Raw genomic sequence first — 54,285 nt, 5'->3', positions numbered from 1 at the left:
AATCGTCACCCGGATGGCGCGGGGTGGAGCAGCCCGGTAGCTCGTCAGGCTCATAACCTGAAGGCCGCAGGTTCAAATCCTGCCCCCGCAACCAAAAGATTCGAATGATATCAAATAGCTCCGGGTTCCCCCGGAGCTATTTTTTTGCCCAAAATGCCCTAGCACAAACCTAGCACAAAACCCGAGGCCGATTTGACTGGTCCAACTGGTCCCTTGAGGTCGTGATTCCCTCTCCCTACATCGAACACGGACAGCAGGACAGCAAGCAGGGGGCCGGTGTGACGAGCCACGAAATCCCGAAATCCTTGGAGGGAAGGTCAATGTCTACCGGCGCGGGGGCCTCACCTGGCATTGCTCCACCTCCCTAAAGGGCCGCCAGTACCGCACCAGCACCAAGGAAACCGGGCTGGCGCAGGCGAAGGCATTCGCGGAAGACTGGGATCTTGGGCTTCGCGGCAAGCTCGCCGCCGGGTTGATGAAAACCGAAAAGACCCTTGCCGAGGCCCCGAGGCCGCCACGAAGTTCGAGCAGGAATATGCCGTCATCACCGAAGGTGAGCGCAGCCCCAAGTGGGTTGAAGGGCACAGCATCCGCCTGCGGCTCCACCTGATCCCGTTCTTTGGCAAGATGGGCTTGTCGGAGATTAATGTCGGAACAGTTCAGGACGACCGCGTGCACCGCATAGGCTCGTCCACGACCGGCAAGCCTCCGGCGCGCAGCACCCTTCATGATGAAGTGGGCACGCTGCGCCAGGTCCTGAAAACCGTCATCCGCCATAAATGGCTCAGCCATCTTCCCGACCCGTCGCCGCCCTACAAGACGCAGGGGAAGGTGTGCACCGGTCGTGGTTCAGCCCTGCCGAATACAAACAGCTTTATGAGGCAGCCCGCCAGAACGCCAAGGAGCCGAAGAACAAGCACTTCCGTTGGGAAGCCGAACAGTTGCACGACTTCGTGCCGTTCATGGGCAATACCGGCCTTCGGCCCGACGAGGCCGAGCAGCTCCAGCATCGTGACGTGACCATTGTCGTGGATCCCGACAGCCGCGAGCGCATCCTTGAAATCGAAGTGCGCGGAAAGCGCGGCATCGGCTGGTGCAAATCCATGCCCGGCGCGGTGAAGCCTTATGAGCGCCTGCGCGATCGATTGAAGCCTGTGCGCGGAAATGGCAAATCGGAAAACGGAGAGCTTCCGGCACCGACTGATCTGCTCTTCCCCGGCAATTATCTCGAGATGTTCAGCAATCTTCTTGATGCGCAACATCTCAAGCTGGACCGCGATGGCAAACCTCGGACAGCCTACAGCTTACGTCACACCTATATATGCCTTCGGCTCATGGAACGTGCTGATGTTTATGCGATTGCCAGAAATTGCCGCACGAGTGTCGAAATGATCGAGAAATTCTACGCGGCGCACATCAAGACTACTTTGGACGCTTCCGTCATCAACGCGCGCAAACCCAGGAGGGCGAACCGCGATCGGAAGGGGAAGAGAGCGGCGGAACCGCCGCTCTACCACGGAAACGTGGCTCCACAGCCTCGTCGCGACACCCGAACGGGTGTCCAGACGAACCGCTTGCCGGTTCGAAGCGCCCGCTTGGCGGGGCGCTCATAGAAGGTTTAGCCTTCTCTCAATCCGGCCACGTCCTCCGGCGGGCTTTCTGTGAACAATATTGACAATATATGTTACAAATCCCACAATAAAAGGAGAACGAGAGGATATGCCTATGGCATCAGGAAACATTCATGTGCGCGTGAGCGGCCAATTGGAAGCTCACCTTCAGCAGCAGATCGGCGAGGGCGGTCTCTACGAGAATGCCAGCGAGTATATTCGTGCCCTGATCCGCCGTGACCTGCAGACGCGCGAGGAAGCGTGGGAGACCTTGCAGAAGGAATTGGCCCCTGCCATGCGGGCCGATGACAGTGAATTCGTCACCGTCACGGCCGAGGATGTCATTCGCCGCAACCAACGCCGCTAACCATGGTGGCCTATCGGTTTTATCCGCGAGCGGATGCCGCTCAAGACAAGATCTGGGAAGATACCGTCAAGGATTGGGGCGAAGAGCAGGCCGTGACCTACGTCACAGGCTTGCATGCCCATTTGCGGCGCCTATGCGACAATCGAATGATATGGCGGAAGTTGCCGCAAAAGCTTGCGGTTCCTGTTGATGTCAAACGCGAGGCGTATTTCAGCCGGTACGAGCGGCACTGCATCTTCTTTCGCGTGTTGGACAACGGCGATCTTGGTGTCATGAGCATTCTTCACGAGCGTATGGACGTGCCGGTACGTCTGAAGGAAGACTTGGCTGCCCTCATCGCGAAGCAGGACAAGGCCGACGAAACTTAAAATCGACCGGAGCGTAGGCGAGGGGAAAGTGGTGGAAGTTCGGCCGATTCACACGTTCAACGCGCGTGGCAATGTGTTCCTAGAAGTGACACGCGATTATTTCAAGGTCTCCTCTCCTGCGATGTTCCGTGAAATCCAGCGTCTCAGACGAGAGACCGAGGAAGCGCTGGCGCTGAAGGGTATTCGTTACGCGGACCTGAAAACCGCGCTCGTTACCGACAGGCAACGGAAAGAGATGGCTGTCCTCTCCGGCACTTCTTTATCTCACGAAGAAGCGCGAAAATCATAAGACAAGCATGTGCCGGAGCGTGTGGCGACCCAGGGGACCAGAAGGGCATCGTCGAAATAGAAGCCGTCCATTGGGAAGAGCGCAGCGGTATCGCGCGCATCTCCATTGAGAATTGCGACGGCGTGTTCGGCCATGGCCGGGTTCAGTTTCTGACAGGCGAATTATAGGAGCACGAGGCCCGCAAGCTTTGTGATCACGACGGGCTGATCAGGGGGCTGATCGAAGCTTCGCTCAGTGATTCTGCATCACTATGATCCTGCTCCCTCTCACGTCCGGCTGTGTTGATCTCCTTTCGCGCCCAGAGGCTGGTGCTGGCGATAACGGCGCCACCGATGATTAGCACTCCGGCCCATAAGAGGGATAGGTCGAACGCGGCCGTTGTGAATGACGCGACGAAAAGGGCTCCGACAAACGGCTCGACATAAGAGAAGGCCCCGAGCGCCTGAATGTCCCCTTTCTTAAGCCCATGGTCCCAGAAATAGATGGCGAGCCCCATAGGCAAGCAGCCAAGCGCAGCCATTGCCAGCCATTCAGCCGTCGTGGGCCTAACCCACTCTTCAAACGACAGGTGGGCGACGTATGAGACGATGGCGGACGCTGCGTAAAACATTCCGAGAGCCGAGGAAGGAACTTCCGGCAGTGTTCTCGTCAGAACAGAATAAATCCCCCAGAGCGCCGCCGCAACGCCGATCAGCGAGAGATAGAAGGTCGCTCCCGCCGAAAAGGACGCTTCGCTGCTGCCGGCATCTACCAGACTGATGACGCCCGCCAACCCCATCAGCGCGCCGACAATGTGCCACCATCGGAGCCTCTCTCCCGGGAGGAAAGCAGACCCGAGCACGATCATAAGCGGTGTCGTTCCCTGAAGAAGGGCCGCGGCCGCCGCGGGCGCCTTCTGCGTAGCGTAGTAAATGCAGGCATGGTAGCCCACCAGCGAAATCACCACCAGCAGCCAGACGCGGGGTGGTTGGCGAAATGCGGCAAGCGGGTGGCTGCCTGTGACAAGCCACACGAAAGGCGACATGGCGGCGGCGAAGAGAAATGCGGTCGCCACCGTCTGAAGAGGCGGAATGGCCGTGGTGAAGGTAACGAGTGTCGTCTCGGTGGCCCAGAGGATGACTCCCACAGCTCCGACCAGCGAGGCGACCAAACGGCTGGAGCTGAATAAAGACATCGCGCTTTGCCTTTATTCACCCAGTGCCACGACGGTGTCGGCATAGAAGCCGTTGAACTGCGTGCGCATCGACAGGCTGTACGCACCCATCATGCCGATTTCGATCCAGTCGCCCTCGCGAACGTCTTCAGGCAGATTGAACGGTGCTCCCAGCACATCGTTCGAATCGCAGGTGGGCCCATAAATCTTGAAATCGACATTGGGGGCCGCCCAGCGTGTGCCGTTCCTGATAAGCCGGGTCGGGCGGTGCTCCTTGGGGTGACCGAGCTCCTGCAACGTACCAAAAACGCCATCATTGATGAAAATGTTCGATCCTCGGCGCATCACCACCTGAACGATTGCCGTCCCCGCCGTTGCCACGAGGCTTCGGCCGGGCTCGCAAAGCACGATGCAGCCGCGCGGCAGCTCGATCATTCGCACCGCTCGGACGATGTTCCCGAAATAGTGCTCTCGCCCCTCGATCTTGTCGCCGGGATAAGGTGCTGGAAAACCGCCCCCGACGTTCAGCACACTCAAGGGAACGCCCGCCTTGGTCGCGATCTTTCCAGCGAGTTCGACGGCTGCGGCAAACGCGCCGGGTGCCAGACATTGCGAGCCGACATGGAACGAGATCCCGGCCCTGATGCCTCGCGCGTGAATGGCCTTCAACATTTCGGCTGCGTCGCTGGGCTGGGCACCGAACTTGGTGGCGAGAACATACCTTGCGTCAGCGGGACGGGTAGCCAGGCGGACGGCGATCACCAGGTCGTCCCTGGAGCCAGCTTCGTCGACGATCTTTTCAATCTCTTCCATACAGTCGGCGGTATAGAAGCGAATGCCATGATGTTCGCTTGCAGCACGTATGGCGGGCCGTGTTTTCGCCGGGTTGTTGAAAAACTGGCCGGCAGCCTTCCCAAACATGCCGTCGATCAGTCGGATCTCATCCAGCGACGCGACGTCAAAATCCGTAATGCCGGAGCGATAGAGGGTCTCGAGCACGAATGGGTGAGGATTGCACTTGACCGCATAGAGCGCTCGGCCGGGAAACGACTGAAAGCTCTGCGCAGACTCCCGCAACTTCGCGGGCGAAATGCAAAAAACCGGTTCTGTTGGCTGCAGGTGAGCAATAATAGTGTTCACGTCAGGATAGCTCGCGAGTGGAGTACCTGTGTGGCGAGCCTTCTCCAGCGATGGAATGGAACTTTGTATCCGTGCCTGAAGCTGGCGCGGGGACAAATCCGGCTCGTCTAGGACGGCAGACGCGGGTTGCGCAGTCATTTCAATTTTCCTGTTTGATTTCTGTTTGCGGCTAGGCTGCTACAATTGATAGTATGTCCGACGCTTCCCAGCGATCGATGAACGCGGTGAGTTCCGTTGCTGTGATGGGCTTACTGAAATAAAATCCCTGGAGTTGGTCGCATCCTTCCTTGGTGAGGAAGCTGGCCTGCTCGATCGTCTCCACTCCCTCGGCGGTCGTCACCATGTTCAAGCTCTGACCGAGACTGATGACCGACTTCACAATCGCGCCGGACTTATCCTTGCTGCTCATATCTCCGATGAAGGATCTGTCGATTTTGATTTTGTCGAACGGAAACGAGTTGAGATAACCCAAGGATGAATACCCGGTGCCGAAGTCGTCCATCGCAATCCTGACACCGAGGCTCTTCAGACCGTTCAATATCTCGAGCGCGGCTGTGGCATCGTTGATAAGGACACTCTCGGTAATTTCCAGTTCCAGACGTGCTGGATCAAGGCCCGTTCGAACAAGAACACCCTTTACGCTGTCGACAAGGTCACGGCCTCGAAATTGGATAGGCGAGAGGTTGACGGCGACCCGGAGCTGCGGCCACTCGAGCGCCTGCAGACAAGCTGTTTCAAGAACCCATTCGCCAATAGCGACGATCAGGCCCGTCTCCTCTGCGAGTGGAATGAATTCCGCTGGTGAGACAAGACCCCGTGTGGGGTGGCGCCACCGCACTAGCGCCTCGACCGCTGCCACTGCACGCGCCTCAAGATCGATGAGTGGCTGGTAGTGAACTTCAAGCTCGTTCTTGAGGACTGCCTGGCGCAGGTCATATTCCAACGCCTTGCGGGCTTGAAGCTCCACGTCCATTTGCGCTTCGAAAACCCTATAGGTCGCGCGGCCGGCTTGCTTTGCCCTGTAGAGCGCGATGTCGGCATTCTTCAGGAGCCGCTCGGGATCGTTGTCACGAGTATCCGCAACCGCGATGCCAACGCTGACACCGATATGAAGGTCCTGGCCGTCGAGTTGGAATGGAGCTCTCACAACCTCGATAAGCCGTCTGCTGAGTTGTTCGGATTCAAGAGGCTGGTTCACACCGACCTGGATGATCGCGAATTCGTCGCCGCCGAGCCGGGCGACGGTGTCGCTTGCACGGACACAGCCCAAAAGCCTGCTCGACAGTTGTTGGAGAAGGATGTCGCCGGCACCGTGCCCAAGTGTATCATTGATCTCTTTGAAGTGATCGAGGTCGAGACAGATGATGGAAACGCGCGATGTCTCGGCGGCATTCGCCGCCAAGGCAATGTTGAGCCGTTCGCGGAAAAGTACGCGGTTCGGCAGGCCGGTCAGAGCATCATGGTGTGCCAAGTGCGTTGCGCGCTCCTGTGCCTTGACCTCCTCGGTGATGTCGGTTGCCGTGCCACGGAAACCGAGGAATTCACCGCTCGCACCTGTAATGGGACGTCCTGCGAGCCGGCAGATGCGCGTTTGGCCGCCTGCATCGCGATAACAGCATCTCAGATCCCGGAATGACGTCCGCTCGTTGGTTTCCTCGATCAGCCGGCGCCAACCGTCGGTATCGGCGTCGCTGGAAAAAAACTGTTCAAGCGTCTTGCCCAAGACGCTCGCCGCCGCAACTCCCGTCACTTCCGTGAAGCGGGTCGAGAAGTATACCAGCCGCAGAACATTGTCGCTCTCCCAGATCCAGTCCGAGGATGCCTCCGCGACATCCTTAAAGCGAGATTCACTCTCCTTGAGCGTCTGTGCATAAGCTTCGACTGTCCTGGCCGACTCCTCCAGAGCGCGAGTGGACCGGCGGGCATTGCGGACCACCAGTATGGAAAAAGCGGCGAGGATAACAAGCGCGACTGCCAACGGCGGCAGGAGGAAGCGGAGCAACTGGTAACCAGGCTTGGCTGGAAACCAGGTAATCGAGCCCAGGTAAACCCGGTCCTGCGTCAGCAAGGGGATCGAAGCCTCTGCGTCGGTGGGATTGGTGGGCGAGATCGCCAGCCCATCTAGAAGATAGTCGCGGCCGATGCGGTCAAGGAACTTCTGATCTAGTTTCTTGGCAAACACCAGCATCGACAAATCCGCAGGCCGAACCGTCGATCTTTCGATGGAAGGGGGAAGAATTCCGGTGGCGGCGACAATGAACACGTCTTCCCCGGACTTGATGATGCTTGTGACCGGATCAGTCTGTATCGAGGCGACATGTAGGAGATCTTTCAAGCCATGCGGCATCACTTGAAGCGCATCGACGTTTTGGGGCGTTCCGTGGACCACCGCGTATACGGTCTTGCCGCTTGGATTGATAGCAAAGGCCATCTCGTAGCCTAGACCTTCGTAAATGTTCGCCCCAACGTTTCCGTCGGTTGCGGCCCATTCGGCGTTCACGGTGTCGTGGAGGTTCTTGTATACATCTTCCCAAACTGCGTAGTCACGGAGGTTGCGGGCAACTTCCCTCGCCTTAACCTGAAGGGCGGTGGTTGCGAGTTTGGTCGAGGCTTCGACCTCAAGTTTGTTCTGACCGCTTGCGGATACAAGCACGAAACCCAGCACGACCGCGATTGCGACGACCACGATGCTGGCCATGGGGAAAATAATACGTCTGGTGAAAGTCTCTGCCGACAGAGTCTGACTGTTTAAACTGACTGTATTCATGGCGCCCCGCCCCCAGTTCTGTTTCATAAACACTATGCTTCAACTGCAAACGATAGGTTAAAATCTGAAGTTGCATAACTCTACGGTTAATTCAAAGCTTACATTTGATGCGAATTACTACGGTCTATAATCCTCGCAGGTCGATCCCGGCCTACGGACTGGCTGGCAGATCGTAGACGAGTGACGTGCCCTCGTTTAATTAGGCTGACGTGCCCCGCTGCGGTTCAGCACCAACGCCGCCGTCTGGCATTTTTCGGCACGTCCTAAGATCGCATTACAATCTCATCTGCGTGGCGACGTTGCAAAAGATCTGTCGCCAAAACTCCGCTTGCAGGTGGATTGAGACGCCTGACCATCCTTTCGACGCTACCGGCTACTGCCGGCCGCTGCCGATCCGATGTTGCGGGTGAGGAGGCGAATGCGGAAGATCGTTTCGAGGCTCTGAATGGCGAGAATCAGTTCGGCAGACTGCATGGTGGCCATCCACCGAGGAGACCGGTTGCACGCAGGATCTCGTTGATCCTTGCTGTTTCCATTTGATTGAGCGCGGCGCGCGGGCGCGGCATGAGGGCGGTATCGATGATGCCAAGGCTCTTCATTGCGGTCTTGAAGCCACCGATGCCGGAGGCGCCGCCGCTGACGCGGCCCTGGGCAACCCAGACGATTTCGAAGAGACGGCAGAGCCGCTCCTGCTCCTTGCGTGCGGCGACCCAGTCGCCACGCTGGGCCGCATCCCACAGGCGTACGTAACCATGCGGATCGACGTTTGCGATGCCCGGAACAACGCCGTGGGCGCCCATCAGCAAGGCACTGTCGACGGCAATCTCCGACCCGGTCATCAGGAACACGTCCGGCTGGTCGGCAAGATCGAGCAGCACATAACGGAAATTGCCGTCGTCGCCGCTGGAATCCTTGAGGCCGATAATCGTGCCTTCTCTTGCCAATGTCACCGTCGTCTGGCGTTGCAGCTTGACGTGCACACAGACAGGAATGTCGTAGGCGACGAGCGGGATATCGACGGCGTCACGGATAAAGCGGAAGTGGTCCAGGATCTCCGATTGGCTGGTGACGGTATAGAACGGCGCGGTGGCGACCACGGCATCGGCGCCCGCCCGCTTGGCGAAGTCTGCATGATGAATGACGCGATCCGTGGTCGGATCGATGACGCCGACGATCAGCGGCACGCGCCCGTTCACCACCTTTGCTGAGTGCTCGATGATCTCGCGGCGCATCTTGTCGTCGTGAAAGATCACCTCGCTGGTCGAACCAAGCACGAAAACGCCGTGGCATCCGCCCTCGATAAGATGCTCCAGAACCCGCGTATAGGAGGGATAATCGACCGTGAAATCCGCATTGAGAGGCGTCACGACTGGGGGAATTACACCCTTGAATTCTGTCATTGTCTCTTTCTTTCGCGGGATCAGTTTAGGTCAGCGCGGGGGTCAAAAACGGCCCCAAGACCGTCGCCGATGAGGTTGATGGCAGGCACCGCGACGAGGAGTGTGGCGCATGGGAACAGCCGCTGCCAGGCCGGGCGGGTGACGCCCGACGCCACGGCTGTTGCCATCATCGGCGATCGCGATCGCCGAAAGTCGCGGCAAATGTTTCACTGCGTGCCTCCCACATTTGAACTTGTCTTGCTGGTTGCGATAACCTGGGTGATACCCTCGTAATGGTGGTCGAGGCGCCGGCGGGCCTCGTCCAGCTCCCGGGCTTCAACAGCATCGACAATGGCGACGTGATGCCGCCAGGTGGCCATCGGATCGACATTGACGAGATTGACGAAATCCGAGGCCTTATGGAAAGCGAGCCAGAACACGTCGATCAGCCGGCTCAGCGTCTCGTTCTCCTGGCAGCGGAAGAGCAGGCGATGAAAAAGCTGATCGTCCTCGGCAAACGATTCCCCGCGTTCGGCATGCGCCTTCATCCGATTGACAGTAGCGCGCAGCTCAGCAATGTCGTCCGTGCCGATTGTCTCAATCGTCTTTCCAATCAGGCCGACCTCGAGGGTTCGGCGGATCTCGATGACTTCCTCGATCTGGCGAAGAGCGCCTCCAAGACCATAGGCAAGATTGTCGAGCAACGGCTCAAACGAGAACGTTTTGACGAATATCCCGACGCCGCGCCGCGATTCCAGCACGCCGAGAGATTCAAGTGCCTTGATACCCTCACGCAGGGAGTTGCGGCTGACGCCAAGCTGGGTCGCAAGCTCGCTCTCGGCCGGCAGAAGGGTTCCCGGTTTCAGGTCATTGTCGCTGATGAAGGCGCGCAGGCTCTCCTGCACGGAAACATGCAGCAAGGGGGCTCTCGTCAAAGGCTTCATGATCTTGAGGGGCATGTCGATCTCACTGCGGAAACGTCTGATGGCGAGATACATATCTACTTGTAGGATATCCGTCAAATGAGCGTGCGCCAGGAGTGCCAAGGAAGATTCGTGCTCGGGATTTCATTGGGAAAATTAGGAGCGGGGGCGGTGCTTCGTCTTCTGACAGTCGCGGTCGCCCTACATCGACCACTCGACCGGTTTGCCGATAGCTTGCAGCCAGAACCTAAGCGGTATCGACGTTTGCATAAACGCTGTCGGGCCTTCGGCAGGTTTTTGCAGGGGACGTAGCCCAAGTGTCATAGCTTTTTGTTATCGTAATGATCAGTAAATCCAACTTAGCATTATAGCCTGGTTCCGATATGAAGGGGTAAAGGGAGGATACGCGTCGACCGGTACCCTCGGCTTGAGTGCCGAAAACCGTTTCCAGACGGCGCAGCTGAACCTGATGGTTGGCAGATATCCCTTTGGACGGCAGAAAATTCAAAGCAATCAAGGAGAACGATATGGACCAGAAACCCGACAGCGCAGGCAAATGTCCTGTCGCGCACGGCAGCACGCCCCGTGGTCGATCCAACCGCGATTGGTGGCCGGACCGGCTGGACGTTCAGATTCTTCACCAGCATTCCGGTCTTTCCGATCCGATGGGCAAGGCGTTCGACTATGCCGAGGAATTCAAGACGCTCGACCTCGATGCGCTGAAGAAGGACCTTCATGCGCTGATGACCGATTCGCAGGACTGGTGGCCGGCCGACTTCGGTCACTACGGCGGTCTCTTCATCCGCATGGCCTGGCACAGCGCCGGCACCTATCGCATTACGGACGGCCGCGGCGGTGCCGGTGCCGGTCAGCAGCGGTTTGCGCCGCTCAACAGCTGGCCCGATAATGCCAACCTCGACAAGGCCCGCCGTCTTCTGTGGCCGATCAAGCAGAAATACGGCAACAAGATTTCCTGGGCCGACCTGTTGATCCTGACGGGCAACGTCGCGCTCGAGTCCATGGGCTTTAAGACCTTTGGTTTTGCCGGCGGCCGCGCCGACGTATGGGAGCCGGAGGAACTCTTCTGGGGTCCTGAGGCCACCTGGTTGGCCGATGAACGCTATAGCGGTGAACGCGAATTGGCAGAGCCGCTAGGCGCCGTGCAGATGGGCCTGATCTACGTCAATCCCGAAGGTCCGAACGGCAATCCCGATCCGGTCGCGGCTGCCCGCGACATCCGCGAGACCTTTGCCCGCATGGCTATGAACGACGAAGAGACGGTGGCGCTGATCGCCGGCGGTCATACCTTCGGCAAGACGCATGGTGCTGGCGATCCGTCGCTGGTCGGTGCCGATCCCGAAGGCGGCGCGATCGAGGACCAGGGCCTTGGCTGGAAGAGTTCCTTCGGGACAGGCGTGGGCAAGGACGCCATCACCGCCGGCTTGGAAGTGACCTGGACGCAAACGCCGACAAAGTGGAGCAACTTCTTCTTCGAGAACCTGTTCGGTTACGAATGGGAACTGACCCAAAGCCCGGCCGGTGCGAAGCAGTGGAAGGCCAAGAATGCCGAAGCCTCCATCCCGGATGCCTTCGACACGTCGAAAAAGCATCTCCCGACGATGCTGACCACCGATCTGTCGCTCCGTTTCGATCCGGCATATGAGAAGATCTCTCGCCGCTTCCTCGAAAATCCGGATCAGTTTGCGGATGCTTTCGCTCGCGCCTGGTTCAAGTTGACCCACCGCGACATGGGCCCGAAGGTGCGCTACCTCGGCCCGGAAGTCCCGGCGGAAGACCTGATCTGGCAGGATGTGATCCCGGCCGTTGATCACAAGCTGGTTGACGACGCGGACATCGCCGAACTGAAGGAGAAGGTTCTCTCGACCGGCCTGTCCGTGCAGGAACTGGTCTCGACCGCCTGGGCATCGGCCTCGACCTTCCGCGGCTCCGACAAGCGCGGCGGCGCCAATGGCGCACGCATCCGGCTTGCGCCTCAGAAGGACTGGGAAGCGAACCAGCCGGCCCAACTTGCCAAGGTGCTTAGCGTTCTCGAAGGTATCCAGAGGGACTTCAATGCTGCTCAGACGGGTGGCAAGAAGATCTCGCTCGCCGACCTGATCATTCTCGCCGGTGCCGCCGGTGTTGAGAAGGCGGCAAAGGCAGGTGGCCATGACGTCACCGTTCCGTTTACGCCTGGCCGCACGGATGCCTCGCAGGAACAGACGGATGTGGCCTCGTTCGCTGCGCTTAAGCCGCGCGCCGACGGTTTCCGCAACTATGTCGGCGGTCGCCAGTTCATGAAGCCGGAAGAAGCTCTCGTCGATCGCGCCCAGCTGTTGACACTGACCGCACCGGAAATGACGGTTCTCGTCGGCGGACTGCGCGTGCTGAAGGCCGGCCAGCCCGAGCACGGCGTCTTCACGTCTCGTCCCGAAGCGCTGACGAACGACTTCTTCGTCAACCTGCTCGACATGGGCACCCAGTGGTCTCCGGTTGCCGGCAAGGAAGGCGTTTACGAAGGACGAGACCGCAAGACAAACGAACTCAAGTGGACCGGCACCCGCGTCGACCTGATCTTCGGTTCGCACTCGCAGCTTCGTGCCCTTGCGGAAGTCTATGGCCAGTCCGATGCCAAGAAGAAGTTCGTCAAGGACTTCGTGGCAGCCTGGACCAAGGTGATGAACGCTGATCGTTTCGATCTCCTTTGATCGTTAAATCTTGCTTGGACGCGGCCCGGGCCGCGTCCAAGCTCTTTCGCACACAGGACCACCTTGATGGGGGCTGATGGGCGAAAATGGAGGGCGATCCGATTGCCCTTCAACAGTGGCTCCGCGGGGACAGGCCGTCCCCGCGACGCCGCAAGGATCGGCATGTCCGGCGAAACGTGCGGTTCCCGATGATTGCGGGTGGCCGAAGCTGAGTATGGCGTAGAGCCGACAAGCTTCCTGCGCCGCCACATAGTTGCGTAGAGTTTCGGTCGACGCCAAATTCAATCTTAAATGGACATTTTCGAAGCATGCGGGAAATGTTATGTGTTTCCGTATAGGGCCAGCTAGACAGAAAAGTCCTCCCTGGGCGGGAATGCGGATACGACGGAGCATATTCGCCGGCTGCAACACGGCCTGTCGCCGCCCGTGGTCGCGGAGGCTTTTTCTGGTGACACGCGGCTGGTAAGCCGTTGGCACAATGTTCCTTTTGAATATGATCTGCCGCCGTTCGAACACCATGACATTTCCGCGATCTATGCCGGCTCCGGCACTGCTTCGGTAAAAATGGGTGGCCAGGTGATCTCGGGCGTTCCCGGGATGGGTACCGTCACGTTGGCTCCGCGGGGGCACGGCGGCTTGTGGCGAGCCGACTGCTCCATCGAAGCCTAGAACGGTTAAAGCAGCTCCAATCGGCTGCTCGGCCGGAGAGGCGGGTATCGTGCTTATTGCGCGGGTCCGAGTTTCCAGTCAGAGTCGCCGGACGGGCAGGCAAGGCCCTTGAAGCGGGTTTCTCCCTCGAGCGTGCGCTGGGTCGTTACAAAGGCGCGGCATGAACTTTGAGGATCAACGCCGATTTCTTCAATCACGCCGGCACTTCCGGTCGATGGGTTGGCCCAGGCAAGGGGCTTCACTCCGACGGGGCCGCGGCTGACTGTATCAGCAATAACCGCCTGATCCGTCTTCGCGGGTGTCGGGATCGCCTGTGTGACGGCGGCGGTTTCCAAGGGCTCGACCTTGGTACATCCCGCCAGCAGCACGGCCAGAAGAGCCAATTGCAATGCGCCTTTACTTTTCCGCGTCATCTGGACTTTCCGATGGTTGTTCTCCCGCATCGTAGCGTGCAATTCTGACAGCAAGCTGAGGAGCTACTATAGAAATGGGAGCAGTGCCAGTCCGTTCCGTCGATTCCGATGTTTTGCTGGTATGTTCCACCACAATCTGGTCCTTTCCCGGCTCAGGCCGGAACTCGATGATGATGCCGCTCCCTGTGCCGTCGGGGTCTTTGGGAAGGCCTTCGATGAGCTTCGATTGCGGGCCTAAACCTAACCTGGACGGTTGGCAGATGTCTGATGAGCAAGCCAGCTCCTGACCGCAGCCACGGATGCGGGATGACGAGGCCTGCGTGGCGAGACCACGTAAAAATCGGTGCCAACAGTAAGTTCCGTTCGTAGCACGCGGACAAGGCGACCGGCTGCTAAATCATCCTCCACGAAGAACGTGCTCGTCAGAGCAAGGCCCTGACCGGCAATCGCGGCCTCAATCGCCAGCGACGTTTGATTGAACCGAATGTTCTTGGCGCCCGTCAGCGGAGTGGCGGGAAATGCCAACTCGAGAAATTGTGGCCAAAAATCGTGGCCGTCGTGAAGAAGCGGGTAGCGTGCGAAATTGCCATCTTGAGAGGGGCGGCCGAGCTTCTCCACCAGCAGGGGGCTGCCGACGGCAATAATGACGTGGTCGAATAAAAGTTCTGCGTTCAGGTTCGGTCCAAAGGGAGGGCGACCATGGCGGACGGCGAGATCCACTGCGTCGGTTTGGAAATTGGCAATGCGGTCACTCGCCAGAATGCGCAGATCGATGTTCGGATGGGTTGCCGTAAAATCGGGCAGGCGCGGGATCAGCCACTTCGAGGCGAATGTCGGCGTAACGCTGATCGTCAGACGGAGCGGTTCCGGCTTCAGCGTTTCGGTTGCTTCAAAGATCAGTTCGAATGCGCGGCGGATATTCGTCACATAGCTCTGGCCCGCCTCCGTCAACGCCAGCGTTCGCGGAAGCCTGTCAAACAGCTTCAAGCCCAGCTCTGCTTCCAACCCCCGTATCTGTTGGGCTACAGCCCCCTGAGTCACCCCGATTTCCTCCGCTGCCAGGCGGAAGTTCAAGTGCCGCGTGACGACCTCGAACACGCGAAGGCCATTAAGAGAGGGAAGACGCCTGATACCTTCTGCCATTCGATAGATTTTCTACTGCTTGCTGAGAATGGAACTCGTTCGCATTGCTGATGTCGTAGTGATATCACGCTTCACATGCGACTGCAGACGGCAATAGTGCGGATCCCTTTGAAAATAGGAGAAAGTATAATGTCAGTAGAAAAGGTAGCGGTGATTACGGCCGGCGGCAGCGGAATGGGCGCCGCCGCAGCGAAGCGTCTTGCAGCGGATGGGTTCAAGGTGGCAATCCTGTCATCGTCGGGCAAGGGGGAGGAGCTTGCCAAGACACTCGGGGGTGTCGGTGTGACCGGCTCGAACCAATCGCCCGACGATCTCGGCAAGCTCGTTGAGCTTGCAGTCTCGGCATGGGGACGCATTGATGTGCTCGTAAATAGCGCCGGCCACGGCCCTCGCGCGCCCATCCTCGACATATCAGACGAGGACTGGCACCGCGGCATGGAGGTCTACCTCCTGAACGTCATCCGCCCGACGCGCCTGGTGACGCCGCACATGCAGAAGCAGAGGGCCGGATCCATCGTCAACATTTCCACGGCATGGGCTTTCGAGCCGAGTCCAATGTTCCCGACGTCGGCGGTGTTCCGCGCCGGGTTGGCGTCATTCACAAAGATATTCGCGGAGACATATGCGGCTGAAAACATCCGCATGAACAACATTCTTCCCGGCTGGATCGATAGCCTACCGGCCACCGAAGAGCGCCGCGATAGCGTTCCGATGAAGCGCTACGGCACGAGCGAAGAGATTGCCGCGACTGTTTCGTTCCTTGCGTCGGCAGGTGCAGCCTACATGACAGGACAGAACATTCGCGTTGACGGCGGACTGACCCGTTCTGTGTGATGCTGGCGGGCACTGCTGCGGAGCCAAGTTGCCTCCGGGGTGGCGTACGACAGAACGTCGATCAGAAGCGGATGACCGCTCCGAAAATCGGGCCGTGCTCGATCACGTCGTAGGTGAAGCCATCGTTGCTGTAGTCGACACCGAGGGCGCGGTAACCCGCAACTGCGGAGATCGTGTCATTGAACTGATAGCCAACGCCTGCCAGCACGTCCCAATCCAGGTCGGCGCCACCGGCACCGATCATGCCCCAGCCGGTGAGATAGACTTTGTCGGTCAGCGAGTAGTTGCCCTTGACGCCCGCAACCCCGTCCACCCAGTTCGCAGAGTCGGTCCGCGACACGTTGCCGATAAGGCCGCCGCTCAGCCCGATCGTCGTTTCGGCATGCCAGTATCTGGCGCCGGCAATCACATCCAAGCGAGCCTTCGGATCTTCGTAGACGGTGTATCCGACGCCCAGCAGTGAGCTGAACGTGACCGACTTGACATCGACCTCGTCGGCAATGACGCCGCGCGGCGTTGCAGCGTCCGTCGTTATGCGAGCATAGATTATGTCGGTGAAGATGCTGAACCGGTCATAGCGGGCTTCACCGGCTGCCATGAAGGCAAAGTCCAGATCCTTCAGGATGTCGCCGAAATCCTGACTTATGTCGACGGTCGGCAGGCCGAACACCTGGGTCTTGCCTCGAGGCCCGCAAACCAGAAGTAGGGCGCGAAAGAAAACGTCCAGCCATTCGGTTGCGCAGTCTGAGGCTGCGGTGCCGTGGCGGGCAACAGATCCGCGGCGTGCAGAGGCGCCACGAACGCCAAAGCGGAAACGGTGCATGCGATCAGCGAAATCCTGCTCCTCATGGTCAACCTGTCCCCTCTCGTGTTCAGGTTACAATCGCCCCGATTCACTGACCTGAACTGATAACGCAGGTTGCACCAAGTCCTGTGTCTCGCAAAGTGATTATATTCTGGTTCTCATATATGAAACCCGAAAATCCCCGTTTGTCATTTGGCATCGTCCGGCATTCGGCTTCAGCGATCGCGTCCGGTCAGAAGTCCTCCGCATGGCGTCGGGCTTGTCCGCTTCATCCCCGCCAGAACCTTTTTCGCTCCATCAATTCATCCAGGGATGATTGGGCGGCGCTGACCAGTTTCTCGCTGTTGCCATGGACGATCAGGGAGTCGGCGTCGGAATGTGACTCCAGCTCCAGGGAGCGAACGACTGCCGGCGCGGTTGCCATGTCGTTCAGAAGGCCGAGTTCGTCCTGCAGTTGTTCCATCGTCTTGATGAACTTGCCGTATCGTCGCTCTGCCTGCCTGCTGGTGAACAACGAGCCCAGGAATTCGCTTGCATATCTAAGCTTCTTCGCCACCTTGCGCGCTTCGTGCCGATGCGCGTCGTCGGCTTCCGCCAGAGATTTACCCCGCTTTTTCAGCCTCTTGCGTTGACGATCGAGAACCTCGATTGCGAAATCGACCACCGGTCCGTTACGGATCTCCGCCGTTTCCGGCAGCGTCAGATACTCCCCGCAGTGGAGCCATTCGTTCAGGTCAAGCATAAGGGCCTTGGCGCGGGAGCCGTAGAGCGCGTTAAGCACCTCTTTATAGGCGCTGTCGCGCGCTTCGAGCAGGCGGCCTTTGATGTCGCCGCTTCCGACCCTGGCAATCATCACATCAATATTGCGCGCCGCTCCGAGAACGCCAGTCAGCCACTTCAACTCGTCCTTGAGCCGCTGGGATTCCGCATCGACCAGGATCTGCTTGTAGAGCGAGAAGGCAGAGCGCAGTCGCCGCAGCGCCACGCGAGCCTGATGGAGTGCCAGCGGATTTGCATTATCCAGGAGGATGGATTCGTTCAGCCGGAAATGCCGAAAACATGCTTGAGCAATGACCTGGAACGAAGCCCCGACCCGCAGGTCGCGATCGAGATGCACGGGTTCAGCCTTGAAAACCGATGCCTGCTCGCCGAGCAGGCGGTATCCTCTCTCCGCCTTTGAAGCGACACCAAAGCGGACAGGGACAAGCGCTTCGATCTTGCGAGCAAGGATGAACAACGCGCTTGGCTTACCGTCCTTCAGCTCCAGCTCCAACTCCCGTACCTGCATCTGGCGATCGCCGGCGACGATCAAGCCCATGTCCAGGGCAACTTCAATCTTGCTCCCGTCCTCGTCGACGTTCCACCGGTGCCGTTCCACCGGGGTGGAAAACTGTTGGATGAGAGCGCTGTCTTCGATATCGAGCTCCGCCCGCAGCGGCGTCGTGTAATCAATCACAGGCGTGTCGCCTGTCACCGCCGCTTCCCATTCGGAGCGCGCAAAGATGGCACTGTTCGGGCCCATCGCCTTTACGGTTTGGACGTGCGCTGCGCCAACCGTACGGATTCGCAGAGAATAGCCGCCCTCCCATACCTCGTGGTCGGGCGTGTCAAAATAGATGGACGTCAGGGGATCCGCCGAGACGGGGTTGCCCAGCAAGCCGGATCCCAGGAGTGTGTCAACCGCGTCAGCGCTCAGCTCTAGCTTCAATTCTGTTTCGATTGCCAAGTGCGGTCTCCGCTCGGTCACATGATGATCGGTGGATACAATTCTCTGACGAGAGATAGAGCGGTGCCATGCGGACAAAACGTCTTGATGACAAAAACGTCTGTGGCAGTACGACCGTAGCGACATCCCACAGGAAAATCCGGCCGTCAGAGCTCAGACGATCGACCGGAGCAAGAATTTGGCTTGGGCTACGTTCGATCTAGGATCCCGATTGGCGAGCCGCGGTATCCAAAGCAGCGAAATCCTCGTCATCCAGAGCGATGCTCGCCGCAGCGACATTCTCCTCAAGATGCTTCACCTTGGAGGTTCCGGGGATCGGCAACATCACGGGGCTGCGCTTAAGCACCCAGGCCAGCGCAATCTGGCTCGGCGTCGCCTCATATTTCTTGGCCAGCCTGTCGAGGATGGAGCCTGGCCGGGCAAGCGCACCCGCTGCCAGCGGATACCACGGAATGAAGCCGATGCCCTCGCGCTCGCAGTAATCGAGCACGTTCTCGCTGCCACGGTCGACGAGGTTATAGCGGTTCTGAACTGTCGCGACAGGAAATACCATTCGAGCCGCCTTAATGTCTTCGACTGAAACTTCGCTTAGGCCCGCATGAGCAATGAGGCCCTGGTCCAGAAGCGTCTTTACCGCGCCGAACTGCTCGTCGCGAGGAACTTTCGTGTCTATGCGGTGCAACTGCCACAGATCGATCCGGTCGATGCGAAGTTTCTTGAGGCTGCCTTTCGCTCGCTCGAGAAGATAGTCCGGCCGCCCGTTCGGCGTCCAGATGTCCGGTCCTTCGCGGGTCAGACCGGCCTTGGTCGCAATCAACAGCCCCTTGTAAGGATGCAGCGCTTCGCTGATGAGCTCCTCGGACACGTCGGGGCCGTAGGAATCGGCTGTATCTATGAAATTGACGGCGATCTCCGGTAACCGGCGCAAGGTTGCAAGTGCTTCGGCCTTGTTCGCAGGCGGTCCCCATATGCCGGGCCCCGTGACACGCATGGCGCCGAAGCCGAGACGATTGATGGTGATGTTGCCGATCGAAAATTGACCCGATGCGGCGGCTGAGATCGTGAAACCGTCTGGCACTGACCTTCTCCCGATTGCCTGTCTTGGTGGGCTCAATCGGGCTTAAGGTGGAGCGAGCTGGGCACAATGCAAGTCCACCTAGGCGCAATCCGCCATTGCCTTCCGCAGGCTGGTCCCCAAGGGCGGCAAAGTGCGGTCCCGGCGCGGAATTTCAGTGGATAGCGACAGCGCCGGGTCTAGGGATCAGGGCCGCCCTCAATCTACCGGTCGTCCTGAGATCATGCGCAGCCATGGCGGCAGGTGGAAGACGCACATCAGCAGATACATCGCCGTCATGCCGTCCATTGGAAAAACGTCCGGCATTGCGGAGCAGATCATATCTGCTCCGCCGCCTGCCAAGGTGACAATCGCCATGATGGCGAAGATTGGCGCCGCTGCAAGGCACAGCCAGTTGCCGATGCTTGCTGCATTGTCTGTCGGCGTCTTGACCGAGGCGCCGTGCCGTGTTTGGCCGAAGGAAAGCATGACCGTCATCCCCGGCCGTATTCGTCGTGAAGCCGCCACCAGATGCCTTGCTCGTTGCGGCCCAGGGGTGCGCGGTCGAGCCACTGATACACGCCCCAAATACCGTCCACGCCGCGTGCATAGCTGGAGTAGGTGTGGTAGACCACGCCGCCATCGAGCACGAAAGCGCTGAGGCCCGGCCGGTCGCGCGTGTAGGTGGCGACGTCGGTTCCGGTCATTGCGGCGATCTGAGCGACTGGGCTCTCGCTGCCGCGCAGTTTCCATTCCTGCACGGTCTGGCCTTCCAGCGGTACGCGAGCTGGCGGTTCACGGCGGTAGTTGTATTCTATCCCGCCTTCGCGCTGCTGCTGCTCGCTGAACAAGACGCTGAAGTCGAGGTTGAAATCGCTACCGAAGGAGGATGCCCAGTCGAAGGTCCATCCCATCCGTTCCTTGAAAGCCTGCAGCTTTGGAAGCGGCGCGCGGGAAACGGCGGTGAAGGCGACGTCATGGTTTTCGAGGTGAACGACGACGCCGTTGAAGCCATCGGCGATCGACGAGCAGGACGGGCACCCGGCGGTATAGTCGGGGCCGAACATGAAGTGGTAGATCAGCAGTTGCGAACGGCCCTTGAAGAGATCGATGAGCGAAGCGCTGCCGTTGGCGGTCTCGAACCGGTAGTCCTTGTCGATCCTGACCCACGGCAGCTCCTGGCGGCGTAGCGCCAGCATATCGCTGCGCCGCGTCAGTTCCTTCTCTTCCGCTAGCAGCTCGAGCCGTGCCGCAAGCCATTCTTCGCGTGTGCCTGTAATATGCATCGTCATCATGCTTCTCCTCTTGGTGTCCGTTGGCGTAGCATGCCGCCACTTGCGGCTGCTTGGTGGTCGTGAGCAGACTATGGCCAGAGCGGGAGAAGGTGGGAGTTACAAGTTTGACGGGATTCCGATGGACTCGATGATCATCGCTGCGGCGAGGCTGCTTGCGACCGGCGATCTTCTCGGTGCCTTGAAGAGGGTTGCGTTGCGCAATGATGCGCCGGCGCTCGCCCTTCGTGGCATCGCGATGGCGCAGCTTGGTGATCTCGCCCGGGCAAAGGTTTTGCTGAAGACGGCTGCGCGCGCGTTCGGCTCAAAGGAGCCGGTCGCGCGCGCACGCTGCCTCGTGGCCGAGGCGGAAATCGCGCTTGTCTCGCGTGATCTGACCTGGCCCGCCAAGACACTCGCCGCCGCGCGGGAAGTGCTCGAAGCTCACGATGATCGCTTGAACGCAGCGCATGCGCGACATCTGGAGGCAAGGCGGTTGCTACTCATCGGCCATCTCGATGAGGCCGAACGCCTACTCGCCAGCGTCGATCCGGCACCGCTTCCCCCGCCATTGCGGACCGCCCACGAGCTGGTCGTTGGAGGGATTGCCATTCGGCGTCTTCGCACGAGTGCTGCAAGTACAGCTCTCCGCCGAGCGGAAAATGCTGCGCGCGAGGCGGGTATTCCTGCCCTCAATGCCGAAGTCGAGGCCGTGTCCCAGGTTCTGAAAACGCCGGCAGCGCGGCTGATCGGGCAGGGAGGGGAGCGCTTCCTGCTGCTGGAGGAGGTAGAGGCGGTTCTGACGTCGGGGGCGCTGGTCGTCGATGCATGCCGTTACGTCGTGCGCAATGGTGACGAGGTTGTCTCGTTGACGACGCGTCCGGTGTTGTTCGCGCTCGTTCGGGCACTTGCGGAGACCTGGCCGAAAGACGTGTCGCGGACCATGCTTCTTGCTCGCGCGTTTGGGGCCAAACATGTCGATGAATCGCACCGTGCTAGGCTGCGTGTCGAAGTCGGGCGGTTGCGCGGCGAGCTTCATCGCATAGCGGATATCAATGCGACCAAGGACGGTTTCGTGCTCGCGCCGCGTCGGGCAACCGACGTGGTCATGCTCGCCCCGCCCGTCGAGGAACAGCATGGCGAGATCCTCGCATTTCTGGCCGATGGGGAGGCCTGGTCGAGTTCGGCGCTTGCAATCGCGATCGGTACCAGCCCACGCACGGTGCAGCGGGCACTTGATGCACTCGCGGAAACAGGCAAGGTGCAATCGTTCGGACGCGGGCCGGCGCGCCGGTGGACGATCCCATCGCTGCCGGGGTTCCCGTCAACTTTGTTACTCCCAGGTCCACTCCCCAACGACTAGGATAGGCCCATGAAACACTCCAAAGCTGAAATCCTTCGTGAATATGGCCCCTTTCCGGATGTGAAGCAGGTGGGCGGCGTCACCTATGATGGTCGACATGTCTGGTTTGCCTCTGGCGACAAGCTCAATGCCTTCGATCCCGATGCCGGCGAGGTTGTCCGTTCGATCGACGTTGCGGCACATGCCGGAACCGCTTTCGATGGACGGTATCTTTTTCAGATTGCGGAGGATCGAATCCAGAAGATCGATCCGAAGACCGGTACTGTGCTCTCGACGATCCCGGCACCCGCGAACGGTGGTGATTCCGGGCTCGCCTGGGCTGAAGGAACGCTCTGGGTAGGAGACTACCGTGGCCGAAAGATCCATCAGATCGATCCGGAGACCGGCGCACTTCTTCGCAGCATCGAGTCCAACCGTTTTGTTACCGGCGTGACCTGGGTCGATGGCGAGCTTTGGCATGCCACCTGGGAAAGCGATGAGAGCGATATCCGACGCATTGAACCCGAAACCGGACGGGTGCTGGAACGCATCGACATGCCGGCGGGCATAGGCGTATCGGGACTTGAGTCCGATGGCACGGATCGGCTGTTTTGTGGCGGTGGCAACAGTGGCAAGGTCCGGGCCATCCGCCGGCCCGGAGTTAGCCAATCCTGATGTCTCCTGCCGTCTAGTCCAATGTCCTGCGGAAGCGGCGGACAGCAATCAGCATGGCGACTGTCATCAGGCAGGCGAGGGCGATCGTGTCATAAGCAAGGATCTGGATACTCGCGCCCTTCAGCATGATCGCCCTGACAATGCGGATATAGTGGGTCAGCGGCAGCGCCTCACCGATCCATTGCGCCCACTTCGGCATGCCGGCGAACGGAAACATGAAGCCCGACAGCAGGATATTCGGCAGGAAGAACATCATCGCCATCTGCATGGCCTGCAGCTGATTGGCAGCGATCGTCGAGAAGGTGTAGCCGATCGACAGGTTGGTGATGACGAAGAGCGTGGTCGCAGCCGCCAGCGAAGCCGGGCTGCCAAGGATTGGAACGCCGAAGACAAGCAGGCCGGCCGCGATGATAAGAAGCGACTGAACGAGACCGATCAGCACATAGGGCGCAATCTTGCCCAGCATGATTTCCAGCGGCTTGATCGGCATGGAGAGCAGGTTCTCCATCGTGCCGCGTTCCACCTCGCGAGTGACCGAGAGAGCCGTGAAGATCAGCAGCGTCATCGTCAGGATTGTGCCGAGCAGGCCGGGCACGATATTCAGCGTCGATGAGCCGGCCGGATTATAACGACGGTGCTGGACGATGGAGAAGGCGGGCTTGGTCGGCTCGGCGAATTCGACCTGCCGGTCGTTGGCAAGTGCCGACGTCACGATGCCGGAGAGCGCACCGAGCGCCGAGCTCGATGCGACCGGATCGGTGGCATCGGCTGCGACCAGCAGGGAGGGTGTATCGCCGCGCCGAAGCGAGCGTTCGAACCCTTCAGGAATTTCTACGACAAACAGAGCCTTGCCGGATTCCAGAAGCGAATCCATGTCTTCGGCACGGGTAACGACAGAACGAATCTCGAAGAAGTCGGTATTCTCCAGCGCTGCCAAAATCGACCGGCCGATATCGGTGTTCTCGCGCATCAGCACCGCGGTTGGCAGGTTGTGCGGCGTCGTGTTGATCGCAAAGCCGAACAGGAACAGCTGCATGATCGGCAAGGCGACCATCGTCGCCAGCGTTATGCGGTCGCGGGTCATCTGGATGAATTCCTTGATCGTCATCGCCCAGAAACGCCCGAAGGAGATACCGTTGCCGTTCGCCGTTGTCGTCGTCATTGGAAATTGTCCTCCGAGCGGCGCATCAGATCGATGAACGCATCTTCCAGCGTCGCTTCGCCCTCTTGCCACTTGAGATCGGACCGTTCTCGGTATGGCGCGATTGCTTTTTCAAGCGCCTCGGGATCGCGACCGGCAACATGCAGGCTGGTCCCGAAGGGCGCGATCATGTCGACCCCTGGCTCGTTCTCCAGTTCGGCTTGGAGGCGATGCACGCCCGTTCCGGAGACGGTCCAAGTGACCAGACCGGTGCTGGCGATCACCTCGTCCACTGTTCCCTGCGCCAGCAGTTTGCCGTAGGCAATATAGGCGATCTCATGGCAGCGCTCTGCCTCGTCCATATAATGGGTGGACACCAGCACCGAGAGGCCGTCGGCGGCAAGCGCGTGAATCTCGTTCCAGAAGTCACGGCGGGCTTTGGGGTCGACGCCTGCCGTCGGTTCGTCGAGGAGGAGCAGGGCCGGTTCCGGTAGGATGCAGGCGCCAAGTGCGAGGCGCTGCTTCCAGCCTCCCGAAAGTTCCCCAGCCAGCTGCTGTTCCCGACCTTTCAAGCCGAGACGTTCTATTGCGGCGCTTGCTCTGCCGCGGGCATCTGCCAGGCCGTAGACGCGGGCGACGAACTCCAGGTTCTCCCGGATCGACAAATCCTGATAGAGCGAGAACTTCTGCGTCATGTAGCCGACGCGACGGCGGATGCGATCGCTTTCGGTCAGGATGTCGAAGCCAAGGCATGTGCCATCGCCGCTGTCTGGCGTCAGCAGGCCGCAGAGCATGCGGATCGTCGTGGTCTTGCCGGAGCCGTTCGGACCGAGAAAGCCGTGAATGCGGCCCTTCTTCACTGACATCGACACATCGTCGACCACCTTCCGGCTGCCGAAACTCTTGGTGAGGTGATGGACGTCGATCACTGTCTCGGGAGCGTATATGGGCATTGCCGTGTCGCTCATGGGCGGGCTCCCGCGGTGACATCCACCGGCTGGCCAGGGCGCAGCGCCTTTGGATCGGCGGGGACTGCCTCGACACGGTAGACGAGTTTGGCACGCTCTTCGAGGCTGTAGATTACCGGCGGTGTATACTCGGCATTCTTTGCGATGAAGCTGATCTTCGCATCGGTGGGTCGGCAGGCGTTACAGGCGACGCGGATCGATTGATCAAGCGAAAACAGTGCAATCTCGCCTTCGGGCACGAAGAAGCGGATGCGAATGTTCTCTGGCGGTAAGAGGGCCACGATCGGCCGGCCGGCGGGCACGACCTCACCGGCGCGGTAATAGACGGTCTCGATGCTGCCTGTTGCCGGAGCAGACACGAAGCGGCGGGCAAGCGCGGCTTTCGCAGAGGCTAGATCGGACTTTGCCGCAGCGACCGCCTCCCTTGATTGGCGCAGCATTTCAATACGGGCCGGCAGGTTCGCAAGCGTAATCTGGCTGCGGACATTATCGAGGACGGCACGGTTGGCGGCTTCGGTGGCCGTCGCCGTGTCGAGGTTTGCCTTTGTCGCCGTGCCACGCTCGACCAGCACGCGGGTGCGATCGAGATCCTGTGCGGCAAGCTCAAGTCGGGCGACCGCCTCGCGTTCGCTGGCGCGCAGCATGTCGATTTCTTCCGGCCGCTTTTGCTTCGCCTCGGCGAGTTCTAGTTCGGCCTGCAGACGAGCCAGCGAAGCGCGCGCGGCGCCGACAGCGGCCTCTTCGGTTTGAGAATCCAGACTGAAAAGCGGCGAGCCGGGCGCAATTGCCTGCCCTTCGGCGACATCGAGTTTAACCACACGGCCGCTGGTGTCGGCACCGATGAACAGCGTGTCGGCCTCGACCCAGCCCTGGTAGGCGCGCTGGGATTTGTCGGAGAACAGGAAAGGCAGGGCGGCAAGGGCCGCGCCGGCCACGATGACGACGATAAGGATTCGTTTCATGTCGTGCCTCCTTCCGGCACGAAGAGCGTGTCGAGGAACGTGTCGAAGAGTTTCTGCGCGTCGAGGTGCTCGTAGCCTTCGAAAAGCGTCGTCCAGACGATCGACATCAAGGCCGGTGCCATGACCAATTGCGGGACGTCAGCGACGGCGGGATTGCGAAGCTCGCCGCGCGCGGCGGCACGGGCAAGTAGGACACGCACGATCGCGAGGCCTTTGGTGATAATCTCGCGGTAATAGAATTCGGTCACAACGGGGAACATCGGACCCTCGGCGAGGATTAGCCGCAACAGGTGCCGGCGCTCCGTCTCCAGGATCTCGCGCTTGAAGAGCGCATAGAACATCGAAACGGCAGCGCGCGGCGGGATCGCCTCCTTCTGGACCATGCCGCCGACTTCACCGAGGAGCGGCGAGGCGATGCCGGACACGAGCTCGATGAAAAGTCGCTCCTTGTCGGGGAAATGCAGATAGACCGTACCTTTGGCGATGCCGGCGCGAGCCGCGACATCCTCCATGCGGGTCGCGGCAAAGCCCCGTTCCGCAAAGCAGGCGAAGGCCGCCGCCAGGATCTCGGCCCGGCGCTGCTCCGGATCTCGTCTTTCTCGCTTTTTCTCAGGCATTGGCTTCATTTTCTATTATGACTGACTGGACAGTCATTAACATCATGTGTGGTTTTTTGCAAGAAAATATTGAGCACGCAAGTGTTCCTGGGCCCACGAAATCGGCGCTTCAAAGAGGTGGAGAGCCGCCGATGCGACTGCAGCGCGCCAATTTGCGCCGACCTATCCCGATGCAGGTTTCGACGCCATGATCTGGCCGTCTGTCCGGTTGGCGAAGGAATGACGCTTATTCCACGCGTGGCGGCGGCCTCGAGGATGGAAAAGTTTTCGCCAAGCGGGGCCGTGGCAGCGAATAAGGCAGAACTTGTCGCTGCTGCGGTTGCGATCTTTCGCGGTTAGAACTTCACCTGAGTTGCAAAATGCCGGCAAATATTAGAAGTTTGTTTTCAACTGAGCTTTTGCTGGAGGTCGCGGACCATGCCAACCTCCCATCCGATGGATCCGGTCAGTCACAGGGATGCCAAAATCTGCCGGGGTTGTTGGGATCAAATGCATGTCCCCATTCCGATTCGTGGCGCGCTTGCGCTGCCGTTCCGCATGTTTGGTGTCACCCGCAGCAAGATGAACCCCAACATCTGCACGATTTGCGAGCGGTCGTTTCGTTACGTCAAGAAGCAGCGCCATGTTTCCGCGACCGCAACCATCTTGTTTGCTGATATCAGAGGGTTCACTGCCCTCTCGGAGCAGATCGAGCCGATCAGGTTGAGTGAGATTGTCAGCCTGTTTCATGACCGATGCGCGCAGGCGATCTGGGCTCACGACGGTATCGTCAACAAGCAGATGGGCGATGGCTTGATGGCGATCTTCAATTTTCCGATCCTGAGAAAGGATCATGCCGCCGCCGCGGTTATGGCGGCGCTCGACATACAGCAACACTGCACCGCGGTATTCGAAAGCCTTGATCGTGGTCACAGCTTCGGTGTCGGTGTCGGTATTCACACCGGCGAGGTCGAGATCGGTGAGTTTTCGAGCTTCCGTAGCGATTTTACGGCAATTGGTGGTGCTGTTAATCTTGCGTCGAGGCTGGAATCGCAGGCAGGCGCAGGCGAGATCGTCATGTCGCCAGAGTCTGCATCTCAGGCTGCGCATCTCACAGCCGCAGCGCATGCCCGTACGCTGTCGCTGAAGGGCATAGAACTGCCGGTACAGGCGAGCGTCCTGGTTCGGAGATGATTTTCCGACTAAACAGCGGCAGAATAGATCGAGGCCGTCGCCGACTCTATAGCGATAACATCTCGCTTTCGATCAATAGGGACCGCTAATCCACGCACATTGGCCTCGAAAGGGTAAGCTTTTTCCAAACGGAGCGAACGCGGCGAACAAGAGAGCTCGTTACCGCCGCGATAGCGATCTTTCGCACTTGAGGTTGAGCGCGACGCCTCCGGAGATCGGTCTCGCGCTGCCGCGCCCTGAAAGGCTCTGGCGCGCAATCAGCGTGGGCAGCTGGCGACGTATCGCCGGCCGTATCGATCGCGGTAGTAGCACTGGCCGGGCTGCCCGGCGACATTGCCGATGACGGCGCCAGCGGCGCCACCTATGGCCGCACCCACAGCGGCGCCGCGCACATTGCCGGTCGCTATACCGCCAATGACCGCGCCCGAGGCCGCACCAATTCCCGCTCCTTGCTGGGTCGGCGTGCATCCGGCCATCGTGGCTCCTGCTAGAAGCAGCAAAATCGACATGCGTTTCATCTTGTTTCCTTCCTGCTGAATTCGTTCGCGCGACGGTAGATAGAGGCATTTCGGAAAAGACAATCGCTGCTTTGCGTTCGCTTCTGTTGCCGGCTTCTTTCGATCAATCGATGCCGGTGTCTCCATTGCCTATTGGACCGCTTGCGCCAATTAAGATTGGTTTCAACAAGCAGCAGGGTCCCGTCATGAACGAGCATGAAGAGAACATTCGCCGCCGTGCCTATGAGATCTGGGAGCAGGAGGGCCGCCCACACGGGCAGGATATGAAACATTGGCTACAGGCATTCAAGGAATTTGGCGAGCGCGTCGATGCTGCGACAAAGCCGACGGTGAAGGTGAAATCCGCCAAGCCGCGAGCCGCAGCGAAATCCGCGGCTGAAAAGCCGGCGACGAAGAAGACAAAAGCGGCTGGGGTCGCAATAGCCGCGTCTTCCCAAGACAAGCCCCGTCGCTCACGCTCTCCGAAGTCCGTCACGACGCATTAGATTTTCATTACGGCTTTGGGCCGAGTGATACGACGCGGCGCGTCCGTATGTTTGGGCGTAACGATTTGAGTCGCGCGCAATTGGGCGGGCGACGAAGACGGCCATGACCGCAAGCAGCCTTCGGAGTTGATTAGGCCAACACCTTGGCCTCCACAGCGGCTGCGACGAAGGCATCTCTGGCGGCTTCCAGGTGCGCGAGGTGGTTCATGGCCTCCACGCACCGGCGCTTGGCCGCCTCAACGTGCATGCTGCTTTCGAGCGGCCATCTGTGCTCCAGATACTCAACCGCTTCGGCCGGACCATGGATATATTCAGAGGGTCGTGTCCCAATCTGAATTGCCACGGGCGCCGCCCATGTTGGTTCAGTTGCGTGGCCGATCGTGTTCATGACGAACCTCCTCTTTGCCAACGAGCGATAAGCGGGATGTAGGTGTTTGTGTGAACCGATCAACCCGTCGTGAGACCGTGACTTGATTGGCATTTTCATCCGTCGATCAGCCACGCGGGCCAATCAGTGAACGCTCGGGAACTTGGCCAACACGGCGTAGTCCTCTGCGACGAGTTCACTGATTGCAATCAGAACCTCTTCGGCTGAGAAGCCGGAGGCGATTGTCGTTCGAATGAGCTCCTGGAGATCCGGTTCGATCACCTCCCGGCAGTCCTCGAGCCGTTCATCGGAAACAGTCAGGCTGTGCAGTTCTTCCATAGTTGGTCCTTTCTCGGGATGGGGCTGCCGTTGAGAACATCGGACGGCAATATTTTTGACAGCCTATCGGCTGGAGGAGCGTCGCCTCGGCGAGGCCAGGAGACCTTCGCGCTGCAACTTCTTCCGGGCAGCCTTGCGCTGCCTGGCGATTGCCTGCGCCCGTTCACGGACTCTCCGCTCGGATGGCTTCTCGTAGGATCGGCGTTCCTTCATTTCGCGGAACAGTCCCTCGCGCTGCATCTTCTTCTTCAGCGCGCGCATGGCCTGCTCGACGTTGTTGTCTCTGACGATGACCTGCATCTTTTTCTCCTGGCTTTGAGGATGGGGTGCGTCTCAGCCAAGCTGCTGAGCGATCAGTTCCTGCAGTTCTCGCAGCGTGAGAAGGCAGGGGTAAGGTTTCCAGTTCTTGTCCGGGCTGCGAGCGGCGTCATCGCGCTCGCGCGGACCGCCGCTGATGCGACGGCGATATTGGGTTTGTTCAGTTGAAATCCTTCGCCGCACTTGCGGCATGCTCAACACGGTGCCGGTTTTTCGATCACGCAGACCGAAGGAAAGCGAAGATACGACGCGCGAGGCATCGGCCGTGCCAGGTTCGTATTTTTTGGGTGTCCGCCATAAGATGGGAATGCGAGCGACCCGTTGCAAGGCTTCGATCGCCGCACACGCCGTTCCGGAGCGTCGCGCTTCGTCAACCGTCACATGCTTGATGTCGTGGGGGTCGAGAGACAGGATCCGCCGCTCGCGGATTTTTGGCGAGGTCACCGCAAAACAAACGATGTGAGTTTTGCAGTGACCTCTTGATGACTAGGAAATGTAATCATCCAAGCACATGCTACCTGAAGTGCAGCGATATGGAATTTATCACATGCGGTAATCCACATGTACTTTGGGAGCGGGTGCCTATTGCGTGGATGACGGCTATGAGCCTTTCGGGGGAATATCGGGTCTGAACGGTGATACTGCGGTTTGTAGCCGCCCCTATTTCGTATGATGCGTCAACCGGGCGAAAGGTGATTCGGCCGTTTCTGTACCACGATCTTTGATAAATAAATCGCATCCGATTAAATCGGATGTTGACGTTTGCGCGCGGCCCGCGTATTTAAAGCGTATCCGAGTTATTCGCGCGCGAAATAAATCGAGCGGCGGAAAGGACTTCGCTATGTGGCACGGGAACAGATTCATGCAGTCGGTACAATCGGTCGTCAGTGTGACGAAGGCCAAGGAACGCTGGATCGTCAGCGATCATCCAAACACGCCCCAGGCCTATGGCGAATTTTCGCGGGTGCTCGACCCATCCGTCTATGAGGCGCTCCCCGATGATTGGTTGATCGGGATAACCGACGTCGTCGACTCGACGTCGGCGATCAAGTCAGGGCGTTACCAAGACGTCAACTACGCCGGCGCATCGGTGATCGCCGCCGTGGGAAACGCCTGGGGCAACTTCGATTTTCCCTTCGTGTTTCGCGGAGACGGGGCTGCGTTCGCACTGCCGCCCCATGGGATCATGACCGCGACTTCCGCGTTGCGGCAGGTGGTCGCCTTTGCCAGTGCCAATCTCAACCTGGCTCTTCGGGCCGGTTTGGTGCGCGTGGGCGCGATCCGTGCCAATGGACGTGACGTGCGCATCGCGCACTATGCCGCCTCTGAAAACGCGACCTATGCGATGTTTGCCGGCGGCGGCCTAAAATGGGCGGAGCGTCAGATCAAGAATGGTCGATACCTCGTAAAGCCGGGCAGCTACACGACGAAACCCGATCTGACCGGCCTGACCTGCGATTGGGAGCCGTTTCCCAGCCAGAGGGGCGAGATCCTGTCGCTGCTCGTCGAGCCAGCCGAAGATAGGAGCCCGGAGGTCTTTGCGTCCTTGGCGAAGTGCGTGCTTTCGGTTCTCGACGCCGGCACGCGGCAAGCCCAGCCGGCATCGCGGGAGACCGCCATCCCCAGGGACGGTGCCAGGTCGGTCGACCGCGAAAGCTGGTTGGCCGTCGCCTCCAGCTCCGACTTCCGCAAGTATGATGACGGCCTGCGTCTCACACTGGATTGCACGAGCGAACAGATCGAAGCGGTCGAGGCCATCCTCGTTGCGGCAAAGGCGCGAGGTGAGGTCAACTTCGGACTCCACCGCCAGTCTCATGCGCTCATGACCTGCTTCGTGCCTTCGGGAAAGCCGGATTCTCACCTGCACTTTCTCGACGGTATGGGGGGCGGGTATGCCAAGGCAGCCGAGATGATGGAGGCAAACGACCTTCCGATGGTGTCATCACGGTAGGTGTGGCTCTGTTGGAATCGGGCGACATTCGGAATAATATCCGATGCTGCCCGATCGGCTTTGCGCTTTCCAGGGGGCTTCGGGTGATTCCGGTGCTCGGCTGTTCGATCAGCCGATCTCTCTTCAAGCGTTGCGCGGCGGCTCGTAGCCAGCGGTGCTTCTCTAATCGGCGTGTCGAGGTCAAGCGCTGTTCGCGTTTTTTTCTTGGGGCGCTCTCGGCGGGACGAGATCACACCATCGTCTGCAGTCGGCCCGAAGCCGACTTACCCGGACCGGCTAACGCCTACTTTGCGCGATGTTTGCTAAAGAGAGCGACTACGCTGTGAGGGGCATTATCACCAAGAAATCGGCTGAGGTTCTGTGCGGTTTCTTCGGCGACCTTCATGCTTCTGGGAAAGAGATTCATTTCATAGAGCGCAAGTGCGGCTTCCACATCATCGGGCGTCGAGATGAGCACACTTGCAAGCTCGTAGCCATCATACAGGGCAAGGTTGGCACCTTCTCCCGCGAACGGCGACATCAAATGTGCCGCATCGCCAAGCAACGTCACGCCGGGTACTCGTCGCCATTGGTGTTCGACTGGCAGCGCATAAATCGGGCGAAGCACGGGATCGGCCTCGCCCTCTGTGATAAGGGCGGTTAGGTGGGAAGCCCATCCTTCGAACTGCTCGGCGATACGAGCCAAGCCAGCCTTCGGGTCGGCGAAGTCGATTGAATTCGCCCAGTCTTCCGGCTTGTTCAAGGCCGCATAGGTATGCAGCATTCCGTTTGCATAGCGGTGCGCCAAGATGGCCTTGCCCGGAGCGACTGCCATAAGCGTGCCACTTCCTATTGCTTCCGCGCTTGCCTTATGGCGCGTGTGGCCGTCGAAAAGGATGGTTTCGATGAACAGTGTGCCTGAGTAGAGGGGCTTAGCAGGGGACAAAAGCGGACGAACTTTCGACCACGCGCCATCGGCACCCACAAGCAGATCAGAAAGGACGGTTGAACCGTTGGCAAAAGTGACCTCGTGCTGATCTGCGCCATGCGGGGCTATCGATGTGACCCTGTGGCCCCACTTAATCGTCTCCGGGGGAAGCGAGCCGATAAGCATGTTCCGAAGGTGGCCTCGATCAATTTCAGGACGATTGGCGGCGTTGTCGCCAGGACTGTCGAATAGGATATGACCGTCCTTATCAACGACCCGTTTTGCATCTTCGCCGTGGCGGACGAGGCCAAGGAAGGTTTCAAAAAGTCCTGCGGCCTTAAGGGCAATCTGGCCGTTGTATTCATGGATATCCAGTAGCCCGCCCTGCGTTCTCGCGCTCGCCGAGGCTTCGGATTCGTAGATGACCGAGGGGATGCCGTGAAGATGGAGAACACGGGCTAACGTAAGGCCACCGAGACCAGCACCGATGATCGTAACTGGGTTTCGCATTGCAGCGCTCCTATCAAATGCAAGCATGCAGCGTCCGCAGCGCTGATGATTGCTGTAGCCTGATCGTATCAGGCGATTGCTTCGGGAGACGCTGGCCGAGCCGGAGCTATGTGCTCGTCCGACTTGTATTCGGCGGCTGAAATCGGCCTGCCGTTTTTCGCGACGGCATTAGCCTGTATTAAAAGCCTGAGTGATGCAACCCTGTCTTCTGAATTAGCAATCGGACGCCATTCTCGGATGACGACCGCAAATGGCGCATTCCAGCCGAAATCGCTGCTCTAAGGAGCAAAAGTCTTCTGACAGTCACTGCCGTTTCCAACTTGTGCAGCGTTCAACGTCTTTTCGCGGCGCGCGCTTCTCTGCGGGGTCGGCTTGGTGAAGATCGGGAACGAAGCCGATTAGCCCATCTATGCTCTACCGCCACGCCCAATCCTGCCCGCCGGTTGGTCGCGGATTGTTGCCAGCGCGCCAAATGCGCGACGCCCTCGTCCCGCATGCCAAGCGAGCGCCGCATACATCGACGCTTACAGCAGTGAGAATGATCAATCCTTCGCCGGCCCGTCTTGCGTTGCCTTTAGGAGGTTGTCGCGCAGCCGTACCACGGATTTCTGCACGACCGGAAAGTCCTCGCCGAGGCCGGTGGCTTCCACCAGTGGCGCGCCGGGAACCGCCTCAACCAGATTGCGTCCGGCCGGCGTCAGGCTCAGTCGCACCTGCCGCTCGTCAGCGGGATCGCGTTTGCGTTGGATATAGCCCAGGGACTCAAGTTTCTTGAGCATCGGCGTCAGCGTGTTTGATTCCAGGAAGAGCTTTTCGCCGAGCGTTCCTACGGTCTGGTCGTCCTTCTCGGAGAGGGCGACCATTGCGATATACTGGGTGTAGGTCAGATTCAGCTTGTCGAGGATCGGCTTGTATGCGCGGCCGAAGGCCAGATTTGCCGAGTAGACCGCGAAGCATAAAAAGTTGGAGAGCTTGTTGCTCTTGCTGTCGCTCTCGCCGGAAGAGGGCGCTCCTGTCTCCAGGTTCTTGGCGGTTTTGGATGCGGACATGGGAGATCCTATTCGGCTGTTCGTTCTGCTTTTTATATAAATCGCATCCGATTAAATCGCAATGGTATTGACAATGCATTTTCATCGACCTATTTAGATCGTATCCGATTAAAGCGGATACGATTAACAAATCCCAGAAAGGATTTTACCATGACCGAGAAACTCCTCTTTACCGGCAAGACCCACAACAAGGGCGGTCGCAATGGTTTCACACGCAGCAGTGATGGCGAGCTTGACCTTCAGTTGTCGCAGCCGCACCCGGCGGCCGAACGCCTCTTCGGCGCTGCTTGGTCGGCTTGCTTCATTGGTGCCATTGAGGTCGCTGCAGCGCAAAGAAAGATCAAGCTGCCCGTTGAGCCCGAGATCGACATGGAAATCGATCTGAACGCCGACGGTGGTTCCTACTTCCTGCGCGCACGCCTGAACGTCAGCGTGCCGGGCATTGAGCGTGATGTCGCCGAGGAACTCATCCACGCAGCGCATGAGATCTGCCCGTATTCCAAGGCAACGCGCGGCAACATCGACGTGGCGCTCAACCTCGTTTGAAGGGATGAGAACGCTCTCGGCGAGAACCAATCCAAAGGTATCGCCAACACCATCATGCAACGGGATGCGCGCCGCCTTCAGTGAAATCGTGCCCGCATCCCGAGCAACCTCAAGCACAGGAGGATATCATGACAGCTCCAGTATCATCGATCACACGGCGTAGCCTGCTTGGATGCGCGGCGGTTGCCGGCGTCGTCAGATCGCGGACTCGCCGGTCGGTCTGGCAGCATGGATGATCGACCACGATATCCGCAGCTACGAGATGATCGCACGCGTCTTCGATGGAAAGGCCGAAGGCCTGACGCGGGACGATATCCTGGACAACATTACATTCTGCTGGCTGACGAACACGGCCGTCTCGTCGGCGCGGCTCTACTGGAAAAACAAGCTGGCGTTCTTTGCCGTCAAGAATGTCACCATTCCGGTCGCCGTTAGCGTTTTTCCGGATGAGATCTATGCGGCTCCGCGCAGCTGGACGGAACGCGCCTATCCGAAGCTCATCCACTACAACAAGCTCGACAAGGGCGGGCACTTTGCTGCTTGGGAGCAGCCGAAGGGCTTCGCTTCGGAGCTCAGAGCGGCCTTCCGCTCGCTGCGGTCGGCGTAGGGGCGGTTAGGACGGCGCTTCAGCGGCGCCGTCTCTTTGGTGACGGTAATCTGCGCGAAGAAGGTCTCGGGAAACCGCCGGATCGAAGGAAAACCAGGAATGCGTGACGTCGTCGAATTGCAGTTCGATCTTACCCCTCCCACTCGGGAACAGATGGAGCAGCTGGTGGCGGACCTCAGCGAGGAGGATCGCCATCTGCTTTTGGAGCATGGTGAGGAGGCGCCATTCTGTGGCGTGTTCCTCCACGAGCGACGCGAGGGGTTTTTTACCTGCCGGCTCTGCGGACTTCCGCTGTTCAAGGCCGTTGCGAAATTCGAAAGCGGTACAGGCTGGCCGAGCTTCACGGCCCCGGCAGCCGACAATCACCTGCGGCGCGTTCGTGATACCCGCTACCGCATGCTCAGAACGGAAATTGTTTGCGCGCGTTGCAACGCGCATCAGGGGCACGTCTTTCCCGACGGCCCGCCTCCGACAGGCGAGCGCTTCTGCATAAACTCAGGGTCGCTCGAATTCACCCCGAAAGGGCAGCCGCTTCCTGACAAGCTTGGTCGCGGTGGCCCGGAAGGAGCGCCAGCACGATAGATGCTCGCCGCCGGAGCGCAATCGTCGCCGTCGAGACGGCGATTGCTCCGGCCCACAGGCAGTTTTAACCGATCATCAACGCTGATGGGCGACTTCCCCGCGATTTGTCGCAAATGGGGTGCGGCCCAGTCTGTAGATGATTGCGCAATGCACAGGTCCGTCTATTTTGGCCGCATCATCTCGGCGCTTGTGGCAACACTTCGCGCACAACCGGGGCAGGGGATCATGAAAGCGGCCTTCCATACGACCTTGGGGATCGTAGTCCTTCTACCAGCAGCGGCCTTGGGTCAGTCAGGCGGTTGGCAACCCAATGGCAGTGGTATGAGCACCTGGCATGTGTCGCCATCGGAAGGCACCTGCAACGTCAGTCAGGCGCAGAACCGGGCCCGCCGCGCTGGCATCTACCGCACCGACCTTGTCTATCGCGACGAGAACGTTCTGACGCTGAGAGGACTGACCGAATGGGGCGATCGCCGGGAGATCACCTTTGCCAACATCCGAGGATGTCCTGAGGTCGGATTTCAAGATATGCAGCAGAGCCAACCCGGACGAGCGCCCACCAATCGATGACTTGACGTCGCACGGCTCGCCGGCGTAACTGAGCGCGACGGTTCCCCAAGGACGACTCTAAGGGGATTAATAGGGAACATGGTGAGGACGACCCAAGAGGGACCAAAACCGTGGCTGCCCCCGCAACTGTAGGCGGATTGTCGCTCATCCGAGGTCGTTTAGGACCATGTCACTGCGAACCAATCGCGGGAAGGCAGATGAAGGCATATATCCGTGAGCCAGGAGACCTGCCGTCAATCACGATCCAATCACCCGGGCGGGGATGCCCGGAAAGGAACAGCCATGATTGACCTGAGCCTTCGCCGATATAGAGCACACATCCGTCTCGATTGGGTTTTCCGTCGCTAGCGTTAGCCCGGCGTGCCGTCATTCCTAGCGGTTGCGCCGGCAATGAACGCTGGCCCCTTTCCTCCTAATCGAGATTGCCTATGCGTAAATTTCTTGCAGCCATTGCGCTTGCCTTCGGCTTTGCTGGCTTGGCGGCGCCAAGTCTTGCCGCCACCCAGTATCCATTGACCATCAACAATTGCGGCCGCGAGGTCGTCTTCAATAAGGCGCCGGCCAACATCGTATCGGTCGGTCAGGGCATGACCGAAGTTCTTTTCTCGCTCGGGCTGGCGGACAGGATTGCCGGAACGGCAGTCTGGGTCGGCCCGGTTTTGCCGCAATATGCCGAAGTCAACGCGAGGATCAAACGGCTTGCCGACAACGATCCGAGCTTTGAATCCGTCGTCGGTCAGGAACCGGATCTGGTCGCCGCCGAGTTTGAGTGGCACGTCGGTCAGCAAGGGTCCGTCGGCAAGCGGGAGCAATTCGCCGAACTCGGCATCAATACCTACATCGCGCCGGCGGATTGCGTCGCCAAGGTCAATGCCGACAGCGGCGACGGCGTTCGCAAGGAACTGTTCACGATGGACCTGATCTATCGGGAGATCGCTGAGTTGGCCGAAATCTTCGACATCACGGAGCGCGGCGATGCGCTCATCGCCGAGCTGCAGCAACGCGAAGCGCGGGCCGTCGCATCGGTTGCCGGTGCCGCTGCAAAGAACCTCCCGGTCGTCTTCTGGTTCTCCAGCAAGGAAATCAACGGCGATGCATTCATCGCCGGAAAGAACAGCGCCCCGGCCTATGTCCTGAAGATGCTCGGTGCGAAGAATGTGGTCGCGACAGACGAGGAGTGGCCGCTCGTCGGCTGGGAGACGATTGCAGAGGCCAATCCGGCTGTGATCGTCGTAGCGACGATGGACCGGCGCCGCTATGCGGCGGATGACCCCACGGTAAAGCTCAACTTTCTGGCAAAGGACCCGGTCACGAGCCAACTCGATGCCGTCAGGAATAAGCGCTTCGTCATGATGGATGCCCAATCGATGAACCCGACGATCCGGACGATCGACGGGATCGAGATACTGGCGAAGGGCATCAATTCCTTCGGTCTGGCGCAGTGAGCGGCGCCATTTTCAGGCAGTCGGTATGGTGGGCGCATGGTGCGCTCGCCATTGCTGCATTCTCCCTGCTCGCTCTGATGATCGGTCTCGCCGTTTCGATCGGGGAGATATCGATCCCGCTGGCGACGACCGCGAAAGCGGTGTCGAACCGCCTCCTCGGTACGACTTTCGAGCTTAGCCGCATCCATCAAGGCATCATCTGGGACTATAGATTGAGCCGAGCGTTGGTGGCCGCAAGTGCCGGGGCGTCGCTCGCGCTCAGCGGCGCGGTTCTGCAGGCGTTGCTGCGAAACCCGTTGGCCGAACCCTACGTGCTCGGCGTTTCCGCAGGAGCCTCGACCGGCGCGGTTGGCGTGATGCTGCTCGGCTTCGGCTATGGTGTTCTCAGTCTGTCCAGCGGCGCCTTTATCGGCGCCGTGATCGCATTCCTGCTCGTTGCCTTTCTTGCGGCAGGCGCCGGAGGCACTAGCGAACGCATCATTCTTTGCGGCGTCGCCGGATCGCAGCTCTTCAATGCGGCCACCTCCTATATCGTCACGACCTCGGCAAATGCCGAGCAGGCGAGGGGCGTCATGTTCTGGTTGCTTGGCTCGCTGAGCGGTATCCGCTGGCCTGACGTCTATCTGGCCGTGCCGGTGACGGTGCTCGGCTTCGTCGTTTCGCTGTTCCATGTGCGGGCGCTGGATGCCTTCGTCTTCGGAACGGACGCGGCGGCATCGTTGGGTATTGCGGTCAGGCGTGTGCAGGTGGTGCTTCTTGGAACAACGGCGCTGATGACGGCAACCGTGGTCAGCATGGTTGGCGCAATCGGTTTTGTCGGACTGGTCATCCCGCACGCCGCGAGGTTCCTTGTCGGGCCCACGCATGATCGCCTGCTTCCCGCGACTGTGCTCGGCGGCGCGATCTTCATGGTCGGCGCCGATATCATCTCGCGGATCATCATCCCGCAACAAGTCTTGCCAATCGGGGTCGTCACGGCCTTGTTCGGCGCGCCTGCCTTTGCGGTCATCCTGTATCGCGCTCGGAAGACGGCATGAGCATCAGCCTCGACAATGTGAGCTTTACAGCAGGCAACTCCCTGATCGTCAACGGCGTCAGCCTGACGGTGCAGACAGGAACGATTCTCGGGCTGCTCGGGCCGAACGGATCCGGCAAGTCGAGTCTGTTGCGGCTGATCTGCAGGTTGCGGAAGGTGCGCAGCGGCATTGTTCGTTTGGGCGAGAGCGACGTTTCGACTATGGCGCGGAGCGATCTCGCGCGCCGTGTTGCTTTCGTCGAGCAGCAGGCGACAACCGAGACGCAGTTGACCGCAAAGGATGTTGTGCGCCTCGGGCGCACGCCTCATCGCAGTCTCCTGTCGCCCTTGGGTGCAAAGGATGATGCTGCCGTGGATGAGGCGCTCTCGCGCGTCGGCATGGAAGGCCGAGCGAAGCAACTTTGGCAGACGCTCTCCGGCGGCGAGCGCCAGCGTGTCCATATCGCGCGTGCCCTTGCGCAGAGCCCGACCGAACTACTCCTTGATGAGCCTACGAACCACCTGGACATCCAGCATCAGCTCGAGATCCTGGGCCTGATTTCCAGGCTCGGCGTCACCTGCATCATCGCCCTGCACGATCTCAATCTGGCCGCCATGTTCTGCGATCAGCTGGCTGTGCTCCAGCGGGGTAAAATCGTTGCGACGGGGACGCCGCAGCACGTGCTGACGCGGGATCTGATCGGCGACGTGTTCGGCGTGCAGGCGCATGTCGAGACGTCCTCGATCCATGGGCGGTGCAACATTCAATACATTATCGCCTGACGATGCTGCTGTTGGGCCCAAGCATAGCGGGCTGGACGAACTACCGACGTACGGTGCCCTTCGGGCCTGTTGCTCATCGACAAATACCTCACCAAGAACTGGCACGACCATCCGTGGCGCTGTCAAGGAACGGCGTATGCTACCGTAAAATACGTTGGGTACTCCGCCCAATGCGCTTATGCTGCATCTGCTAACAAAACATGTGTCTGACGGCGCGAGCTGTCCATTCACAGAGCGGACGCAGACCGAGAATACTATCCCGGGCATAGGATTCTGATCCCTCGCAGAGAGGGTGGATGAGGGAGCTTTGGCATGCGGTACTCTTCCTATCTTCCGACGACCAGTTTTGCCGCTCAGTTTGGCCCAGCCGGTCTTGCTTTCGACTATGCCTTGGATGCCGCCCAGCGCAGCGTGTTGTTCTGGGATGTCATGCGCAAACGCGGCAACCAGTATAGGGCTCATGCCGAAGCGACGGCGCCGCATGTCCTAAGCTTCACACCCGAAATCGTGCTCGACGGGCGTACGTTCGAGCGGCCGGTCAACTACGCGCTGGTCCGGATCGTCCCGCCTGATGGAATAGAGGTTGACCAGACACGCCGACCTTTCGTTGTCGTCGATCCGAGAGCCGGGCACGGACCGGGCATCGGCGGGTTCAAGGCGGACAGTGAAATCGGCGTCGCGCTGAGAGCTGGGCACCCATGCTATTTCATCGGTTTCCTTCCGCAGCCGGTGCCGGGACAGACGATCGAAAACATTGCTCTGGCGGAAGCGGTCTTTCTGGAGAAAGTCATTTCGCTGCATCCGCAGGCGGACGCCAAGCCCTGTGTGATCGGAAATTGCCAGGCGGGCTGGGCCGTCATGATGCTCGCAGCCATGCGCCCGGAACTCTTCGGATCGGTTATCATTGCCGGTGCGCCGCTTTCCTATTGGGCTGGTGAGCGCGGCAAGTATCCGATGCGCTATACGGGCGGGTTGCTGGGCGGCACCTGGCTCACCGCGTTGACGAGCGACCTTGGCCACCGACAGTTCGACGGCGCCTGGCTGGTTCAGAATTTCGAGAACCAGAACCCCGCCAACACGCTCTGGACCAAGCAGTATAATCTCTACTCGAAGATCGATACTGAGGCGCCGCGCTATCTCGGCTTCGAGGAGTGGTGGGGCGGGCACGTCAGCCTGAACGCCGAAGAGATCCAGTTCATCGTCGACGAGCTCTTCGTTGGCAACAATCTCGCGGCAGGCCGCATCGAGGCATCCAATGGCGAGGCAATCGATCTTCGCAATATTCGTGCGCCGATCGTGGTCTTCTGCTCCAAGGGAGACAACATCACACCCCCCGCACAGGCGCTCGGGTGGATCCTGGACCTCTATGATGACGTGAACGAGATACGGTCGCACGGGCAGACGATCGTCTACACCGTTCACGAAACCGTCGGCCATCTCGGGATCTTCGTGTCCGCCAGCGTTGCCCGCAAGGAGCATGGAGAACTCTCCAGCAACATCGACCTGATCGATGCGTTGCCGCCAGGCCTCTATGAGGCAATCTTCGAGGCAAAGACCGATGAGACCATCGGCGGGGATCTCGTCGAGGGCGATTGGATTATGCGCTGCGAGGCAAGGACGCTCGATGACATCAAAGTATTCGGCTGCAATAGTGCCGAGGACGACCGCAGCTTTGCAACTGTCGCCAAGGTGTCGGATATCAACCTCTCGCTTTATCGCAGGTTCCTCCAGCCTGTTGTCCGCGCGATGGTGCCCGAATGGGCGGCCAGTCAGTTGCGCGAAGCGCATCCGCTCCGGCTGCAGTACGAGCTGTTTTCTGACATCAATCCCCTGATGGCACCGATTGCAGACCTTGCCGTCGATGTTGAGGACGAGCGGCGCCCCGTTGCTGCGGACAATCCCTTCCTGGCGTTGGAACAGGCATTCTCCCGGCAGATTGTTGCGGGGCTGGATGCATGGCGCGAAGCAATGGAGGCCCTAGGCGAGGCGACGTTCCTCTCTGTCTATGGCTCTCCGCTTTTGCAGGCGGCCGTTGGTATCGATCCGTCCGACGCAAAGCCGCACCGGCGCGCGAGCAAAACCGGACTTCATCGTCAGGTCCTTAAGACGAAGGTCGAGGAACTCAAGGCGCAAATCGGCAATGGTGGGCTTCGCGAAGGCCTGGCGCGTAGCCTGCTTTACGTCGCCATGGCGAGCGGCGCAGCCGATGAGCGTGGATTTGCCGCGATCCGTCGGATGCGCGACGCCGAGGACGCAATGCCGGCAATGACGCTGGCGGAGTTCAAGGCGTTGATCCGCGATCAGTTTTTCATGCTGGTGATCGATGAGGAGGCTGCCGTCAATGCGATACCTCGCCTGTTGCCGGCGGAAGAAGACGTTCGCCGCGAAGCCTTGTCGTCTCTCCAGCAGGTCTTGAATGCGCGTGGGCCGCTTTCGGAAGAAGCCGAGCGGCGCTGGCAGAGGGTTATCGGGCTTTTCGATCTCTCCGCAGAGCCGCTTGCCGGACCCGTATCGCCACCGAGGAAACCCACGCCGCTCAAGGCGGTCAGGCGCGCAAACTGAACGAGAGTTGCCGACGGTCGAAAACTTGTACTCGTCCTTCAACACGGAGCACGTGCAGATGCCGGATTTGGACAACATCGGGGAAGAAGCCGGGCGTCATGAAAAGTATGAACGGCTGATCGCAAAGGCAAAACAGGTGCCGCAGATGCGGACGGTTGTCGCCCATCCTTGTGATGAGACATCGCTGCGTGGAGCGGTCGAGGCGGCCGAGGTTGGGTTGATGCGTCCGATCCTTGTCGGGCCGGGAGAGAAGGTGCGCGCGGTCGCCAAATCTCACGACCTTGATATCTCGCCATTCGAACTGATCGACACGCCGCATAGCGATGCAGCAGCGGCGAAGTCGGTGGAGATCATCCGGGAAGGCGGTGCCAACCTGCTGATGAAGGGGAGCCTGCACACGGATGAGCTCATGCGGGCCGTCACCTCATCGGCTACCGGGCTGCGGACGGCGCGCCGGATCAGCCATGTCTTTGTGATGGATGTGCCGAACTATTCGGAAACGCTTTTTATCACCGATGCCGCAATCAACATTGCGCCGGATCTCGATGCCAAGCGGGATATCATCCAGAACGCGATCGACTTGTTCACACAGGTCGGCCTTGGCGTGCCCCGGGTGGCAATCCTTTCGGCTGTCGAGACCGTCACGTCGAAGATACCCTCGACCATTGACGCAGCCGCCCTCTGCAAGATGGCTGAGCGCGGGCAGATAACGGGTGGCATTCTCGACGGGCCGCTTGCCTTCGACAACGCGATCGATCCGGAAGCGGCCCGGATAAAGGACATCAAGTCGCCGGTTGCGGGACGCGCCCAGATCCTCGTCGTTCCCAATCTCGAGGCGGGCAACATGCTAGCGAAGAACCTGACCTTTCTGGCAAGAGCGGACGCAGCAGGCATCGTGCTGGGTGCGCGCGTGCCGATCATTCTGACATCGCGGGCGGATTCAGTGCGGGCGCGCCTTGCCTCCTGCGCTGTCGCAGTCTTGCTCGCCGATGCGCGCCGTCGCACGGCACCGATACAAGGCGGCTGATGCCATGGACACCATCCTCGTCGTGAATGCCGGTTCGTCCAGCCTGAAGTTCGAGGTGTTTTCGGTCGCGAACTCACTGGCGCGGCTGGTCAAAGGACAGATGGAGGGGATCGGAACGACGCCGCACCTTTCCATCAAGAGCAGTGACGGAGAGCGGCTGGCGAACGAAAACTATCCACCCGAAGCCGTTCCCGACCTGCCGGCGGCGATGCGCCTGGTGGGGGAATGGTTGCGGCAGCGGCAGCAGGGCCGGCTGATTGCCGTCGGCCATCGCGTCGTTCATGGCGGACCGAACCATTCGCGTCCGGCACGCGTCGATGACGATTTGCTCCGTGAACTGGAACGGTACACGCCGCTGGCGCCGTTGCATCAGCCCAACAATCTCGCGCCGATCCGTGTACTGCTGGAACGCCAGCCGCAACTTGCGCAGGTCGCGTGCTTCGACACGGCCTTTCATCGCGGCCATGACCCCATGACGGACCACTATGCCATTCCGGCGCGTTATTTTGATGAGGGTGTCCGGCGCTACGGCTTTCACGGGCTGTCCTACGAATATGTGGCTGGAAGACTGGCCGAGATCGCACCCGCTGTCGGCAGGGGACGGGTTATCGTGGCGCATCTCGGGAGCGGAGCATCGATGTGCGCGCTGTATCAAGGGTTAAGCATCGAGAGCACCCTCGGATTTACCGCTCTTGATGGACTCCCGATGGGCACACGATGCGGACAGATCGATCCTGGCGTGCTTCTCTACCTCCTCCAGCAGCATGGCATGACGGCACCGCAACTGCAGGACTTTCTCTACAAGGAGTCCGGCCTGAAGGGGCTTTCCGGCATTAGCAACGACGTGCGCGACCTGCTTGCCAGCGGCGAGGCGGGCGCAACGCTTGCGCTTGATCATTTCGTCCACCGCATCGGCCTGAATGCGGGTGCGCTTGCTGCCGCCCTCGGTGGACTGGACGCCTTCGTGTTCACGGCGGGCGTAGGCGAAAATTCGGCCGTCATGCGGGCACGGATTGCCAAAAAGCTGGGCTGGCTCGGAGCGTCGCTTGACCCCGAGAGAAACGACACCGGCGACCTGCTCGTCTCGAGCGACGACAGCAAGGTCGCCATCTATGTCGTGCCGACCGACGAGGAACTGATGATCGCACGACATACGTTCGCGCTTATCACTGCGTAGAGAGATCGCGCGATACAGAGCGTTTTGATGTTGAAGAGAGGGCTAATATGATTCCCGAGGTAAAGGCCAAGCTTCTCGAAGGAAAGCGCGGGCTGGTGGTCGGCATCGCCAATGACCAGTCGATCGCCTGGGGCTGTGCCAGGGCATTCCGGGCCTTGGGCGCGGAGCTGGCTGTCACCTATCTCAACGACAAGGCCAAGCCCTATGTTGAGCCGCTAGCTGAGGCACTGGAAGCACTGATCGTCATGCCGCTCGACGTCGCGGTGCCTGGACAGTTGGAGGCCGTGTTCGACCACATCACCGAGCAATGGGGCGAGCTCGATTTCGTCGTGCATTCGATCGCCTTCTCGCCGAAGGATACGCTGCAAGGACGTGTGGTCGACGTACCGCGCGACGGGTTCTTGAAGACGATGGACATCTCCTGCTGGTCGTTTATCCGCATGGCGCATCTTGCAGAACCCCTGATGAAGCGCGGCGGCACCCTGTTCACCATGACCTACTACGGCAGCCAGATGGTGGTGAAGAATTACAATGTCATGGGGGTGGCCAAGGCGGCGCTGGAAAGCGCGGTTCGCTACATCGCCGCCGAACTTGGACCAAAGGGCATTCGCGTTCATGCCATCTCGCCTGGCCCGCTGGCAACACGGGCGGCGTCCGGCATCCCGGAATTCGATGAGCTCCTGAACAAGGCGCAGGAAACGGCACCGACTCGCAGCCTCGTCTCGATCGACGATGTCGGCATGGCAACCGCCTTCCTTGCCCATGATGCGGCGCGATTGATCACTGGTGATACGATCTACATCGATGGCGGTTATCACATCATAGATTGAAGCGACGCGGGCTGGCGCTCTGCGAAGTGCTGTCGAGGCACATAACGCCCGGACCCGTCGCTCGCAATGTGAGCAACGGGTCCGGGCGCAGGCCTTTGACAGCTTCAGGACTTTGCTGCCGCGGCGCGCTGTTTGCGGTATTGCACGGTGGGCAGGCCGCCCCAGCCCCAATTGTCGAGATCGACCTCCTCGATGACGACATAGGTTGATTCAAGCGGTTTGTTGAGCACATCGAGCAGCACCTGGCTGACGCCCTTGATGATAGCGGCCTTCTCAACGGCCGTGACCGAATTGCGGTCAGGCGTGGTTCCTTCGCGGGTAACCTGTACGGTGACGATGGGCATTGCAGTCTCCTTTCTCGGGTTCGATTTAAATGTCGCTATGCGGCGAGCAGGGTGCCGATCTCGGGTTCCAATGTTTCGACATGGGCATATCCGTTGCCGACCCGGCGCTGGGAGCCGAACCGGAATCGCGCGCCCTACCAGCGGCCAGCGTTCTGACCGCCATCGACGTGGAGGATTTCGCCTGTGACGAAGCTTGCCGCCTCGAAATAAAGGACGGCATCGACGACATCGCGAATTTCACCCATTCGGCCGACCGGATGCAGGGTCGAAAGCGCTGCATGCGTTTCCTGCGGATGCATCGGCGTCTTAATCACGCCTGGCGAGACTGCGTTGACGCGAACGCCGGTCTTTGCGTACTCGATGGCCAGCTCCTTGGTGACCGCGTTCAAGCCGCCCTTTGTCAAGGAGGCGAGGGCGGCGGGTACACCGGCGATCGGCTGATTGACCAGGCTGGTGGTAATCGTGACGATGTGGCCCGAGCCCTGTTTCAGCATTTCGGCGATTGCGCGCTGCGTGATGTGAAAGAAGCCGGCGACATTGACGCTCATGTTGTGGTCGTAGTCCTGTTGAGTGAATTCGGTGAATGGCTTAGCGAGGAAAACGCCGGCATTGTTCACCAGTGTGTCGATACGGCCGAAGCGCTCAAGCGCCTCGCGGACGACCCGCTCGGCAGTCTCGGGCTTGCTGATATCGCCGGGGACGGCCAGGATGCCGGTGTCCGAGCTGGGCTCGATCGACCGGGAGGTGGCGACGACGCGATAGTTCCGGTCGCGATAGGCCCGCACCAATTCTGCGCCGATGCCTTGCGATGCGCCGGTGATGATGGCGACCTTCTGTTGCGTGCTCATGGTGTGATCCTTTCAATTGTCGCGGCCGCTACGTTGGGGCCGCCCTACGCCCTCGGCGTTGGTGCAATTGATTTAGATCCATTCGATATTTGGGAGAATTGCCGCTGATTGAGCGACAATAAACCATATTTCGGCATAATCAGGCGAGAGTGCCTGCCGCTGCTGCCATGCGCGCGAACTCGGAGCGCAGGCGTGGAGTGGCGAAATCCACGAAGGCGCGGACCTTCGGCACCGACATACGGCCCTGCGGCGCGAGTAGGTGCACCGGCAGCGGCGGGTGCTCGGCGTCGGCAAGCACGATCTTCAACCGTTCGTCGCGCACATAAGATGCGACATGGTAGGAGTAGAGCCTTGTCAGGCCGCCGCCTGCAGCAGCGGATGCGGCGGCGGCGCGAACGCTGTTGACGATGCACCGCGGCGTGAAGTGAACCGTGCGTGGGATGGAGGAGCCCTTCGCCGGCGTGAAGCTCCAGGACTCCAGGCCGAAGTTACTGAACGCGATGATCTGGTGCTTTGACAGGTCTCCGGGCTCGTCGATGCGCGGATGGCTAGCAAGATAACGAGGAGAGGCGACCACGACGCGTCGCACGTCGCCACCGAGACGGGTGGAGACATGCGAGGAGTCCGACAGGTGGCCGATACGCACGGCAAGGTCGACGCCTTCATCGACCAGATTGACGAATCGATCCAGCATGAGAAACCGCACGGAGACCGTCGGGTGAAGGTCAAGGAAGTCGTCCAGTATGGGGCGCAGCACCTCTTCGCCAAGGATCGGCGGCGCCGAAATTGTCAGCGTTCCGCGCGGGGCCGCCCGCTCGCCGCCCGCCAGCATGTCGGCTTCCTCAAGATCCACCAGCACGCGCCGACAGGCAGCCGCATAGCGTTGACCCGCCTCGCTCAGCTTCAGCGTCCGGGTCGTCCGGTGTAGCAGTTCGACACCGACATGTGCCTCCAGGAAGCTCAGGGCGCGACTGACCGCCGTCGGCGATCGTTTGAGATTGCGGGCTGCTCCGGCGAGACTGCCCTCATCGATCGCCGTCACAAACACCTTCATTGCGTCGATGCGATCCATTCTGCCGCCTCGCGGAATAGTGATTGTCCGGCGGCAAGTATTCACCCGAAATCGGCAGGAAGTAAATACGGAGAGGTGAAGCAAGACAGGTTGCGCTACCGCTCTATCTGTTGGGTAAGCCGGCAGCTGTTCAAGGTTCGATGACGAGAGCCTGGGGTGCGAAGTGCTCGCGGGTGCGAGGATAACCGGCCAAGCCGCCTCTTGCGTTCGCTCAACAAAGGGAGACTGACGATGAAGATCCTGATGGTTTTGACATCGCATGATCAGCTCGGGAATACCGGCAAGCCGACGGGCTTCTGGCTCGAGGAGTTCGCTGCACCTTACTATGTGTTCAAGGATGCGGGTGCCGAGATCACCTTGGCGTCGCCGAAAGGAGGGCAGCCGCCGATCGATCCGAAGAGCGACGAGCCAGCCAACCAGACGGAGGCGATGGCACGCTTCAAGGGCGATCCGGCAGCTCAAAAGGAGCTTGCAAACACCGTACGGCTAAGCGAGGTTAAAGCGGATGGTTTCGCCACGGTCTTCTATCCCGGTGGCCACGGCCCGATGTGGGATCTCGTCAACGACCAGGACTCGATTGCCCTGATCGAAAATTTCTACAATGCGAGTAAGCCGATCGCCTTGGTGTGTCACGCCCCCGGCGTCCTAAGAAGGGTAACCTACCAGGGGCAGCCCCTCGTCAAGGGCAAGCGCGTCACCGGCTTTGCCAACAGCGAGGAAGAGGCTGTCCATCTCACCGAGGTCGTGCCCTTTCTCGTCGAGGATGAGTTGAAGCGTTTAGGCGGGCACTACGAGAAAGCCGGCGATTGGATCGATTTTACGATTGTCGACGGGCGGCTGATCACGGGGCAGAACCCGGCTTCATCAGGCTCGGCTGCCAAGAAACTGCTGAAGCTCTTGGACGGTTGAACCCGTGGTTGGCGTCGGTTGCATTCTGATACAAATCCGGCGGAACGCGACACATCCGGGATACGTCGGACTGATCCCCTGCAGTCACCATCAACGACCAGTGCGAGCATTGGTTAACTGCAAGGGATGACAATGATCCTATTTCTGATCGCCTATCTAGCAGGGGTGCTGACCATCGTCAGCCCCTGCATTCTTCCGGTCCTGCCATTCGTGCTGTCACGAGCAGGTCAGCCGTTTACAAGAAGCATCCTGCCGATGCTGATCGGCATGATCGTGACCTTCGCGGGCGTGGCAACGCTTGCCGCGGTCGGCGGAAGCTGGGCAGTGCATGCGAACGAAATCGGCCGATACGTTGCCATTGCATTGATTGCCGGCTTCGGCGTGACGCTGCTTTCGCCGCGTATCGCGGCGGTGGTAACGCGGCCAGCCGTGGCGCTGGGCAGCCGCTTGTCGCAGCAAGCGAGCGGGAAGAAGGGGAGTGTCGGCACCTCCTTCCTTCTCGGCGTCGCAACCGGTCTTCTTTGGGCGCCCTGCGCCGGCCCGATCCTCGGACTGGTCCTCACCGGCGCCGCCCTGCAAGGGGCAAACGTGCAGACCACGCTCCTGCTGACGGCTTACGCCGCAGGTGCCGCTACCTCGCTCGCAATGGCTGTTCTTGCCGGGGAGAAGGTGTTTGCCGCGATGAAGCGATCGCTCGGCGTCGGCGAGCGTGTGCGGCAGGGCCTTGGCGTTGCCGTCCTGGTCGGCGTCACGGCCATCGCGCTCGGGCTCGATACCGGACTGCTGGCGCGTCTCTCCTATGCCAGCAGCACCGGCATCGAGCAGTCGCTGCTGGACAGGCTGCGCGGCGCTGGCGGTACTGCTGGGAAGCCGGCAGGCAATGCGATGGCACTCGCTGCGAGTGATGCGCGCAAGGGATACCAGAGCGACTTGCCGGTGCTGGGCCGCTTCCAGTCGCTTGACGGTGCTGTGGAATGGTTGAACTCGAAGCCGCTCACGGCCGAAGAATTGCGCGGCAAGGTTGTTCTGGTCGATTTCTGGACCTACTCCTGCATCAACTGCATTCGAACGATCCCTTACCTTCGGGCATGGGCGGAGAAGTACCGGGACCAGGGCCTTGTCGTGATCGGCGTCCATTCCCCCGAATTTGCCTTCGAAAAGCGGATCGACAATGTCCGTCAGGCGATCGACAAGTTCCAGATCGGCTATCCCGTCGCGATCGACAACAACTTCAAGATCTGGCGGGCATTCGGCAACAACTACTGGCCGGCTCACTATTTCATCGATGCGAAAGGCCAGATTCGGCACACGCAGTTCGGCGAGGGAGACTACGAACAATCCGAACGGCTGATCCAGGATCTGCTGGCGGACGCCGCAGGCAGCAAAAAGGTTGACACCGCTACTGTCGTGCTGAACGCCACAGGTGCCGAAGCGGCGCCCGACCTCGCGCGGCTGCAGTCCGGCGAATCCTATATCGGTTATCTCCGAGCTGCGAACTTCATCTCGCCGGAAGGGGTCGGAGCAGACGTTGCACGTGATTACACGGTGGGAAAACCAAGCCTCGATGAATGGGGTCTATCGGGCAAGTGGACCGTAGGGGGCGAGCAGGCCTCGCTTGAGCAGGTCGGTGGAGGCATCACCTACCGGTTTAGTGCACGGGATCTCCATCTCGTCCTTGGGCCTGGAACGGGCGGCAAGAAAGTCCGCTTCCAGGTGACGGTGGATGGCGCAGCGCCGGGGGTAGACCACGGCTCGGATATTGACGCCGAAGGCAACGGTACCGTTTCAGAAACGCGCCTCTACCAACTGGTGCGCCAGTCGAAAGACGTACGGGAACGGACCTTCGAGATCCGATTCCTCGATCCCGGTGTCGAAGCATTCGTCTTTACCTTCGGATGAAAGGGACAGGATCATGAAAACTCGAGAAAAAACCCGTTTGTCGCCGCTGGGTCGCATCGCGCGCCTCGGTCTTGTGGCCCTGGCGGTGATCGGTGGCGGCGGCCTTGCACTGAAATTGACTGGCGGATCGGCGCCTGAAGAGGCCAGGCCCGTTCCCCCGGCCCTGCATGACGTAGCCGCGACATCCGGAATGCAATCGCTGGTGCTTGCCGGCGGCTGCTTCTGGGGCGTGCAAGGGGCGTTTCAGCATGTTGCCGGCGTTGTGAGCGCCACGGCAGGGTATGCCGGCGGGAGTGCCGCGACTGCGACCTACGAGATAACCGAGACCGGGCAGACCGATCATGCGGAGGCGGTGGAGATCGTCTTCAATCCGAAGCAGATCACCTACGGTCAGTTGCTGCAGATCTTCTTCTCCGTGGTTCACGACCCGACGCAGGTGGATCAGCAAGGGCCCGACGTCGGGAAACAGTACCGCTCGGCGATCTTTCCGCTGAGCGACGAACAGGCAAAGGTCGCTTCCGACTACGTTGCGCAACTAGGCAAGGAAGGCGCGTTTGGTCGCCCGATTGCGACTTCAATCGAAATCGGGAAGACGTTCTATCGCGCCGAGGCCTATCACCAGGACTACGTCTACAACAATCCCAGCCAGCCCTATGTCTACATCTACGAGCAGCCGAAGATCGAAGCACTGAAGCGGCTTTTCCCGGTGCAGTACCGGGAGCGTCCAGTTCTCGTTGCAGAGCAGGCAGGCTGACTTTGGCCACAGCGATGCTGTGGGGATGTCGCCTGCGGCATATGGAGGGTCAATACAATTCGGGATCGGGGGTCGGTCGAACCAGCCCGCGCCTACACAGCGATACAGTTCTCACCGCGTCCGAACACATTCGGGATACGCGCAGCCATCAGGCTGAATTCAATCCGCTCGCCGGAAAAATCACAGCTTGCCGGGATTGGCTTAAACGGACAATGCAATTGAGGAGAAAGCAATGCGCATTCTAGTCACCACTTTTGCCATGCTTGCGTTGGCTGCCGTGCCTTGCGCCTGGGATACCGCTCCGGGTGAACCACCCCCGATCGCGGCACTCTTCTCCCGATTGTCGCCTCCAGCCGATGCTGCCTTGGTGACGACGTCGGCCGATAAAGCACTGCCCCAACGCGCGAATTACTGAGGGGATCCACGATGAAACTCTTCGAAGACAAGATTTCGTCGGCAGCATCCCGTGTCAGGATCGCGCTGGCTCTGAAAGGGCTCGACGTCGAGCGTGAGACAATCGGTATCCTCGGTGCCGATGCCATCAATCGCAAGCCCGACTATCTGCAGGTCAACCCGCAGGGGCTCGTCCCAGCTTTGCTGACGGATGAAGGCGTGCTCCTGACGCAGTCTCTCGCCATTATCGAATATCTCGATGAGCGCTACCGCGAACCTCCACTCCTGCCCGGAAAGCTTGAAGATCGCGCCTTTGCGCGGACAGTCGCCTTGGCGGTCGCCGCGGATATCCATCCGCTTCTTCCGCCCCGGGTGACTGCCTACTTAGGGGGCGTAGACCTCAGCACCGAGGACATCGCCGACTGGAGTCGCCACTGGATCCGCGTCGGACTGACGGCAGTCGATGAATTGCTCGCGCGGCGTCAGACAGGTCGATATGCCGCCGGCGATGCGCCGTCGCTGGCCGACATTTGTCTTTTCCCGCAGGCGGTAAATGCCGAACGGATTGGCCTTTCGCTCGACCAGTGGCCTCGCATCGCAGCGGTTATGGCCAGACTTCGGGAGATTCCCGCCTTTGCTGACAATGGCCCGGCCCCCCGAACCTGAGCGTCCGTGAGCTGAACATTCACCTCAGGTCGCTCAGTTATGGCCGAATGTATACCAATGTATCTCTCGACCTGATCCCTACACCGGCATTCAATTCCCGCCATCGGGCACACATTGGATATACACGCGTACCGGCTTTTACGAATGTCTTTAACGCAATCTGGAGAACATCGATGGCTGAGGAAATCAATCAACAGCGACGGCGGTTCATGGGCGTGGCGGCCCTGACTGTCGCTGCCGTGCAACTGGGCGCCATCGGGACGAGCGTTGCACAAGCGGCGACGCCGGCTGCCGTCCGCATTCCCACAATCGCGCCAGGCACCAACACGTCCTTCGGCACAATCAAGCAGATCGATGCAGGCCTGCTCAACGTCGGTTATGCCGAACTTGGAGCGAGCGACGCGCCTCCGGTCATTCTCCTGCATGGCTGGCCCTACGACATCCACACCTATGTTGACGTCGCACCGCTGCTTGCAGCGGCCGGATATCGCGTCATTGTGCCCCATCTGCGTGGCTACGGCACGACGCGATTCCTCTCCGAGAAGACGATGCGCAACGGTCAGCAGTCTGCAATTGCTTCCGATATCGTCGCGCTCATGGATGCGCTGAAGATCGAGAAGGCGCTGATCGCTGGTTGTGATTGGGGAGCCCGGACGGCCGACATCATTGCGGCTCTTTGGCCGGAGCGTTGCAAGGCGCTGGTTTCCGTTAGCGGTTATCTCATAGGCAGCCAGGAAGCCAACAAGGCGCCGTTGCCGCCGAAGGCCGAGCTTGCCTGGTGGTATCAGTTTTACTTTGCTACCGAACGCGGTCGGGAAGGCTATCAGCAATACCGGAGCGAGTTCGCCAAGCTCATCTGGCAGCTTGCGTCACCGAAATGGAATTTCGACGACGCGACGTTCGACCGCAGCGCCGCCGCCCTCCAAAATCCCGATCACGTCGACATCACCATCCACAACTACCGTTGGCGCATCAGCGCGGCCGAGGGCGAGCGGAAGTATGACGAGTTCGAAGCGCGGCTGGCCAAGTTCCCGGTCATTGGCGTGCCTGCTATCACGCTGGAAGGCGATGCCAATGGGGCGCCTCATCCGCAGCCGGAGGCGTATGCCAAGAAGTTCTCGGGAGAGTACGAACACCGGCTGATCACCGGCGGTATCGGTCACAACCTGCCACAAGAGGCGCCGCAAGCCTTTGCCCAAGCCGTGGTTGACGTCGATCGCTTCTAATCGTTTTCCCGGCGACAGCGCGGCGGTTGACCGCGACGTCCTCCGATTTCACTTTGGTTTGAATTCTGCGGTGTTCGTGGCAAATCCTACCAACCGCAGCTGTCGGCCCATAACCGCTGTTGGAGTAGTCTCGACGGGCCTATGTATCCCCGAGATCGCCAACAGGGAGGACGTTCCGCCGGGATTTCTTGATGGGTACCGCGAGGTCGCCTGGAGCCGGAGACCGTCATCCGTCTCCTCAGGGACGTTGCGATGAGGACGGATATCGTCGGCTTGGCCATCACCTGGTACATCTCAGGGGACGCCATCCAGAAACGGCAGTTCTTGGCGGGACTCCCTGATACGCGGATGACCGTTGTTGAGCGGCGGCGGCCGTCAAGGGCTGCCGCTTTTTCCACAGTGCCGACGGTGCGTAATTCAAGCCGCCGTTTGATTGATGGCGATTTCGGCCACAAGGCCGCCGCCGTCCCGATTGCGCAGCGTCAGCGATGCACCGATCGCGGTCGCCAGCTGTACAGCAATGGCGAGGCCAAGCCCGGTTCCGCCGGTGTCGCGATTACGCGACTGCTCAAGGCGGAAGAATGGCTTGAGGACGGCTTCCAGCTGGTGATCGGGAATGCCGGGCCCATGATCCATCACCCTGATGACGATGGCCTCGTCGGCCCGACGTTCCACTTCGATCTCAGCGCTGCCGCCGAACTTCAGCGCGTTGTCGATGAGATTGGCCAGAACGCGCCTCAAGGCGTGCGGCCGTGTCATGATCGCGCCGCCACGCATCTCCGTTATCGCAACGTCCTTGCCGGTGTCCTGATAATCGTAGACAAGGCTCTCGATGAAGGAAGACAGGTCGATGCGCGAGGCTTTCTCGACATTGCCATGGGCGCTGCGAGCATAGGCGACACCTTCCTTGACGAGGCGTTCGATCTCGGCGAGATCCTGCATCAACTTGTCTCTATCACCGAAATCCTCGGCCATCTCAGCCCTGAGCTTCATACGCGTGATTGGTGTTTGCAGATCGTGCGATATGGCCGCGAGTATCTGTACGCGCTCCTCGAGATATTGGGCGATGCGCTCGCGCATTGCGTTGAA

Annotated in this window: 54 protein-coding genes, 1 tRNA gene, 2 pseudogenes and 1 riboswitch (1 of these 58 cut by a window edge); of the genes and pseudogenes, 29 read left to right on the top strand and 28 right to left on the bottom strand. The window is 59.9% G+C overall.

Annotated features, from left to right (window positions below; translation table 11 throughout):
- The first annotated feature begins 17 nt into the window (after positions 1-17).
- A tRNA-Met gene (locus FHX09_RS23950) sits at positions 18-94 on the top strand.
- A 230-nt stretch (positions 95-324) separates the two neighbouring features.
- Here FHX09_RS23950 and FHX09_RS30085 read toward each other — a convergent pair.
- Positions 325-792 (bottom strand): hypothetical protein, encoded by a 468-nt coding sequence (locus tag FHX09_RS30085; RefSeq protein WP_246699503.1) that lies wholly within the window; start codon positions 790-792, stop codon positions 325-327.
- Positions 793-833: 41 nt separating this feature from the next.
- Here FHX09_RS30085 and FHX09_RS29485 point away from each other — a divergent pair, with 41 nt between their 5' ends.
- The 4 genes from FHX09_RS29485 to FHX09_RS23930 all read left to right on the top strand — a co-directional run bounded on the left by FHX09_RS29485 (position 834) and on the right by FHX09_RS23930 (position 2,634).
- Positions 834-1,613 (top strand): hypothetical protein, encoded by a 780-nt coding sequence (locus tag FHX09_RS29485; protein WP_246699502.1) that lies wholly within the window; start codon positions 834-836, stop codon positions 1,611-1,613.
- Positions 1,614-1,725: 112 nt separating this feature from the next.
- On the top strand, positions 1,726-1,977 hold the full coding sequence (locus tag FHX09_RS23940; protein ID WP_132593065.1) for a transcriptional regulator: 252 nt from the start codon (positions 1,726-1,728) through the stop codon (positions 1,975-1,977).
- 2 nt (positions 1,978-1,979) lie between these two features.
- Positions 1,980-2,345: a type II toxin-antitoxin system RelE/ParE family toxin gene (locus FHX09_RS23935; protein ID WP_132593063.1), complete on the top strand. Its 366-nt coding sequence runs from the start codon at positions 1,980-1,982 to the stop codon at positions 2,343-2,345.
- 31 nt (positions 2,346-2,376) lie between these two features.
- Positions 2,377-2,634, top strand: a complete 258-nt coding sequence (locus FHX09_RS23930; protein WP_132593061.1) for a hypothetical protein — start codon at positions 2,377-2,379, stop codon at positions 2,632-2,634.
- 193 nt (positions 2,635-2,827) lie between these two features.
- On the opposite strand, the gene FHX09_RS23925 is transcribed toward FHX09_RS23930, so the two are convergent.
- The 5 genes from FHX09_RS23925 to FHX09_RS23905 all read right to left on the bottom strand — a co-directional run bounded on the left by FHX09_RS23925 (position 2,828) and on the right by FHX09_RS23905 (position 10,032).
- Positions 2,828-3,808: a DMT family transporter gene (locus FHX09_RS23925; RefSeq protein WP_184450751.1), complete on the bottom strand. Its 981-nt coding sequence runs from the start codon at positions 3,806-3,808 to the stop codon at positions 2,828-2,830.
- Positions 3,809-3,820: 12 nt separating this feature from the next.
- Positions 3,821-5,065, bottom strand: a complete 1,245-nt coding sequence (locus tag FHX09_RS23920) for a type III PLP-dependent enzyme (protein ID WP_132593057.1) — start codon at positions 5,063-5,065, stop codon at positions 3,821-3,823.
- Between the two features lie 31 nt (positions 5,066-5,096).
- Positions 5,097-7,694 carry an EAL domain-containing protein gene (locus FHX09_RS23915; protein ID WP_132593055.1) on the bottom strand — a complete coding sequence of 866 codons (2,598 nt, stop codon included), beginning with the start codon at positions 7,692-7,694 and terminating at the stop codon, positions 5,097-5,099.
- Between the two features lie 455 nt (positions 7,695-8,149).
- A complete protein-coding gene (locus tag FHX09_RS23910) occupies positions 8,150-9,094 on the bottom strand; it encodes a dihydrodipicolinate synthase family protein (protein ID WP_132593053.1) in 945 nt (314 codons plus the stop codon).
- Between the two features lie 206 nt (positions 9,095-9,300).
- Positions 9,301-10,032 carry a FadR/GntR family transcriptional regulator gene (locus FHX09_RS23905; RefSeq protein WP_184450750.1) on the bottom strand — a complete coding sequence of 244 codons (732 nt, stop codon included), beginning with the start codon at positions 10,030-10,032 and terminating at the stop codon, positions 9,301-9,303.
- Between the two features lie 491 nt (positions 10,033-10,523).
- Between FHX09_RS23905 and katG the strand changes: the two genes are divergently transcribed.
- On the top strand, positions 10,524-12,704 hold the full coding sequence (gene katG / locus FHX09_RS23900; protein WP_132593049.1) for a catalase/peroxidase HPI: 2,181 nt from the start codon (positions 10,524-10,526) through the stop codon (positions 12,702-12,704).
- A 722-nt stretch (positions 12,705-13,426) separates the two neighbouring features.
- On the opposite strand, the gene FHX09_RS23895 is transcribed toward katG, so the two are convergent.
- Entirely contained in the window at positions 13,427-13,786 is a 360-nt protein-coding gene (locus tag FHX09_RS23895) for an RT0821/Lpp0805 family surface protein (RefSeq protein WP_132593047.1), read from the bottom strand.
- 240 nt (positions 13,787-14,026) lie between these two features.
- Positions 14,027-14,929, bottom strand: a complete 903-nt coding sequence (locus FHX09_RS23890; RefSeq protein WP_184450749.1) for a LysR substrate-binding domain-containing protein — start codon at positions 14,927-14,929, stop codon at positions 14,027-14,029.
- A 129-nt stretch (positions 14,930-15,058) separates the two neighbouring features.
- On the opposite strand from FHX09_RS23890, the gene FHX09_RS23885 reads away from it, so the two are divergent.
- The gene (locus FHX09_RS23885) at positions 15,059-15,763 is read left to right on the top strand and encodes an SDR family oxidoreductase (protein WP_132593045.1); all 705 of its coding nucleotides are present in this window, start codon (positions 15,059-15,061) and stop codon (positions 15,761-15,763) included.
- A 61-nt stretch (positions 15,764-15,824) separates the two neighbouring features.
- On the opposite strand, the pseudogene FHX09_RS23880 reads toward FHX09_RS23885, so the two are convergent.
- From FHX09_RS23880 to FHX09_RS23860, 5 genes and pseudogenes are all read right to left on the bottom strand, one after another.
- A pseudogene (locus tag FHX09_RS23880) lies at positions 15,825-16,612 on the bottom strand (DUF481 domain-containing protein).
- A gap of 224 nt (positions 16,613-16,836) precedes the next feature.
- Positions 16,837-18,294, bottom strand: a complete 1,458-nt coding sequence (locus tag FHX09_RS23875) for a CHAD domain-containing protein (RefSeq protein WP_184450748.1) — start codon at positions 18,292-18,294, stop codon at positions 16,837-16,839.
- 199 nt (positions 18,295-18,493) lie between these two features.
- Positions 18,494-19,372, bottom strand: a complete 879-nt coding sequence (locus tag FHX09_RS23870) for an aldo/keto reductase (protein ID WP_132593041.1) — start codon at positions 19,370-19,372, stop codon at positions 18,494-18,496.
- 195 nt (positions 19,373-19,567) lie between these two features.
- The gene (locus tag FHX09_RS23865) at positions 19,568-19,837 is read right to left on the bottom strand and encodes a hypothetical protein (protein WP_184450747.1); all 270 of its coding nucleotides are present in this window, start codon (positions 19,835-19,837) and stop codon (positions 19,568-19,570) included.
- Positions 19,838-19,842: 5 nt separating this feature from the next.
- Complete coding sequence (locus tag FHX09_RS23860) at positions 19,843-20,640, bottom strand: thioredoxin family protein (protein ID WP_007791285.1); 798 nt, start codon at positions 20,638-20,640, stop codon at positions 19,843-19,845.
- Between the two features lie 121 nt (positions 20,641-20,761).
- On the opposite strand from FHX09_RS23860, the gene FHX09_RS23855 reads away from it, so the two are divergent.
- Entirely contained in the window at positions 20,762-21,982 is a 1,221-nt protein-coding gene (locus FHX09_RS23855) for a helix-turn-helix domain-containing protein (RefSeq protein ID WP_184450746.1), read from the top strand.
- Between the two features lie 9 nt (positions 21,983-21,991).
- Positions 21,992-22,636, top strand: a complete 645-nt coding sequence (locus tag FHX09_RS23850) for a PQQ-binding-like beta-propeller repeat protein (RefSeq protein ID WP_132593035.1) — start codon at positions 21,992-21,994, stop codon at positions 22,634-22,636.
- Between the two features lie 13 nt (positions 22,637-22,649).
- On the opposite strand, the gene FHX09_RS23845 is transcribed toward FHX09_RS23850, so the two are convergent.
- The 4 genes from FHX09_RS23845 to FHX09_RS23830 are packed head-to-tail and all read right to left on the bottom strand — an operon-like array spanning position 22,650 to position 26,324.
- Positions 22,650-23,798, bottom strand: a complete 1,149-nt coding sequence (locus tag FHX09_RS23845; RefSeq protein ID WP_132593033.1) for an ABC transporter permease — start codon at positions 23,796-23,798, stop codon at positions 22,650-22,652.
- Positions 23,795-24,745, bottom strand: a complete 951-nt coding sequence (locus tag FHX09_RS23840) for an ABC transporter ATP-binding protein (RefSeq protein WP_183722169.1) — start codon at positions 24,743-24,745, stop codon at positions 23,795-23,797. The genes FHX09_RS23845 and FHX09_RS23840 overlap by 4 nt, the downstream gene beginning before the upstream one ends.
- Positions 24,742-25,707, bottom strand: a complete 966-nt coding sequence (locus FHX09_RS23835; RefSeq protein WP_183722166.1) for an HlyD family efflux transporter periplasmic adaptor subunit — start codon at positions 25,705-25,707, stop codon at positions 24,742-24,744. Before FHX09_RS23835 ends, FHX09_RS23840 begins: the two co-directional genes overlap by 4 nt.
- Positions 25,704-26,324, bottom strand: coding sequence for a TetR/AcrR family transcriptional regulator (locus FHX09_RS23830; RefSeq protein ID WP_132593027.1), 621 nt, complete (start codon positions 26,322-26,324; stop codon positions 25,704-25,706). The genes FHX09_RS23835 and FHX09_RS23830 overlap by 4 nt, the downstream gene beginning before the upstream one ends.
- Before the next feature lie 417 nt (positions 26,325-26,741).
- Here FHX09_RS23830 and FHX09_RS23825 point away from each other — a divergent pair, with 417 nt between their 5' ends.
- Complete coding sequence (locus FHX09_RS23825; protein ID WP_132593025.1) at positions 26,742-27,497, top strand: adenylate/guanylate cyclase domain-containing protein; 756 nt, start codon at positions 26,742-26,744, stop codon at positions 27,495-27,497.
- 257 nt (positions 27,498-27,754) lie between these two features.
- Here the strand turns inward: FHX09_RS23825 and FHX09_RS23820 are convergent, their stop codons facing one another.
- Positions 27,755-28,015 (bottom strand): YMGG-like glycine zipper-containing protein, encoded by a 261-nt coding sequence (locus tag FHX09_RS23820; RefSeq protein WP_183722163.1) that lies wholly within the window; start codon positions 28,013-28,015, stop codon positions 27,755-27,757.
- 185 nt (positions 28,016-28,200) lie between these two features.
- On the opposite strand from FHX09_RS23820, the gene FHX09_RS23815 reads away from it, so the two are divergent.
- The gene (locus FHX09_RS23815; RefSeq protein ID WP_007791319.1) at positions 28,201-28,500 is read left to right on the top strand and encodes a DUF2934 domain-containing protein; all 300 of its coding nucleotides are present in this window, start codon (positions 28,201-28,203) and stop codon (positions 28,498-28,500) included.
- A 130-nt stretch (positions 28,501-28,630) separates the two neighbouring features.
- Here FHX09_RS23815 and FHX09_RS23810 read toward each other — a convergent pair whose 3' ends face one another.
- The 4 genes from FHX09_RS23810 to FHX09_RS23795 form a co-directional block, all read right to left on the bottom strand.
- A complete protein-coding gene (locus FHX09_RS23810; RefSeq protein WP_132593021.1) occupies positions 28,631-28,888 on the bottom strand; it encodes a DUF982 domain-containing protein in 258 nt (85 codons plus the stop codon).
- Positions 28,889-29,011: 123 nt separating this feature from the next.
- Positions 29,012-29,206: a hypothetical protein gene (locus tag FHX09_RS23805; protein ID WP_007791326.1), complete on the bottom strand. Its 195-nt coding sequence runs from the start codon at positions 29,204-29,206 to the stop codon at positions 29,012-29,014.
- Positions 29,207-29,269: 63 nt separating this feature from the next.
- Complete coding sequence (gene rpsU, locus FHX09_RS23800; RefSeq protein ID WP_007791329.1) at positions 29,270-29,506, bottom strand: 30S ribosomal protein S21; 237 nt, start codon at positions 29,504-29,506, stop codon at positions 29,270-29,272.
- Between the two features lie 33 nt (positions 29,507-29,539).
- A complete protein-coding gene (locus FHX09_RS23795) occupies positions 29,540-29,968 on the bottom strand; it encodes a hypothetical protein (RefSeq protein ID WP_184450754.1) in 429 nt (142 codons plus the stop codon).
- Positions 29,969-30,386: 418 nt separating this feature from the next.
- Here FHX09_RS23795 and FHX09_RS23790 point away from each other — a divergent pair, with 418 nt between their 5' ends.
- Entirely contained in the window at positions 30,387-31,475 is a 1,089-nt protein-coding gene (locus FHX09_RS23790) for a DUF3095 family protein (protein WP_210301590.1), read from the top strand.
- A gap of 283 nt (positions 31,476-31,758) precedes the next feature.
- Here the strand turns inward: FHX09_RS23790 and FHX09_RS23785 are convergent, their stop codons facing one another.
- Positions 31,759-32,892 (bottom strand): NAD(P)/FAD-dependent oxidoreductase, encoded by a 1,134-nt coding sequence (locus tag FHX09_RS23785; RefSeq protein ID WP_132593017.1) that lies wholly within the window; start codon positions 32,890-32,892, stop codon positions 31,759-31,761.
- Positions 32,893-33,434: 542 nt separating this feature from the next.
- On the bottom strand, positions 33,435-33,941 hold the full coding sequence (locus FHX09_RS23780; protein WP_007791338.1) for a MarR family transcriptional regulator: 507 nt from the start codon (positions 33,939-33,941) through the stop codon (positions 33,435-33,437).
- Between the two features lie 150 nt (positions 33,942-34,091).
- Between FHX09_RS23780 and FHX09_RS23775 the strand changes: the two genes are divergently transcribed.
- From FHX09_RS23775 to fabI, 11 genes and pseudogenes are all read left to right on the top strand, one after another.
- The gene (locus tag FHX09_RS23775) at positions 34,092-34,487 is read left to right on the top strand and encodes an organic hydroperoxide resistance protein (RefSeq protein WP_184450745.1); all 396 of its coding nucleotides are present in this window, start codon (positions 34,092-34,094) and stop codon (positions 34,485-34,487) included.
- A gap of 199 nt (positions 34,488-34,686) precedes the next feature.
- A pseudogene (locus tag FHX09_RS23770) lies at positions 34,687-35,094 on the top strand (epoxide hydrolase); the annotation flags it as partial.
- 99 nt (positions 35,095-35,193) lie between these two features.
- Positions 35,194-35,676 (top strand): peptide-methionine (R)-S-oxide reductase MsrB, encoded by a 483-nt coding sequence (gene msrB / locus FHX09_RS23765; protein ID WP_132593013.1) that lies wholly within the window; start codon positions 35,194-35,196, stop codon positions 35,674-35,676.
- Between the two features lie 225 nt (positions 35,677-35,901).
- On the top strand, positions 35,902-36,246 hold the full coding sequence (locus FHX09_RS23760) for a hypothetical protein (protein WP_037082391.1): 345 nt from the start codon (positions 35,902-35,904) through the stop codon (positions 36,244-36,246).
- 21 nt (positions 36,247-36,267) lie between these two features.
- Positions 36,268-36,496: riboswitch (cobalamin riboswitch) on the top strand.
- Positions 36,497-36,674: 178 nt separating this feature from the next.
- Complete coding sequence (locus tag FHX09_RS23755; protein WP_183722160.1) at positions 36,675-37,691, top strand: ABC transporter substrate-binding protein; 1,017 nt, start codon at positions 36,675-36,677, stop codon at positions 37,689-37,691.
- The gene (locus tag FHX09_RS23750; protein WP_132593009.1) at positions 37,688-38,728 is read left to right on the top strand and encodes an iron ABC transporter permease; all 1,041 of its coding nucleotides are present in this window, start codon (positions 37,688-37,690) and stop codon (positions 38,726-38,728) included. The genes FHX09_RS23755 and FHX09_RS23750 overlap by 4 nt, the downstream gene beginning before the upstream one ends.
- The gene (locus FHX09_RS23745; RefSeq protein WP_132593007.1) at positions 38,725-39,489 is read left to right on the top strand and encodes an ABC transporter ATP-binding protein; all 765 of its coding nucleotides are present in this window, start codon (positions 38,725-38,727) and stop codon (positions 39,487-39,489) included. The genes FHX09_RS23750 and FHX09_RS23745 overlap by 4 nt, the downstream gene beginning before the upstream one ends.
- Before the next feature lie 312 nt (positions 39,490-39,801).
- Positions 39,802-42,051 (top strand): DUF3141 domain-containing protein, encoded by a 2,250-nt coding sequence (locus FHX09_RS23740; protein ID WP_184450744.1) that lies wholly within the window; start codon positions 39,802-39,804, stop codon positions 42,049-42,051.
- A 58-nt stretch (positions 42,052-42,109) separates the two neighbouring features.
- The gene (locus tag FHX09_RS23735; protein ID WP_132593003.1) at positions 42,110-43,078 is read left to right on the top strand and encodes a phosphate acetyltransferase; all 969 of its coding nucleotides are present in this window, start codon (positions 42,110-42,112) and stop codon (positions 43,076-43,078) included.
- 4 nt (positions 43,079-43,082) lie between these two features.
- The gene (locus tag FHX09_RS23730) at positions 43,083-44,255 is read left to right on the top strand and encodes an acetate/propionate family kinase (protein WP_184450743.1); all 1,173 of its coding nucleotides are present in this window, start codon (positions 43,083-43,085) and stop codon (positions 44,253-44,255) included.
- A gap of 47 nt (positions 44,256-44,302) precedes the next feature.
- The gene (gene fabI / locus FHX09_RS23725; RefSeq protein ID WP_007791369.1) at positions 44,303-45,085 is read left to right on the top strand and encodes an enoyl-ACP reductase FabI; all 783 of its coding nucleotides are present in this window, start codon (positions 44,303-44,305) and stop codon (positions 45,083-45,085) included.
- Between the two features lie 104 nt (positions 45,086-45,189).
- Here fabI and FHX09_RS23720 read toward each other — a convergent pair whose 3' ends face one another.
- The 3 genes from FHX09_RS23720 to FHX09_RS23710 form a co-directional block, all read right to left on the bottom strand.
- Positions 45,190-45,429, bottom strand: coding sequence for a 4-oxalocrotonate tautomerase family protein (locus FHX09_RS23720; protein WP_132592999.1), 240 nt, complete (start codon positions 45,427-45,429; stop codon positions 45,190-45,192).
- A gap of 134 nt (positions 45,430-45,563) precedes the next feature.
- A complete protein-coding gene (locus FHX09_RS23715; protein WP_132592997.1) occupies positions 45,564-46,277 on the bottom strand; it encodes an SDR family oxidoreductase in 714 nt (237 codons plus the stop codon).
- A gap of 139 nt (positions 46,278-46,416) precedes the next feature.
- Positions 46,417-47,349, bottom strand: a complete 933-nt coding sequence (locus FHX09_RS23710) for a LysR family transcriptional regulator (RefSeq protein ID WP_132592995.1) — start codon at positions 47,347-47,349, stop codon at positions 46,417-46,419.
- A 231-nt stretch (positions 47,350-47,580) separates the two neighbouring features.
- Here FHX09_RS23710 and FHX09_RS23705 point away from each other — a divergent pair, with 231 nt between their 5' ends.
- The 6 genes from FHX09_RS23705 to FHX09_RS23680 all read left to right on the top strand — a co-directional run bounded on the left by FHX09_RS23705 (position 47,581) and on the right by FHX09_RS23680 (position 53,196).
- The gene (locus FHX09_RS23705; RefSeq protein WP_132592993.1) at positions 47,581-48,258 is read left to right on the top strand and encodes a type 1 glutamine amidotransferase domain-containing protein; all 678 of its coding nucleotides are present in this window, start codon (positions 47,581-47,583) and stop codon (positions 48,256-48,258) included.
- Between the two features lie 132 nt (positions 48,259-48,390).
- Positions 48,391-50,157: a cytochrome c biogenesis protein DipZ gene (locus FHX09_RS23700; RefSeq protein WP_132592991.1), complete on the top strand. Its 1,767-nt coding sequence runs from the start codon at positions 48,391-48,393 to the stop codon at positions 50,155-50,157.
- 13 nt (positions 50,158-50,170) lie between these two features.
- Positions 50,171-50,911 carry a peptide-methionine (S)-S-oxide reductase MsrA gene (msrA, locus tag FHX09_RS23695; RefSeq protein WP_132592989.1) on the top strand — a complete coding sequence of 247 codons (741 nt, stop codon included), beginning with the start codon at positions 50,171-50,173 and terminating at the stop codon, positions 50,909-50,911.
- 232 nt (positions 50,912-51,143) lie between these two features.
- Positions 51,144-51,326, top strand: coding sequence for a hypothetical protein (locus tag FHX09_RS23690; RefSeq protein ID WP_132592987.1), 183 nt, complete (start codon positions 51,144-51,146; stop codon positions 51,324-51,326).
- A gap of 11 nt (positions 51,327-51,337) precedes the next feature.
- Positions 51,338-51,970 (top strand): maleylacetoacetate isomerase, encoded by a 633-nt coding sequence (gene maiA / locus FHX09_RS23685; protein ID WP_132592985.1) that lies wholly within the window; start codon positions 51,338-51,340, stop codon positions 51,968-51,970.
- 173 nt (positions 51,971-52,143) lie between these two features.
- Positions 52,144-53,196: an alpha/beta hydrolase gene (locus tag FHX09_RS23680; RefSeq protein WP_132592983.1), complete on the top strand. Its 1,053-nt coding sequence runs from the start codon at positions 52,144-52,146 to the stop codon at positions 53,194-53,196.
- Positions 53,197-53,613: 417 nt separating this feature from the next.
- On the opposite strand, the gene FHX09_RS23675 is transcribed toward FHX09_RS23680, so the two are convergent.
- Positions 53,614-54,285, bottom strand: the 3' portion of a protein-coding gene (locus FHX09_RS23675) for a HAMP domain-containing sensor histidine kinase (RefSeq protein WP_132592981.1). It continues 663 nt past the right edge of the window; the window shows 672 of its 1,335 coding nt (coding positions 664-1,335); its start codon lies off the right edge, out of view; its stop codon occupies positions 53,614-53,616.

The sequence above is a fragment of the Rhizobium sp. BK538 genome, assembly GCF_014197575.1.
Classification (GTDB): Bacteria; Pseudomonadota; Alphaproteobacteria; order Rhizobiales; family Rhizobiaceae; genus Rhizobium.
This window is presented reverse-complemented; position numbering and strand designations above follow the sequence as displayed.

Bases quoted from the DNA above. Each gene is read 5' to 3' on its own strand.
- FHX09_RS30085 (WP_246699503.1), bottom strand. From the start codon at position 792: ATGGCTGAGCCATTTATGGCGGATGACGGTTTTCAGGACCTGGCGCAG.
- FHX09_RS23940 (WP_132593065.1), top strand. From the start codon at position 1,726: ATGGCATCAGGAAACATTCATGTGCGCGTGAGCGGCCAATTGGAAGCT.
- FHX09_RS23935 (WP_132593063.1), top strand. From the start codon at position 1,980: ATGGTGGCCTATCGGTTTTATCCGCGAGCGGATGCCGCTCAAGACAAG.
- FHX09_RS23925 (WP_184450751.1), bottom strand. From the start codon at position 3,808: ATGTCTTTATTCAGCTCCAGCCGTTTGGTCGCCTCGCTGGTCGGAGCT.
- FHX09_RS23920 (WP_132593057.1), bottom strand. From the start codon at position 5,065: ATGACTGCGCAACCCGCGTCTGCCGTCCTAGACGAGCCGGATTTGTCC.
- FHX09_RS23915 (WP_132593055.1), bottom strand. From the start codon at position 7,694: ATGAATACAGTCAGTTTAAACAGTCAGACTCTGTCGGCAGAGACTTTC.
- FHX09_RS23910 (WP_132593053.1), bottom strand. From the start codon at position 9,094: ATGACAGAATTCAAGGGTGTAATTCCCCCAGTCGTGACGCCTCTCAAT.
- FHX09_RS23905 (WP_184450750.1), bottom strand. From the start codon at position 10,032: ATGCCCCTCAAGATCATGAAGCCTTTGACGAGAGCCCCCTTGCTGCAT.
- katG (WP_132593049.1), top strand. From the start codon at position 10,524: ATGGACCAGAAACCCGACAGCGCAGGCAAATGTCCTGTCGCGCACGGC.
- FHX09_RS23895 (WP_132593047.1), bottom strand. From the start codon at position 13,786: ATGACGCGGAAAAGTAAAGGCGCATTGCAATTGGCTCTTCTGGCCGTG.
- FHX09_RS23890 (WP_184450749.1), bottom strand. From the start codon at position 14,929: ATGGCAGAAGGTATCAGGCGTCTTCCCTCTCTTAATGGCCTTCGCGTG.
- FHX09_RS23885 (WP_132593045.1), top strand. From the start codon at position 15,059: ATGTCAGTAGAAAAGGTAGCGGTGATTACGGCCGGCGGCAGCGGAATG.
- FHX09_RS23865 (WP_184450747.1), bottom strand. From the start codon at position 19,837: ATGCTTTCCTTCGGCCAAACACGGCACGGCGCCTCGGTCAAGACGCCG.
- FHX09_RS23860 (WP_007791285.1), bottom strand. From the start codon at position 20,640: ATGACGATGCATATTACAGGCACACGCGAAGAATGGCTTGCGGCACGG.
- FHX09_RS23855 (WP_184450746.1), top strand. From the start codon at position 20,762: ATGGACTCGATGATCATCGCTGCGGCGAGGCTGCTTGCGACCGGCGAT.
- FHX09_RS23850 (WP_132593035.1), top strand. From the start codon at position 21,992: ATGAAACACTCCAAAGCTGAAATCCTTCGTGAATATGGCCCCTTTCCG.
- FHX09_RS23845 (WP_132593033.1), bottom strand. From the start codon at position 23,798: ATGACGACGACAACGGCGAACGGCAACGGTATCTCCTTCGGGCGTTTC.
- FHX09_RS23840 (WP_183722169.1), bottom strand. From the start codon at position 24,745: ATGAGCGACACGGCAATGCCCATATACGCTCCCGAGACAGTGATCGAC.
- FHX09_RS23835 (WP_183722166.1), bottom strand. From the start codon at position 25,707: ATGAAACGAATCCTTATCGTCGTCATCGTGGCCGGCGCGGCCCTTGCC.
- FHX09_RS23830 (WP_132593027.1), bottom strand. From the start codon at position 26,324: ATGCCTGAGAAAAAGCGAGAAAGACGAGATCCGGAGCAGCGCCGGGCC.
- FHX09_RS23825 (WP_132593025.1), top strand. From the start codon at position 26,742: ATGCCAACCTCCCATCCGATGGATCCGGTCAGTCACAGGGATGCCAAA.
- FHX09_RS23820 (WP_183722163.1), bottom strand. From the start codon at position 28,015: ATGAAACGCATGTCGATTTTGCTGCTTCTAGCAGGAGCCACGATGGCC.
- FHX09_RS23815 (WP_007791319.1), top strand. From the start codon at position 28,201: ATGAACGAGCATGAAGAGAACATTCGCCGCCGTGCCTATGAGATCTGG.
- FHX09_RS23810 (WP_132593021.1), bottom strand. From the start codon at position 28,888: ATGAACACGATCGGCCACGCAACTGAACCAACATGGGCGGCGCCCGTG.
- FHX09_RS23805 (WP_007791326.1), bottom strand. From the start codon at position 29,206: ATGGAAGAACTGCACAGCCTGACTGTTTCCGATGAACGGCTCGAGGAC.
- rpsU (WP_007791329.1), bottom strand. From the start codon at position 29,506: ATGCAGGTCATCGTCAGAGACAACAACGTCGAGCAGGCCATGCGCGCG.
- FHX09_RS23790 (WP_210301590.1), top strand. From the start codon at position 30,387: ATGCAGTCGGTACAATCGGTCGTCAGTGTGACGAAGGCCAAGGAACGC.
- FHX09_RS23785 (WP_132593017.1), bottom strand. From the start codon at position 32,892: ATGCGAAACCCAGTTACGATCATCGGTGCTGGTCTCGGTGGCCTTACG.
- FHX09_RS23780 (WP_007791338.1), bottom strand. From the start codon at position 33,941: ATGTCCGCATCCAAAACCGCCAAGAACCTGGAGACAGGAGCGCCCTCT.
- FHX09_RS23775 (WP_184450745.1), top strand. From the start codon at position 34,092: ATGACCGAGAAACTCCTCTTTACCGGCAAGACCCACAACAAGGGCGGT.
- msrB (WP_132593013.1), top strand. From the start codon at position 35,194: ATGCGTGACGTCGTCGAATTGCAGTTCGATCTTACCCCTCCCACTCGG.
- FHX09_RS23760 (WP_037082391.1), top strand. From the start codon at position 35,902: ATGAAAGCGGCCTTCCATACGACCTTGGGGATCGTAGTCCTTCTACCA.
- FHX09_RS23755 (WP_183722160.1), top strand. From the start codon at position 36,675: ATGCGTAAATTTCTTGCAGCCATTGCGCTTGCCTTCGGCTTTGCTGGC.
- FHX09_RS23745 (WP_132593007.1), top strand. From the start codon at position 38,725: ATGAGCATCAGCCTCGACAATGTGAGCTTTACAGCAGGCAACTCCCTG.
- FHX09_RS23740 (WP_184450744.1), top strand. From the start codon at position 39,802: ATGCGGTACTCTTCCTATCTTCCGACGACCAGTTTTGCCGCTCAGTTT.
- FHX09_RS23735 (WP_132593003.1), top strand. From the start codon at position 42,110: ATGCCGGATTTGGACAACATCGGGGAAGAAGCCGGGCGTCATGAAAAG.
- FHX09_RS23730 (WP_184450743.1), top strand. From the start codon at position 43,083: ATGGACACCATCCTCGTCGTGAATGCCGGTTCGTCCAGCCTGAAGTTC.
- fabI (WP_007791369.1), top strand. From the start codon at position 44,303: ATGATTCCCGAGGTAAAGGCCAAGCTTCTCGAAGGAAAGCGCGGGCTG.
- FHX09_RS23720 (WP_132592999.1), bottom strand. From the start codon at position 45,429: ATGCCCATCGTCACCGTACAGGTTACCCGCGAAGGAACCACGCCTGAC.
- FHX09_RS23715 (WP_132592997.1), bottom strand. From the start codon at position 46,277: ATGAGCACGCAACAGAAGGTCGCCATCATCACCGGCGCATCGCAAGGC.
- FHX09_RS23710 (WP_132592995.1), bottom strand. From the start codon at position 47,349: ATGGATCGCATCGACGCAATGAAGGTGTTTGTGACGGCGATCGATGAG.
- FHX09_RS23705 (WP_132592993.1), top strand. From the start codon at position 47,581: ATGAAGATCCTGATGGTTTTGACATCGCATGATCAGCTCGGGAATACC.
- FHX09_RS23700 (WP_132592991.1), top strand. From the start codon at position 48,391: ATGATCCTATTTCTGATCGCCTATCTAGCAGGGGTGCTGACCATCGTC.
- msrA (WP_132592989.1), top strand. From the start codon at position 50,171: ATGAAAACTCGAGAAAAAACCCGTTTGTCGCCGCTGGGTCGCATCGCG.
- FHX09_RS23690 (WP_132592987.1), top strand. From the start codon at position 51,144: ATGCGCATTCTAGTCACCACTTTTGCCATGCTTGCGTTGGCTGCCGTG.
- maiA (WP_132592985.1), top strand. From the start codon at position 51,338: ATGAAACTCTTCGAAGACAAGATTTCGTCGGCAGCATCCCGTGTCAGG.
- FHX09_RS23680 (WP_132592983.1), top strand. From the start codon at position 52,144: ATGGCTGAGGAAATCAATCAACAGCGACGGCGGTTCATGGGCGTGGCG.